Source organism: Radiobacillus sp. PE A8.2 (assembly GCF_045635475.1).
GTDB lineage: Bacteria > Bacillota > Bacilli > Bacillales > Amphibacillaceae > JBJGXI01.
The window spans coordinates 1-49678 of record NZ_JBJGXI010000040.1; the positions used below are offsets into that span (position 1 = coordinate 1).

The 49678-nt window shown below is 37.2% G+C and carries 42 protein-coding genes and 9 tRNA genes; 42 read left to right on the forward strand and 9 right to left on the reverse strand.

The features are described from left to right. Positions 1-81 precede the first annotated feature (81 nt). The 9 genes from ACI6MV_RS18435 to ACI6MV_RS18475 all read left to right on the forward strand — a co-directional run bounded on the left by ACI6MV_RS18435 (position 82) and on the right by ACI6MV_RS18475 (position 1070). Positions 82-156: transfer RNA gene (locus tag ACI6MV_RS18435), tRNA-Asn, on the forward strand. Positions 157-159: 3 nt separating this feature from the next. Continuing rightward, positions 160-232, forward strand: a tRNA-Thr gene (locus ACI6MV_RS18440). A gap of 20 nt (positions 233-252) precedes the next feature. After that, a tRNA-Glu gene (locus ACI6MV_RS18445) sits at positions 253-324 on the forward strand. 89 nt (positions 325-413) lie between these two features. Beyond that, positions 414-489 (forward strand) — tRNA-Val (locus ACI6MV_RS18450). Between the two features lie 3 nt (positions 490-492). Then, positions 493-568: transfer RNA gene (locus ACI6MV_RS18455), tRNA-Thr, on the forward strand. 25 nt (positions 569-593) lie between these two features. Beyond that, a tRNA-Tyr gene (locus tag ACI6MV_RS18460) sits at positions 594-679 on the forward strand. A gap of 69 nt (positions 680-748) precedes the next feature. Further along, positions 749-823, forward strand: a tRNA-Gln gene (locus ACI6MV_RS18465). 40 nt (positions 824-863) lie between these two features. Continuing rightward, positions 864-936 (forward strand) — tRNA-Lys (locus ACI6MV_RS18470). Between the two features lie 61 nt (positions 937-997). Continuing rightward, positions 998-1070: transfer RNA gene (locus tag ACI6MV_RS18475), tRNA-Ala, on the forward strand. A gap of 139 nt (positions 1071-1209) precedes the next feature. On the opposite strand, the gene ACI6MV_RS18480 is transcribed toward ACI6MV_RS18475, so the two are convergent. Next, positions 1210-1368 carry a Spo0E family sporulation regulatory protein-aspartic acid phosphatase gene (locus ACI6MV_RS18480; protein ID WP_407271796.1) on the reverse strand — a complete coding sequence of 53 codons (159 nt, stop codon included), beginning with the start codon at positions 1366-1368 and terminating at the stop codon, positions 1210-1212. 153 nt (positions 1369-1521) lie between these two features. Here ACI6MV_RS18480 and sigW point away from each other — a divergent pair, with 153 nt between their 5' ends. The 20 genes from sigW to ACI6MV_RS18580 all read left to right on the forward strand — a co-directional run bounded on the left by sigW (position 1522) and on the right by ACI6MV_RS18580 (position 25887). Continuing rightward, entirely contained in the window at positions 1522-2085 is a 564-nt protein-coding gene (sigW, locus tag ACI6MV_RS18485; protein WP_407271797.1) for an RNA polymerase sigma factor SigW, read from the forward strand. Between the two features lie 16 nt (positions 2086-2101). Further along, positions 2102-2713 carry a zf-HC2 domain-containing protein gene (locus tag ACI6MV_RS18490; RefSeq protein WP_407271798.1) on the forward strand — a complete coding sequence of 204 codons (612 nt, stop codon included), beginning with the start codon at positions 2102-2104 and terminating at the stop codon, positions 2711-2713. 172 nt (positions 2714-2885) lie between these two features. Further along, positions 2886-3707, forward strand: a complete 822-nt coding sequence (cdaA, locus tag ACI6MV_RS18495) for a diadenylate cyclase CdaA (protein WP_407271799.1) — start codon at positions 2886-2888, stop codon at positions 3705-3707. Continuing rightward, on the forward strand, positions 3700-4938 hold the full coding sequence (locus tag ACI6MV_RS18500; protein WP_407271800.1) for a CdaR family protein: 1239 nt from the start codon (positions 3700-3702) through the stop codon (positions 4936-4938). Before cdaA ends, ACI6MV_RS18500 begins: the two co-directional genes overlap by 8 nt. 107 nt (positions 4939-5045) lie before the next feature. Continuing rightward, positions 5046-6395, forward strand: coding sequence for a phosphoglucosamine mutase (gene glmM / locus ACI6MV_RS18505; protein WP_407271801.1), 1350 nt, complete (start codon positions 5046-5048; stop codon positions 6393-6395). Between the two features lie 665 nt (positions 6396-7060). Continuing rightward, entirely contained in the window at positions 7061-8863 is a 1803-nt protein-coding gene (gene glmS, locus ACI6MV_RS18510) for a glutamine--fructose-6-phosphate transaminase (isomerizing) (RefSeq protein ID WP_407271802.1), read from the forward strand. 262 nt (positions 8864-9125) lie between these two features. Continuing rightward, positions 9126-9590, forward strand: coding sequence for a hypothetical protein (locus ACI6MV_RS18515; protein ID WP_407271803.1), 465 nt, complete (start codon positions 9126-9128; stop codon positions 9588-9590). Between the two features lie 166 nt (positions 9591-9756). After that, the gene (locus ACI6MV_RS18520; RefSeq protein ID WP_407271804.1) at positions 9757-10107 is read left to right on the forward strand and encodes a PadR family transcriptional regulator; all 351 of its coding nucleotides are present in this window, start codon (positions 9757-9759) and stop codon (positions 10105-10107) included. After that, positions 10094-10831 (forward strand): permease prefix domain 1-containing protein, encoded by a 738-nt coding sequence (locus tag ACI6MV_RS18525; RefSeq protein WP_407271805.1) that lies wholly within the window; start codon positions 10094-10096, stop codon positions 10829-10831. Before ACI6MV_RS18520 ends, ACI6MV_RS18525 begins: the two co-directional genes overlap by 14 nt. After that, positions 10832-11263: a hypothetical protein gene (locus tag ACI6MV_RS18530; RefSeq protein WP_407271806.1), complete on the forward strand. Its 432-nt coding sequence runs from the start codon at positions 10832-10834 to the stop codon at positions 11261-11263. It abuts the gene before it with no gap. Between the two features lie 60 nt (positions 11264-11323). After that, entirely contained in the window at positions 11324-13354 is a 2031-nt protein-coding gene (locus tag ACI6MV_RS18535; RefSeq protein WP_407271807.1) for an ABC transporter permease, read from the forward strand. Next, positions 13351-14217: an ABC transporter ATP-binding protein gene (locus tag ACI6MV_RS18540; RefSeq protein ID WP_407271808.1), complete on the forward strand. Its 867-nt coding sequence runs from the start codon at positions 13351-13353 to the stop codon at positions 14215-14217. Before ACI6MV_RS18535 ends, ACI6MV_RS18540 begins: the two co-directional genes overlap by 4 nt. Next, on the forward strand, positions 14214-14873 hold the full coding sequence (locus ACI6MV_RS18545) for a hypothetical protein (RefSeq protein ID WP_407271809.1): 660 nt from the start codon (positions 14214-14216) through the stop codon (positions 14871-14873). The genes ACI6MV_RS18540 and ACI6MV_RS18545 overlap by 4 nt, the downstream gene beginning before the upstream one ends. Before the next feature lie 375 nt (positions 14874-15248). Then, entirely contained in the window at positions 15249-16082 is an 834-nt protein-coding gene (locus tag ACI6MV_RS18550; protein WP_407271810.1) for a TnsA endonuclease N-terminal domain-containing protein, read from the forward strand. Continuing rightward, the gene (locus ACI6MV_RS18555; protein WP_407271811.1) at positions 16063-18213 is read left to right on the forward strand and encodes a Mu transposase C-terminal domain-containing protein; all 2151 of its coding nucleotides are present in this window, start codon (positions 16063-16065) and stop codon (positions 18211-18213) included. The genes ACI6MV_RS18550 and ACI6MV_RS18555 overlap by 20 nt, the downstream gene beginning before the upstream one ends. Then, positions 18210-19841 (forward strand): AAA family ATPase, encoded by a 1632-nt coding sequence (locus ACI6MV_RS18560; protein ID WP_407271812.1) that lies wholly within the window; start codon positions 18210-18212, stop codon positions 19839-19841. Before ACI6MV_RS18555 ends, ACI6MV_RS18560 begins: the two co-directional genes overlap by 4 nt. Before the next feature lie 12 nt (positions 19842-19853). Next, positions 19854-21740, forward strand: coding sequence for a TnsD family Tn7-like transposition protein (locus ACI6MV_RS18565; protein WP_407271813.1), 1887 nt, complete (start codon positions 19854-19856; stop codon positions 21738-21740). Positions 21741-22205: 465 nt separating this feature from the next. Further along, the gene (locus ACI6MV_RS18570) at positions 22206-22424 is read left to right on the forward strand and encodes a hypothetical protein (RefSeq protein WP_407271814.1); all 219 of its coding nucleotides are present in this window, start codon (positions 22206-22208) and stop codon (positions 22422-22424) included. A gap of 915 nt (positions 22425-23339) precedes the next feature. Next, complete coding sequence (locus ACI6MV_RS18575; protein ID WP_407271815.1) at positions 23340-24614, forward strand: helix-turn-helix domain-containing protein; 1275 nt, start codon at positions 23340-23342, stop codon at positions 24612-24614. 40 nt (positions 24615-24654) lie between these two features. Beyond that, positions 24655-25887, forward strand: coding sequence for an MFS transporter (locus tag ACI6MV_RS18580; protein ID WP_407271816.1), 1233 nt, complete (start codon positions 24655-24657; stop codon positions 25885-25887). A 518-nt stretch (positions 25888-26405) separates the two neighbouring features. Here the strand turns inward: ACI6MV_RS18580 and ACI6MV_RS18585 are convergent. Then, positions 26406-26906, reverse strand: a complete 501-nt coding sequence (locus ACI6MV_RS18585) for a hypothetical protein (RefSeq protein WP_407271817.1) — start codon at positions 26904-26906, stop codon at positions 26406-26408. Between the two features lie 137 nt (positions 26907-27043). Further along, a complete protein-coding gene (locus tag ACI6MV_RS18590) occupies positions 27044-29350 on the reverse strand; it encodes an ATP-dependent DNA helicase (RefSeq protein ID WP_407271818.1) in 2307 nt (768 codons plus the stop codon). 192 nt (positions 29351-29542) lie between these two features. On the opposite strand from ACI6MV_RS18590, the gene ACI6MV_RS18595 reads away from it, so the two are divergent. The 5 genes from ACI6MV_RS18595 (at position 29543) to ACI6MV_RS18615 (ending at position 35394) form a co-directional block, all read left to right on the forward strand. Then, positions 29543-30241: a dihydropteridine reductase gene (locus ACI6MV_RS18595; RefSeq protein ID WP_407271819.1), complete on the forward strand. Its 699-nt coding sequence runs from the start codon at positions 29543-29545 to the stop codon at positions 30239-30241. 214 nt (positions 30242-30455) lie between these two features. Further along, on the forward strand, positions 30456-32111 hold the full coding sequence (locus ACI6MV_RS18600) for an FAD-binding dehydrogenase (protein WP_407271837.1): 1656 nt from the start codon (positions 30456-30458) through the stop codon (positions 32109-32111). A gap of 187 nt (positions 32112-32298) precedes the next feature. After that, positions 32299-33927 (forward strand): sensor domain-containing diguanylate cyclase, encoded by a 1629-nt coding sequence (locus tag ACI6MV_RS18605; protein ID WP_407271820.1) that lies wholly within the window; start codon positions 32299-32301, stop codon positions 33925-33927. A 27-nt stretch (positions 33928-33954) separates the two neighbouring features. Further along, positions 33955-34977 carry a serine hydrolase domain-containing protein gene (locus tag ACI6MV_RS18610; RefSeq protein WP_407271821.1) on the forward strand — a complete coding sequence of 341 codons (1023 nt, stop codon included), beginning with the start codon at positions 33955-33957 and terminating at the stop codon, positions 34975-34977. Between the two features lie 285 nt (positions 34978-35262). Then, entirely contained in the window at positions 35263-35394 is a 132-nt protein-coding gene (locus ACI6MV_RS18615) for a hypothetical protein (RefSeq protein ID WP_407271822.1), read from the forward strand. A 359-nt stretch (positions 35395-35753) separates the two neighbouring features. On the opposite strand, the gene ACI6MV_RS18620 is transcribed toward ACI6MV_RS18615, so the two are convergent. The 3 genes from ACI6MV_RS18620 to ACI6MV_RS18630 all read right to left on the reverse strand — a co-directional run bounded on the left by ACI6MV_RS18620 (position 35754) and on the right by ACI6MV_RS18630 (position 39531). Further along, complete coding sequence (locus ACI6MV_RS18620) at positions 35754-36386, reverse strand: type 1 glutamine amidotransferase family protein (protein ID WP_407271823.1); 633 nt, start codon at positions 36384-36386, stop codon at positions 35754-35756. A 75-nt stretch (positions 36387-36461) separates the two neighbouring features. Beyond that, on the reverse strand, positions 36462-37424 hold the full coding sequence (locus ACI6MV_RS18625) for a helix-turn-helix transcriptional regulator (protein WP_407271824.1): 963 nt from the start codon (positions 37422-37424) through the stop codon (positions 36462-36464). Positions 37425-38160: 736 nt separating this feature from the next. Continuing rightward, the gene (locus tag ACI6MV_RS18630; protein WP_407271825.1) at positions 38161-39531 is read right to left on the reverse strand and encodes an aldehyde dehydrogenase; all 1371 of its coding nucleotides are present in this window, start codon (positions 39529-39531) and stop codon (positions 38161-38163) included. 168 nt (positions 39532-39699) lie between these two features. Between ACI6MV_RS18630 and ACI6MV_RS18635 the strand changes: the two genes are divergently transcribed. Continuing rightward, on the forward strand, positions 39700-40002 hold the full coding sequence (locus ACI6MV_RS18635; protein ID WP_407271826.1) for a putative quinol monooxygenase: 303 nt from the start codon (positions 39700-39702) through the stop codon (positions 40000-40002). Between the two features lie 57 nt (positions 40003-40059). Here ACI6MV_RS18635 and ACI6MV_RS18640 read toward each other — a convergent pair whose 3' ends face one another. Continuing rightward, positions 40060-41265 carry an MFS transporter gene (locus tag ACI6MV_RS18640; RefSeq protein WP_407271827.1) on the reverse strand — a complete coding sequence of 402 codons (1206 nt, stop codon included), beginning with the start codon at positions 41263-41265 and terminating at the stop codon, positions 40060-40062. 99 nt (positions 41266-41364) lie between these two features. Here ACI6MV_RS18640 and ACI6MV_RS18645 point away from each other — a divergent pair, with 99 nt between their 5' ends. Further along, on the forward strand, positions 41365-43137 hold the full coding sequence (locus tag ACI6MV_RS18645) for an ABC transporter substrate-binding protein (protein WP_407271828.1): 1773 nt from the start codon (positions 41365-41367) through the stop codon (positions 43135-43137). Between the two features lie 92 nt (positions 43138-43229). Here the strand turns inward: ACI6MV_RS18645 and ACI6MV_RS18650 are convergent, their stop codons facing one another. Continuing rightward, entirely contained in the window at positions 43230-43388 is a 159-nt protein-coding gene (locus ACI6MV_RS18650; protein ID WP_407271829.1) for a hypothetical protein, read from the reverse strand. A gap of 249 nt (positions 43389-43637) precedes the next feature. Here ACI6MV_RS18650 and ACI6MV_RS18655 point away from each other — a divergent pair, with 249 nt between their 5' ends. Both ACI6MV_RS18655 and ACI6MV_RS18660 read left to right on the forward strand, forming a co-directional pair. Further along, entirely contained in the window at positions 43638-44006 is a 369-nt protein-coding gene (locus tag ACI6MV_RS18655) for a hypothetical protein (protein WP_407271830.1), read from the forward strand. Between the two features lie 559 nt (positions 44007-44565). Further along, entirely contained in the window at positions 44566-44982 is a 417-nt protein-coding gene (locus ACI6MV_RS18660; RefSeq protein ID WP_407271831.1) for a DUF421 domain-containing protein, read from the forward strand. Positions 44983-45060: 78 nt separating this feature from the next. Here the strand turns inward: ACI6MV_RS18660 and ACI6MV_RS18665 are convergent, their stop codons facing one another. Beyond that, positions 45061-45924, reverse strand: coding sequence for a Cof-type HAD-IIB family hydrolase (locus tag ACI6MV_RS18665; protein WP_407271832.1), 864 nt, complete (start codon positions 45922-45924; stop codon positions 45061-45063). Positions 45925-46347: 423 nt separating this feature from the next. Here ACI6MV_RS18665 and desA point away from each other — a divergent pair, with 423 nt between their 5' ends. From desA to ACI6MV_RS18685, 4 genes are all read left to right on the forward strand, one after another. Then, positions 46348-47400, forward strand: a complete 1053-nt coding sequence (desA, locus tag ACI6MV_RS18670) for a Delta(5) desaturase DesA (protein WP_407271833.1) — start codon at positions 46348-46350, stop codon at positions 47398-47400. A gap of 95 nt (positions 47401-47495) precedes the next feature. Further along, positions 47496-48629 carry a sensor histidine kinase gene (locus ACI6MV_RS18675; protein WP_407271834.1) on the forward strand — a complete coding sequence of 378 codons (1134 nt, stop codon included), beginning with the start codon at positions 47496-47498 and terminating at the stop codon, positions 48627-48629. Beyond that, complete coding sequence (locus tag ACI6MV_RS18680; RefSeq protein WP_407271835.1) at positions 48630-49229, forward strand: response regulator; 600 nt, start codon at positions 48630-48632, stop codon at positions 49227-49229. It abuts the gene before it with no gap. 24 nt (positions 49230-49253) lie between these two features. After that, on the forward strand, positions 49254-49646 hold the full coding sequence (locus ACI6MV_RS18685; protein WP_407271836.1) for a VOC family protein: 393 nt from the start codon (positions 49254-49256) through the stop codon (positions 49644-49646). Positions 49647-49678: the final 32 nt, after the last annotated feature.

Below are 49678 nucleotides of genomic sequence, written 5' to 3' on the forward strand. Positions count from 1 at the left end.
CGAACAATATTACAATAGAGTTAGCATAACAGTCAGCTTTGTGAAGCAAGATATATGTGTAACATTCACATTTAAATTCATTCCACAGTAGCTCAGTGGTAGAGCAATCGGCTGTTAACCGATCGGTCGTAGGTTCGAGTCCTACCTGTGGAGCCATTTGCTTCCATAGCTCAGTCGGTAGAGCGCTTCCATGGTAAGGAAGAGGTCGCCGGTTCAAGTCCGGCTGGAAGCTCTGTTAAGATTATTTTTTATGGCCCGTTGGTCAAGTGGTTAAGACACCGCCCTTTCACGGCGGTATCACGGGTTCGAATCCCGTACGGGTCACTAAAGTTTTTTCGCCAAAGCGAAAATAACTTACCAAAAAAATATTGAATTAATGAAAACAATTCTTATTTAAAAGGATTATCTTACTTGGAGGATTAGCTCAGCTGGGAGAGCACCTGCCTTACAAGCAGGGGGTCGCAGGTTCGAGCCCTGCATCCTCCACCATATGCCGGCCTAGCTCAATTGGTAGAGCAACTGACTTGTAATCAGTAGGTTGGGGGTTCAAGTCCTCTGGCCGGCACCACTTGTAACATTATTTATAGGTTGATGGAGGGATAGCGAAGTTGGCCAAACGCGGCGGACTGTAAATCCGCTCCCATCGGGTTCGTAGGTTCGAGTCCTACTCCCTCCACCATTTTATGAATAAGAAAACAAATATAGTACATGCTAAGAGTGCCGATTGTTTAGCACTGTTTTTTGTTTTTGGGCTATCGCCAAGCGGTAAGGCAACGGCTTTTGGTGCCGTCATTCCTAGGTTCGAATCCTAGTAGCCCAGCCATTTTTTTTTGCTTTAAAATAGCTTCTAAAGATCTTGATATGAGCCATTAGCTCAGCCGGTAGAGCATCTGACTTTTAATCAGAGGGTCGGAGGTTCGAATCCTCCATGGCTCACTCTAAATTATCAAATTAAAGGATAGGTTTCGGGAATAGAACCCATTTGATTCCACAATTCGGGGCCTTAGCTCAGCTGGGAGAGCGCCTGCTTTGCACGCAGGAGGTCAGCGGTTCGATCCCGCTAGGCTCCATCCATAAAAAAAGGATTTAATCGATATACTTTATCGATTAAATCCTTTTTTTATGGATGAATTATTATAGGTGTTTTTCGCCTACTCTTGCTAATAATAAACTCAGGATACAGGAATGAGTGGTGATTTATATACGGAACTACTTGTCAGCATTATCATATTGATTTAACCAATAGTCTAGTTTGGAGCTTACGGCTATAACTGCATCAGACGTTAAATCGTGGTATGTGTTGTATAAACCAACCATCTCTTTACGGCATGTTTCAATTTTTGTCAAAAGATACAGATTTCTATCCATGAAATCCTCCTAAACTGTTATAATATAATATGGTAAATATTTACCCTATTATTTTAAATATAAACATTAGAAAAGTTTTTTAAATAAATGAAACCTCAAGGTTACGTCGCTCGTATAGGTAGTGACCGCAAATGTAGCGGAGGTAATTAGCAAATGGAGACAATAATAAAAGAAAAGATCAAACAGGTAAAAAGGGGAGACCATGCGGCATTTGAAGATGTCGTTGATTTTTATCAAAACAAAGTCTTCCAGGTCAGTTTCCGGATTATTGGTAATACACATGAAGCTGAAGACATAGCACAAGAAGCATTTATCCGCGCCTTTGTAAATATACAATCGTATGATGAAAGTCGTAAATTCTCAACTTGGTTATATCGGATTACGACGAATTTAACGATTGATCGTATTCGCAAAAAGAAGCCAGACTACTTTTTAGATGCCGAAGTTCAAGGAACAGATGGTTTGGATATGTATTCGCAACTTCCAGCAGACCAAGCGTTACCTGAAGAGGAAGTAGAGAGTTTAGAAATACAAACGTATATCCAAAAAGAGATTATGGAGCTTCCAGCTAAATATCGAAGTGTCATTGCTTTAAGGTTTGTCGAAGAGTTGTCTCTCAATGAGATTAGTGAAATCTTAGATATTCCTGTAGGTACAGTTAAAACTCGTATTCACAGGGGGAGAGAAGCACTTCGAAAGAGGCTTCGTCATTTGTAAAGGAGTGTGAACAAACATGCCATGTGACACTAAAATTGTAGAATCTATGCATAATTATCTAGATGGAGATATAACAAAACAAGAAGAGCAACAATTACGTCTACATCTACAATCATGTCCATCATGTCAGCAACATTTTCATGAATTGAAAAAAACAGTAGCAATGTTAGAAAGTAATAGCCATATACAAGCACCGGTCAATTTCACAAAAAATGTGATGGCTAACTTGCCAAGAGAGAAAAAGCGAGTAAGTTATATGAGATGGTTCCGGGCTCATCCGGTTGTAATAGCTGCGGCAATCTTTTTTATTTTCATGTTTGGATCTGTACTCATGGAGTGGGATCAGGATGGACAACTAACATATTCAAAAGGCCAAGGACTTGTTATTCAGGATGATACAGTGATTGTACCAGAAGGAGTTACTGTAGAAGGTGACCTTGTAGTGAAAAATGGTGATCTAAAGATAGATGGATCCGTCGATGGAAATGTTGTTATCATTAATGGTCAGCATCTAAAGGCGTCTGCGGGAGAGATTAGCGGCGATATTAAGCAGGTCAATCAAATATTCGATTATATTTGGTATAACATAAAAGCGATAGTAAAACAGGTGTTTACTTTAGGTAATTAGAATGTCTATTCCTAACCTTTGTTGTCTTGATAGGACAACAAGGGTTTTTAGCAACTGTATTATTATTGACATAGACTCGTAATTATTGATTAAAATAGAAGTATGCTATAATAAGTAAAGTCATCTTTTAACAGATAGGAAGAGGAACTCATGAGAGCTAGGATGAATGCGCATGCTTGATGGGGGATGGAACATTTTAGGACTGTTTCGGATTGGTGTAGATATCGCCCTTGTTTGGTATGTTTTATATAAATTAATCATGTTAATTAGAGGTACGAAAGCGATTCAATTATTAAAAGGGATCTTTGTCGTGCTCGGAATTTGGTTTTTAAGTATCTTGTTTGATTTAAGAACTGTTCAGTGGATTATGCAGCAAGCAATTCTTTATGGATTTCTCGTGATCATTATCCTATTTCAGCCTGAATTAAGACGTGCACTTGAACAGTTAGGTAGAGGTAGTTTCTTTACAAGAAATGCTAAATCTGAAGAAGAACGAATCAATGTTTCAATTGAAGCGATTGTTAAATCATGCAACTATATGGCCAAGCGAAGAATTGGTGCCTTGATCACAATTGAAAGAGAAACTGCAATGGGAGACTACATTGAGACAGGTATTCCTGTACGTGGACAGTTAACAAGTGAATTATTAACAAACATCTTTATTCCTAATACGCCACTTCATGATGGGGCTGTTATTATTAAGAATGATGAAATAGTTGCGGCAGCATGTTATTTGCCACTGTCAGAGAACCCATTCATTTCTAAAGAACTGGGAACAAGACACCGTGCGGCAATGGGTATTGGTGAAGTAACAGATGCATTAACCATTATTGTATCTGAAGAGACTGGGCAAATATCTTGTACCAAAAATGGTGAGCTACATAGAGATTTGAACCAGGATCGGTTGGTCCAAATGCTACATACAGAATTGGAAGAGAAATACAAAGCCCCTGCGACAAGAAACTGGAGCTGGAGGGGGAAGAAGAATGGATAATTGGTTAAAGCGTACATGGGTTATACGAATCGTATCTTTAGTAATGGCTATTCTTTTGTATACTGCAGTAACCCTTAGTGAAAATCAATATCAATCAGAAGCCAGAGTCGATGAGAATGATTTAGGCACCTCTGATGAAGCGCAAGTAGTCGAGGATGTACTAGTTAATATAAAAATAGATGATGATAAATCTGTTAGTGGTGTACCTGATACGGTAACAGTGACGTTAGAAGGGCCTAATAGTATTGCAACGCCTGTAGCAAGACAGCGGAATTTTGACGTGTTTGTCGATTTGCAAGGCTTAGAACCTGGAACACATATGGTCGATATTTTACATTCGGGTATATCAGAAAGCTTAACAGCTTATATTGAGCCAGGACAAGTGGAGGTAACCATTGAAGAACGAGCGAGTGAATCGTTTGATGTAACGCTTGAGTATTTAAATCAGAACGAGTTACCAGCAGGATTTGAGCTAGGTGATGCTACCATTAGTCCTGCTCAAGTAGTCATAACAAGTTCTAAGAGTATCGTTGATAAAATCTCTATTGTTAAAGCATTTGTTGACCTACGGGATGCCGATGAAACAATCCGACTAAATGAAGTACCGATCAAGGTATATGATAATCAAGGTAATGAGTTAAATGTTCGTGTAGAGCCATCAACAGTGGAAATAACAGTAGATATCAATAGTCCGAATAGCTTAGTTCCAGTCGAAGCAACAACTACTGGGGAAATTCCAGAAGGTTATTATATCCTTGCGACTTCAACAAGACCAGGCGAAGTGAGAGTATATGCTTCGGAAGAGGATTTAAACAATTTGGACAAGCTAAAAACAGAGCCTATTGATTTGAGTCAGATTACAGAAACAACAACAATTGAAGTCCCTTTAACTGTTCCTGGTAATGTTCGAAAAGTAGATCAAGAACAAGTGAGTGTAACGATTGAGATTGCACAGATGGTCGAAAGAACGATTGAAAATGTACCAATTACTGTAGAAAATCTAGATGAGAATGCAGCGCTATCTTTTGTCTCACCGAACGAGGGTGTTATGAATATAACAGTTGTAGGCGCAGAAGAAATCGTAAATAACCTAGAATTAGATGACATTCAATTATCTATTAATGCAGCTGAATTACAATCGGGAGAGCATACTATTCCAATAAAGATGAATGCTCCAGACAATGTAACTATCCAGTTACCATTGGAAGATGCAGATGTGTTAATTGAATAGATCATATGTTTTCAGACATAATCAAGGAAATAAAGAAAACAGGCATCAGCCAAATGATTGGTCGATAAGCTACGTTCTTCTAAAAGCAAGAAAAGGAGATGTGCATCATGGGAAGATATTTTGGAACAGATGGTGTTAGAGGAATTGCCAATAAAGAGTTAACCCCTGAATTAGCATTTAAACTAGGGCGATATGGTGGATATATACTTACAAGAAACGCTGAGAAGCCAAAGGTGCTAATCGGTCGTGACACACGGATTTCAGGGAATATGTTAGAAGGTGCACTAGCGGCAGGTTTATTGTCCATTGGTGCTGAAGTCATGCGTTTAGGTGTTATTTCTACTCCAGGTGTTGCCTTTTTAACAAAAGCGATGAGTGCACAGGCTGGTGTGATGATTTCTGCTTCACATAATCCGGTTGAGGATAATGGGATCAAATTCTTTGGTCCAGATGGTTTTAAACTATCAGATCAACAAGAAAAAGAAATAGAAGATTTAATCGATAGTCAAACGGATGAACTTCCACGACCTGTGGGAGCAGATGTTGGCCAAATTACCGATTACTTTGAGGGTGGTCAAAAGTACATTCAATATCTAAAACAATCTGTCGATAATGAATTTGATGGACTGCATATAGCATTGGATTGTGCGAATGGCTCAACTTCATCATTGGCGCCGCATTTATTTGCCGATTTAGAAGCGGATATTTCTACGATTGGTACATCTCCGGATGGGTTAAACATTAATTCTGGTGTTGGTTCGACACATCCCGAGACACTACAAGCATTTGTTGAGGAAAAGCAAGCAGATATTGGGTTAGCATTTGATGGAGATGGTGATCGCCTGATTGCAATTGATGAGCAGGGCAAGATTATTGATGGCGACCAAATCATGTTTATTTGTGCGAAGTATTTTAACGATAAAGGATTGTTGCGTCATTCAACAGTCGTGTCTACAGTAATGAGTAACTTAGGTTTTTATAAAGCAATTGAAGCGAATGGAATGAAGAGTGATAAAACAGCCGTTGGAGATCGTTTCGTTATGGAAGAAATGCGACGAGGTGGATATAACCTTGGTGGTGAACAATCCGGCCATATTATCTTCTTAGATTACATTACAACAGGTGACGGCATGTTAACAGCCTTACAGCTAGTAAATGTGATGAAAGAAACAGGGAAGCCGTTATCAGAACTAGCTGGTGAGATGGAGAAATTCCCACAAGTGTTGAAAAATATTAAAGTAATTGATCGCCAACAAGCTTTTGTTGATCCAACCATTCAAGAAGTTATTGAAAAGGTTGAACAAGAAATGGGAGATCAAGGACGTGTGCTTGTGCGACCTTCAGGTACAGAGCCATTAATACGTGTAATGGTAGAAGCACCAACAGAAGCGGATTGTGAGCGATACGCCGATGAAGTGGTTGAAGTCATTCAAAGGAAATTAGGCGTAATAGGATAAAAATTTATGCGTGAGGAGGCACGTTAGGTGCACCTTACGCATAAATTTGTAATATAAGTTCGTGTTCAAAAAAGTGACGAATTAGCAGCAAAAAGGTCGAGGCGGTGAAAGTCCCCGCGACCACAGTGTAGGCTTTTCCGCTCGTGAGGTAAGGAAAAGTGATTTGCTTTTCCATAACCGGAAAGATGAACCAACTCTAGAGTTCGCCGCTGATCATTTGGCACCTTTTTGAACAACCTCTATAACGGGTTTTAAAAAAAGATTGCCTGTTACGATATAGTTGAGTAAAATAGAGAAAGCATTTGTGCTCAGGGGAAGATTAAAAATCCTCTAAATGGGGAAACCAAGAGTGCATAGATGCTTCATTCAAGCAGGAATAGGAGGATCGATGTTAACAAATTATATAAAAGCGCCTGAACTAATTTCCGCACGGTAGGAAGTTAGTTGACGAGGAGGAGGATTATCGAGTAAGTTCGGCGGATACCTCCCGGTTGTTCCATCTCAACTGATATGTTTTTATTTGAAAACAAAGGGGTGACTCTTTGCACAAAAATAAAGACTAGGTGGAAAAACATCGCGAGAAAGGGGCAAGTGAACGCCCCGGCTAATGAAATTGTTATGCAGGTCGTTTGTTTGCCCCTTTAATTCAAGGAGGAAACTACGATATGTGTGGAATAGTAGGATATATTGGAAATAATGATACGAAAGAAGTTTTATTGAACGGATTAGAAAAATTGGAATATCGCGGCTATGACTCAGCTGGTATTGCAACATTGAATGAGGACGGTATGCACCTATTTAAAGTTAAAGGTCGCATTGCAGCTTTACGTAATAAAGTGGATGAGAATGTGCATGCAACAATGGGGATAGGTCATACACGTTGGGCGACTCACGGCGAACCTAGTGAGGATAATGCGCACCCACATCAAAGTAATTCTGGTCAATTTACGATTGTTCACAATGGCGTAATTGAAAATTACTATGAAATTCGTGATCAGTACTTGGCAAATGTTGCGTTAAAGAGTGAAACTGATACGGAGATCATTGTTCAACTTATCGAAGTGCTGTATAACGAATGCAAAGATGTAAAAGAAGCGTTTCGTCAAACGGTAGCAAAATTAAAAGGATCTTATGCAATTGGCGTTATTGATGCTGAGAATCCAGACATGATTTATGTGGCAAAAAATAAAAGCCCACTACTAATTGGTCTTGGTGATGATTTTAACGTTATTGCTAGCGATGCTATGGCAACCTTAAAGCAAACGAATCGCTATTTGGAGATAAATGATAAAGAAATTGTTATCTTAAAGCGTGATCGTGTTGAAATTCAAACACTTGATGGTACGGTAATAGAACGTGAACCGTTTGTTGCTCAAATTGATGCAACAGATATTGAAAAGGGAACGTATCCGTACTTCATGCTCAAAGAAATTGATGAACAGCCCTTTGTTATGCGTAAGATCATTCAAGAATACCAAGATGAGCATGATGACATTAAACTTGATAGCGATGTACGCAGTGCGATGCTAGATGCAGACCGAATTTATATAATTGCGGCTGGAACTAGTTATCACGCGGGCCTTGTTGGAAAGCAGTTTATTGAGAAAATCGCCAACATTCCTGTAGAAGTGCATATTGCAAGTGAGTTTTCTTATAACATGCCACTTTTATCAAAGAGTCCATTGTTTGTATTCATCTCTCAAAGTGGAGAAACTGCAGACAGCCGTTCAGTATTAGTGAAAATTAAAGAATTAGGACACCCGGCGTTGACGATTACTAACGTACCAGGGTCCACCCTTTCTCGAGAAGCGGATTACACGTTACACTTACATGCAGGACCAGAGATTGCTGTTGCTTCTACAAAGGCTTACACAGCTCAAATCGCGGTGCTTGCTATTCTAGCTGTTGATACAGCAAAAGCGAAAGGACTCAAGTTTGACTTTGATCCACTACGCGAGCTAGCGATCGTCGCTAGTGCAATGGAATCGCTAACCGATCAAAAGGAAAAATTCGAATCGATCGCTAAAGATTATTTTGAAACAACAAGAAATGCGTTCTTCATCGGTAGAAGTGGCGACTATAACGTCGTACAGGAAGCGGCCTTGAAGCTAAAAGAGATTTCTTATATTCAAGCAGAAGGCTTCGCTGGCGGGGAATTAAAGCACGGAACGATTGCTCTAATCGAACAGGATACACCTGTTGTAGCACTTGTAACGCAAGCGAACATCAACTATTCTATTCGCGGTAACGTACAAGAAGTAGCAGCGCGTGGTGCAAAAACATGTATTATAAGCATGGAAGGTCTAGAGCAAGAAGACGATTCATTCGTATTACCACATGTTCATGAGCTATTAACACCACTAGTATCGGTAGTACCAATGCAATTGCTCGCTTATTACGCTGCACTACATCGTGATTGTGATGTAGATAAACCACGTAACCTGGCTAAGAGTGTTACGGTGGAGTAGTTGAGGGAAGTTATTTACAAAAAAATGTATCTCGACGTTAAAGTTCTTTCTTTTACGAGAAAGTTCTTTCCTTTACCAAAAGGATCTTTCCTTAACGTAAAAGATCTTTCCTAACTACTGTGTAATAACTCAAAATAAAAAAGTACGTTATTCCGTTATGGAGTAACGTACTTTTTGTCTTTATTTGTTGAACGAAAATTAAAGGTATTAAGCGCTCCGATATGGAATTTTTTATTATTAGCCATATTGGGAGGAAGCGGTTTTGTATTTGGAAAAACTTCGTTCAGCACTCGGTCATTTGAGTGAGAAGGAAATAAATGATGTCGCAAAGATTGCAAGAGACAACTTATATAAACAAGGCTTAATTGGAGATTCTGTTCGGATAGCCCACGTTACCACTTACTTAAAAAATTTTATTGAAGAAAACAAAACTAGCGGTAAGTATTTAGAAGCATATTTTGAGGCATTGGAGCAATGGGAACCTGGTTTTGTAAATAAGGTTTTCTTTGGTGAGAAGGTTAGAAGTAGTCGAACATGGAGGAATGTGTTGATCAAAATTACAAATGATATATCTTCTGGAGAGTTAGAGAAGCATAAAGAGAATGACATCATTATTAAAGAATTAAAGGCTTTATTTGTAACAATAGTTGAATCTTGTATCACGGATGATGAAGAGGAGACGATTCAAACATTAAGAACATTAAACAGGGTGTTAAAGAAACATTAAATTTTACATGATAACATGAACTGTATTTTTTATAGGGATACAGTTTTTTGTTAGACCGTAATATTGCGAATTTCTGGTAGGAAAGATGTAACAATATTTTTTTGAATGAATACCTTGCATTATATAGTAATATATATATAATGGATAATATAGGTGGTGATATTCATTGGAGATAAATAAAGAAGTATTAAAAGGTCATATCGATACATTAATACTATCTCTTTTACATAGCAGAGATATGTATGGCTATGAGTTAGCGAAATACGTTCGCGATAAAAGCGATAATCAATTTGAATTAAAAGAAGGCACTCTTTATCTATCCTTGAAACGATTGGAGAAGAATAAGTGGATTGAATCGTATTGGGGAGATGAGCAAGGTCCAGGTGGAAGAAGAAAGTATTACAAGTTAACATCAGTAGGTGATGAAGGTTATGAACAAAAAATAAAGGAATGGCAATTCGTTAAAAATATGATCGATAGCTTTTTGGAAGGGGGAGAACAAAATGAAGAAAATTGACAAGTATATTGATTCCGTCTATCAAGATTTCGATGGAATGGAAGAGGAAATAAAAGAGTTAAAAGAAGAAATGCGGTCTCATCTGTTGGAACTTGTTGAGGAGTTAAAAGCTGAAGGTAAATCTGAAAAAGAGGCTGTCCAAATAGCGTTAGATTTATTCGGGAATCAAACAGAACTCTCGAATGGATTAATGGAATTTTTCGAAGGGCAACAGCTTTTTGCGAAAAAACTGTTACGTTTTTCAATCAGTGTATTTATTATCGGGTTAATTGCTCTTTCATGGGTTGCAATAACCTCTCCCGATGCAAATAAGGAACGAATCGAACTTTCTGATCGGATTACCAAACAAATCAATGATGATGCTGAATTATCGGCGGAAGAAAAAGACCAAATAAAAAAACAAATAAGCTCCTTTAATGGTAAATCGGAGATTATTCACCTTTCCATTTATTACTCCGAAGAAGGTATAGAAGAAGCCTTTCCAGCTAACGTACAAGACGCTGAATATGTTTATTTAGGAATGGAACCTGCAAGTTCAGAAGAAGTAGTTACTAAAGGTTATCCATTAAACGATACATGGTTTGTTCAAATGCAACAAAATGAAAAGAAAAGCTATTGGCAATATTTAATCCCTTTTACTTTATTCATTGTATTTGGGGTACTCATAACTATTTGGCTATTGCTTAATTCTTATATAAAAAAGTACATCAAGGAGGTTTTATAGATGATTAAAAAAATTATAATTGCTTTATTATCAACGATCTTATTTAGTTTCTTAATGGCATATTTAAATCATGTTCCAATGTCTGAGCGTGAACCAAATGTTTATTATAATCCTTTGTGGTCAACAGCATTACTTTTTGCCATGTATTCTCTACCTGTATATTTAATAGGTGGAATTTTAAGTTCCTATTTAATTGATAAACTTGTCGGACAAAAAACGTTTGATTCCAAATGGAAACGTTATTTAACGAAACTTGTTATATATGGTGTTTTGGGGATCGTAGTAGCTTTTATCTTTTTAATGATTCTTACGATCGCCGAAAGCGAAACATATTTGATTGCTGGTAGTTTGTTGAATTTTATGACTTTGGGGCTCGTTGCGTCTTTAATCTTCTACCATGTTTCGCTTATCTTTCGTAAAAAACGTAAGTAAACTATGAGGAAAGTAAGGATTATTAAAAAACTTGTAATAACGGTTAAAGGGGTGCAAAAAATGAGTTTATTTTTGAGTTTGTTTATTTTTTATTTGAAACAAATGTTAAAAAGCTTCCTGTATGTAGGCACTATGGTATTTATGATTGTTATGCTTATTGCTAGGTTTTTTATCCATTTGAATGAACAATTTGACTACATGTGGTATGGAGTGTTTGTCGGAGAGATGACACTAATCGTTCAGGGTGTCATGTTACTATTTATGGTATTCTTCTATAAGTTGTTTTCCGATGAATTTAAATTTGGAGTGAATAATTTATTTGTTGGATCTTTTAAAATTACACTAATAAAAATTGCCTCTTTACTTTGTAACCATCTCTTGTTTTTGGTTCTGTTTATTGGCACCCAGATTGGTCTTATCTTTATTTATTTTTATTTTTCAGGTATCCCAATTTCACCTTTTTATGCCCTAACCATTTCATTTATCGTAGTTTATTGGTTCTTACCATTTGTTTTAGCTTTTTTCTTAGGAATTATAACAGCACTTATATTCGGCAAGAAAAAAGTTAGCCTGGTTGTTATGATAATAGTTTGGTTAGTAATCGGACCTATTAACCAAGAACTATTTGCGGATTATTTTGAAAGTGTTTCTTTTTCAGATGTAGGCAGTTTGTTTTATATCGGGACATCGAGCATCTCAACTATGTACAGTGGTTTAGTTGGTTATGAGGTTTCACTATCCAAGTATATGAAGATTATTTTCTGGATTCTTGTGGCTATTAGTATTCTATTCATTGTACTTTTGAAAACTACTCGTACTGGAAGAGAGAAGGCAACCTTAATTATCACAAGTATCGTGATTCTTGCAGGTAACATTTTTACCTTTCCAGAAATATTTGAAGGTGGAAAGCTTGTGTTTGATAATGCGACTTATAAAAATGAAATGAACTATTATAAAGAACAGCAACTAGAAATCCCTACAAATCAATTACAGTATTCAATCGAAGAATATAACATTAAACTAGAAGCAATAAATAACGTTAACGCTGAAACAACGGTTTCACTAACTAATATTAATAGTAAATCCTTAGCGTTTGCAATGTATCGTTTTTTCGATGTAACTAAGGTAGTTAACCAAGAAGGTAAAAGATTACCTTACTCTCAACAAGGTGATTTTGTTATTGTGGAAAGAGAAACAGGAGAAACATCAGATGAAATCACCTTTTTCTACACGTTAAATGATTCAGCGATTCTTCCAGTAAATAACGATTATTTGTATTTACCAAATTATTTTAGCTGGATTCCGAAAAAAGCAAACCATCCACCATTCGACACATTTAAGTTCCAAGGAATTGCAGATGAGCTTATTGTATCTTCTTTTCAAACAGAGAAATCCATTAAATATCAATTATCTTTTAATGGGAATTTACCAATCTATACAAATTTATCTTCCAATGGTGATGGAATGTATGAGGGGGAAGTTTCAGGAGGAATATCTGTCGTTGGTGGGATGCTCACGAAAGAGCAATTTGGTGATCGTAAAGTTATTTACCCAAACTCATGGTCCGATATTTCAGAGGATTGGGTTGTGTATGAGAAAGCTTTAATTGAGGTTCATAAGGAAGTAATCGAAATGTTCCAACTTGAAGAGATAAAACTACCCGAAGAAATAGTCCTTGTTGCTCCCCATAATTCAAAATTCAATGCTTTTATAAGTAGCGACCATCTACTTATTCAACATAATACATTGATGAATATTAGTTCAGCGACCGATGATATTCCAAAACTGTATTTACCTGCATTACTTTGGAATTATGATAACAGATCCTTTTCAAAATATGAGCAAATCGATGCTTTTAACAGAATCGCAGCTTGGTATATTCAAAGTCAACTTGGGCTAGGTTATCAATCCAGTTATGGTCCATTATGGCAACAATTTGTTCCTGAATCATTTTATGGAAAATTTATCGAATTGCCTGATGATCAGCAGGAGGAATTTTTAGTTTTATGGTATGAAGAAATGCACAACGTGGCTGATAAATGGTCTAAAACTATTAATTTGCTAGAGGGTTTTAAGGGGGAAATGGAATGATTAGAATAACGGGAGTAAGTAAAAAAATTAAAAAGCACGATGTATTATCAAATATTTCATTAAACATTGAAGGCATCTATGGTTTGGTAGGACCTAATGGTGCTGGTAAAACAACATTAATGAAAATATTATCAAGCTTAATTTCTATGAATAGCGGAAAGGTTGAAATTGATGGAGAAGATTATACAAAGGGAAAGTATGTAAAACAAAATAAACTTATAGGATACTTGCCACAAGATTTTATGATTTACCCAAATATTACAGTGGAAGAAGCCCTAGACCATATCGCTATTTTGCAAGGAATAATGGATAAACTTAAACGCAAGTCAACGATTCATAAAGTTATCAAAGAAGTAAACCTAAGAGGACATGAAAATAAGAAAATGATAGAGCTATCAGGAGGAATGAGGAAAAGGGTGGGGATAGCACAACTATTAATGGGTGACCCGAAAATACTAATTTTTGATGAACCGACAGCGGGTCTTGATATTGAAGAGCGAATAAGATTTCGTAATTTGTTAAGAAATCTTGGTTCCGAAAGAACTGTTATTATCTCATCCCACATTGTTGAAGATATTGAGTTTTTAAGTACAAAGATAGGTGTCTTAAAAAATGGAAAGGTTGTATTTGAAGGTTCACCAAATGAGCTTAAAGCTCATGCTAAGGGTTATGTTTGGGAATGCCATGTGACACAAGATAATTTAGGTTCTATCATGAGCGAAAAAGAAGTTGTACAAATAATGGAGGAGGAAGAAGACATAAGTGTTCGTTTTTTTTCCGTTGAAGGAGATGCAAAAGCGAAACAGGTATCTCCAAGGTTAGTTGATGGTTATTTATCTGTTGTCAGGGATGTGAAAAGATGAAGAACTATATTGAAAGCATCTATGCAATCTTTCTTTTTGATCGAAAGGCAATGGGGTTAACGTTTTTTATACCATCCGTAATGTTTTTGTTTGCTCTCTTTCTCATCCTTTTTGTGCCAAGAGAAATATCAGGAATTTATAATAACATCATTGTAATACAGGGTGTTTTCATTCCATTTTCTTGCTGGTGCCTAATGTATCGATTAAGTGAAATGTATGAAGAAGGTGCTCAAGAGACATTGGTTCCTTATTACTCTAAACGATTCATCATTGATTTTGGACGGTACTTTATAGTTAATATATTAGGTGTTTTTCTTCTAAGTCTTGTATTTGTATTAAAGTATGGAATTTCGTCATTATTGCTTCTAAATGTTATTCATTTCTTTTTATTGGTGTTATTTTATATGCTTTTTGGAACAACGCTTATCATTCTGTTAAAAAATATTGAGATATCACTAACAATTATTATAATTTACACTGTACTAGAAGTTGTGACGTTAGGTAAATATATGCCATGGGTGCACATATTTCTATTCGAACCACCGATTTGGAATCCATTTTTAACATCTAAATTAATTATATTGTCAATAACAGTTGTTGTGTTGATGTTTACTACTATCATCTTTATTAAAAGAGCGGATAGAAAGCCACAATAGCAAAGTTAAAAAGAAAAATTAAAAAGATAGGCAGTTATAAAATATTAGACTTGGGGATTTCCCAAGTCTTTTTTCTGTATTTGATAAAATCAATATCAATTAAATTGTTGTATATGTATAACAAATTTTGGCAATAATGATAATAATGTTATGTATGTATAACATCAATGGTGATTAAATTTTTAATAAAAATAAATAAAATTAAAAAATTAAAAGGTTTAAAAAGGACAAAAATATTTTTTTATCTAAATTTTAAATTTGAAAAATGAAAGAAATATATTTTCTGTATTTTTAGCAGTGGTGCTTATTGCTAGTGAAATATAATGCTTAACTCCATATGCTTATAATGTCTAAACTTGAAAAGGATGTGAGTAAATGCCAAAGCGAAAATTAGAGTGGACAGAAAAGAAGATTGCTAAATATATAAAAGAAGGTAGAGGAAGTGGAGAGTTTTCGTCCTACCATCCGTGGTTGACCATTCAAGATGTTCGTTCGGATGGAAGGTCTCACCGAATTAAAGGAAACAAAACAAATCGTGTCCATCATTTCTTTTCAGATTTGGAGAGAAACTATTTTTATTTATTGGAATGGGCGGATGATGTGATTGATATTCGTGAGCAATTTCCATTGGAACGAGAAGAGACTTATGCCATTGCGGAAGAAAAAGGAATCAAACATCCTGTTGATCCAAAAACAGGAACACCTATTGTTCTCACGACAGACTTCATGGTTACAAGGAAAATTGACGGCAACATTGAGTACGTTGCAAGAACAGTTAAACCTAACCAATTGTTAAATGATGAAAGAACGATTGAAAAGTTCGAGATTGAACGTGAGTATTGGGAGCGAAAGGGAATTGATTGGGGAATTGTGACCGAGAAGGAGATGCCGATTGAATTTATCAAGAACATCATGTGGGTTCACAGTGCAAGTACCCTAGAAAACGAAGAGGAAGAATATCTCGTTGATGTGATGCTTGAACTGTTAAGAACCCATGATCAATCAACCAGTATGGCTGAATTTGCAAAGGTTTTTGAAGAAGAATACCATCTCAACAAGGGCATGGCATTATACTTCTTTAAACATCTCTTTAGTAAAAAAGTGCTCTCGTTTGATATGTATCATAAATTCAATCTTCAAAAACCATTAAGTGAGTTCTCATTGAGGGAAAGGGGTGTCGTAACAGAACATGATATTGCTGTCGGTTAACGATGTTTTAAAGGCAGTAGATTCGGGTCTAACGTACCGCATTTTATGGATTGATGAAGGGGGAATCATAGCTTACCTCATAGATGTCCATGATGAAAAAGCTATTCCCTTTGTCCAATCTACTAATGAGATTAGGCAACAAATTGTTTCGGATGAACTCGTCAAAGTCAAAGATTTTGACGGGCATCCAGCTATTAATGTGTCGATTACTGAAAAACAGAAAAAGCACCGAGATGATGCTTGGGATGCCATTAGATCCGTGGTAGAACTAGAGCCTTATCTCTACCAAAGAGACAAAAGGGGAGAAATTGTTAAAAAACTAGTCAAGAAAACAGGCATTAGTAGAATCTCATTATACAAATATTTAAGGCGTTATTGGCAAAGAGGGAAAACAATTGATGCTTTAACACCAGATTATGGACGTTCAGGTGCTAAAGGAAAGGATAGAGAAATAGGTGAAATAATTGAAACAGAGTCTGGAGAGTTTAGCCTTCATGAACAGGACAAGAAAAACATCAGAGATGCAATTTATCGATACTATTTGTCTTCCAAAAAGAACTCTCTAGCTCATGCTTATCGAATGATGGTTAAAGAGAATTACTCATCTGATAGTTATTATGAAGATGGTGCTCTAAAAATCATCTTAAAAAATGAAGAAGAAGTTCCAACAGAAAGAATGTTTCGATATTGGTTTGCCAAAGATTTCGGTGTTGAAGAGACGATTATCAAGAGACAGGGTAAAAAAGATTTTGAACGTAATCATCGTGCTGTTTTAGGTTCTTCGACATATGAAGTCTTTGGACCAGGTTCTCGGTTTCAAATTGATGCTACGATTGGCGATGTCTATCTAGTTTCTAGTTATAATCCAGATTGGATTATTGGGAGACCTATTATTTATTTTGTAATTGATGTTTTTAGCCGAATGATTACAGGTATGTATATCGGTCTTGAAGGTCCTTCTTGGATTGGTGCGATGATGGCGTTAGAAAACACTGTGGCTAACAAAGTGGAGTATTGTAAGAAATTCGGGATTACCATTTCGGAAAGCCAATGGGCATGTGAGCATCTTCCTGAAATCATATTGGCAGATAACGGCGAATTTGAAGGATATAAAGTTGAACCGCTCATCAACGGACTAAATGTTAAAGTAGAAAACCATCCTGCTTTTCGCCCTGATTGGAAAGGAATCGTTGAAAAGATGTTTGATACGTCTCAAAGCCAAATCAAGCCTTTTTTACCAGGACACATTGATAAAGATTTTAGAGAACGTGGGGCAGAGGATTATCGCCTTAAGGCAAAATTGACACTTGAACAATATACCAAGATTATGATCCAATTCGTGCTTCATTATAATAACAATCATTATATGGAAGGTTATGTTCGGGAAGAGGAAATGATTGAAGCAGGTGTCAAACCCACACCAAAGGAACTTTGGAATTGGGGTTTAATCAATCGCGCTGGAAAATTAAAAACTGCACCAACTAATACCATTCGCTTTTACCTTATGCCGACAGGTGATGCTAGAGTAACAAATCGAGGTATCAAATTTCAAGGTATGCTATATAGTTGTGAAACAGCGGTCAAAGAATCGTGGTTTACGCTTGCAAAACCAAATCAAAAAGGGAGCTGGGGGGTAAAAGTTTCGTATGATGCACGCAATGTATCTAAGATTTACCTCCACGATAACGAGAAGATTTACGAAACATGCTATCTTCTTGACCATCAAGAAAGGTATCAAAATAAATCACTTGATGAAGTTAAGGATCTACTAAAACGCGAACGACAGGATAATAAGAAACAAAAACACACGAGTTTAGAGAACAATGTCAATTTTATAAGTTCGATTGAACAAATAGCAAAGGAAGCCATAAAAGAGGCGAATGCCAAACAAACACCGCTGAAAGAAATCAGCAAGAGACAAAAGACAGGTGACATTCGAAAGAATCGTTTAGCAGAAAAAGAAGTTAATCGTAAAAAAGAAGTCTTCGATTTGGATGCTGCTTTAGAAGAATCAAACGATCAAGAAACTGTGGTTGTCCCATTTGAAGAACCCAAATCAGAAACGAAGGAAGATTATGAATTACCGTCAGTTCGTGACATGTTTAGAAAACGAAAGGAAGCGAATAAATGAGCGAAACACAACTTTATCAAACTGTCCCGTTGCAAAGTGGTAAATTAGCTCAGATTGCTCACTACACAGAACAAGAAATAGATATGTATCGTGGCAATCCTTTAATTGAATGTTTACCGCCAATTTTATCTCAAGAAGAAGCATTTGATCAATTAAGCTATGAGCCTAATTATGATCCAAAGGAGCGGGAACTCTCTTCTCACTTTCGCTATCATGGGCTTATGGGAATGACGCGGTTCTTTCAACCAGTCAGGCAGCATTTAGATTTGCAAGACCGTTTTTCTCGATTCATCCGTCATGGTTATACAGGGAGAAATCCCCTTGCCAAAAACCATACCGAAGTGTTAAACGAATTCCACAAAGGGCTACTAGAAGGAAAGGCAATTAAGGATATCCCTGATATTCGATCATTTGCTTCCAGTTTTACACTCATGGGCTATTCAGGAATAGGAAAAACAACAGCAATTGAACGAATTTTGTCCCTTTATCCACAAATGATTGTGCATAAAGATCCTATGAATGTGATTCAAATTGTGTGGCTTAAGTTAAATTGCCCACACGATGGGTCTTTAAAATCGCTTTGCATGGATTTCTTTTCGAAGATTGACAACCTAATTGGAACGAATTATTTCGAAAAATACGGTAAACCCAGAAATTCAATCAGTTCCATGATCACGCGAATGGGACAAATATCACGATTACACTGTATAGGTGCCTTAATTATTGATGAAATTCAGCATTTGTTGACCTCAAAAGATAACGGATCAGAGAAAATGATGAATTTCTTTGTCACTTTGGTTAATGAAATCGGAATACCTGTTATGATGATTGGTACGATGAAAGCACGAACTGTTTTACAACGAGATTTTAGACAAGCCAGACGTGGCAGTGGTCAAGGGGATATGGTTTGGCAACAGATGGAGAGAAATGATGATTGGGATATCTTGATTGAATCCATGTGGGAGTATCAATGGACAAATAATTTCACTGAATTAACATCAGAAATAAACGATACCCTTTATGAAGAAAGTCAAGGAATTGTAGATATTGCGGTGAAGCTGTTTGTGCTCTCCCAGGGAAGAGCCATAAGGACAAGTCAAGAGAAAATAACACCAGCTTTAATTCGTAAAGTTGCTAAAGAAGAATTGCGTTTGGTTCAACCGATGTTAAGGGCGTTAAAATCTGGTTTAATTTCCGAAATTGAAAAATATGAAGATATCATTCCGATGGATGTTGAGGATTACTTGAAAGAACAAATGCCACAAATTGATTTAAAAGCCAAAATTCAAGCCAAAAAAGAAGCTCATGAAGAAAGGCGTCAAGAAAAGGAACTCTCCATTATTGAACACGTTGTTAGTTCTTTAATTTCTTTAGACTACGATCCTGTAAAAGCCGAGAAGACCGTTATGAAGGTTTTAAAAGAACTTAAGAATCCGACTAAACAAGAAGTTGTCAAAAGAGCAATGGAATTGTTAGATGAAAAACCAAAAAAGAAAGTGTCCAAGAATAAATCAACAAACAAACTTCAAAAGTTGGTTGAAAAGGGTAAGAAAAAGCGTTTTTCGGCTTATGATTCGCTTTATCATGATGGTTATATTAAAAATCCAATGAAAGAGTTGGCGGTGTAAGGGGGTGAAAGTATGCTCGGATTTTTTCCAAGTATTCGCGAAAATGAACTAATGTACAGTGTCTTTGCAAGGTATCACGTTCAGTCAGGAAACACTGTTATCAAAGATACAGTAAATGACTTATTTGGTACAAAATCAGCTTATGCTACGGCTGACTTTCCAACTTATTTGGGACATCTTTACGAAAAAATCAAACACTTCGATGGTCCCAAAGTGGATACTTGGATCAACAAACATTCATTGTATAATTACTACACCAATTTTTTACCCCGTAAACAACGTGAAAATATTTATCATGCTATGGTCAATGATACACGTCAAACGACGATTCAAACAAAGATAGGAATGACAACAAGCAATGTCAAACCGTTTTCCTATTTTCGTTTTTGTCCTAAATGTTTAGAACAGGATCTAGAAGCATATGGAGAGACCTACTGGCGTATGATTCATCAACTACCGAGTGTCTTTATCTGTTTAGAACATGATGAATCCATTGTTGAAAGTAAGGTTCTCATTAGGGAGAAGAATAAGCACGAATACATCAAGGCTACACCTGAAAATTGTGGGACAAACCATCAAACATTAAAAGCAAATGATAAAACAAGAAGGTGGTTAGGGGTTATCGCAGAAGAAAGCCAAAAGCTTGCAACAACTTCATATAATTATAACTTAGCTGAACTTGAATCGAAGTATCATGCCATACTTCAATCAAAAGGGTATAAAACGGTGAAAGGTCAAACGGATCATAAGAAACTTAGCAATGATTTTATCCATCTTTTTGGTGAAGAACTGTTAGAAATCCTTCAGTCAAGCGTTGATTATGATAACCCACATTGTTGGCTTAAAAATATCGTAAGAAAACACAAAAAAGGTTTTCATCCTATACGGCATCTGTTAATGATTTTGTTTTTAAATGAAACGTTGGATACCATTTTAGAGGATTCTAAAAACATGTATCATCCGTTTGGAAAAGGACCTTATTTATGTTTAAACAAGGCAAGTAATCATTATGGAAAGCCTGTTATAAGAGAAGTGAAAATCACCAGAGACGGTAAGCCTAAATTGCCTGTTGGAACTTTTGAATGCAGTTGTGGTTTTATTTATTCAAGAAGAGGACCTGACACTAAAGAAAGTGACAAATTTAAAAGAGGGAGAATCAAGGCTTTTGGTTCTGTATTCCAGAAGAAACTTGAAGAATATGTACACAAGGATAAAAAGTCCTATCGAGAAACAGCACGTCTTTTAGGTGTAGATACCAATACGGTAATTAAGTATGCGGAATCAAAGCCAGAACCTTTACCAATTAAAAACTTTAATGAAGAATTAGAAAGAGAACTGGGGTATAAACAAAGGTGGATTGCTTTGGGGGAAGAAAACCCTGAGTTATCCAAGACAGAGTTAAGAAAATTGGATAACGCCGCCTACACGTTTTTATATCGACATGATAAAGAATGGTTGAATGAAAACTCACCAGATAAGAAAAAGGGTGTTTATATTAATGAAAGAGTCGATTGGGATGAGCGGGATCGTAAAATTAAAAAAGAACTCGAACGTGCGGTTGAAGCGCTGTTAAATGAAAAAAAGCCTGTTCGATTAACGGTCTCCATATTAGGCAAAGCTATTCAACAATTACCACTTCTTGAGAAAAAAATTAACAAAATGCCACTTACCAAAGCCTATCTTGAAGAGGTAACCGAGAGTGTGGATGAATATCAAATTAGACGGATTCATTGGGCGGCAAAAGAATTAGACAACGAAAATGAAGAAATAAAAGAATGGAAAATCATGCGTAAGGCAGCTCTCAAACCTGATATTTCGAATGTTGTTCGGCAAGAAGTTGAACAAGCTGTAATCGGTTATAGTTTTAATAATAAAATGGATGTTTTGTTGGATCGCTAAATTTAACCTAAAAAAGTGGTATAATTATTTTTATTTAGAATTTACTTTTGAAAATGGGAGAGGACAAGGTTGGGCGATCTTAGGAGTAATAGTTCAAAAAAAGAAGAGGTAAAAGATAAAACTAAAGCCTTATTCAGCGAATTATTGGATTGTGAAGAAGACTATGCGATCGAGCTAATAGACTGGTTTCTAGAGAAGACCAAGACAAATAAAAAACACAATCGTGAACTTGATATAAGGTGAGAATTAAAGTCTTTAAAACAAAAACCTAATATAGATTCAAAAAACAAGGTTAAAGTATTAAAGAAAAAATTAAAAAAATTACTACCAGACAATTATCCTAACGATTTAAAAAAGGGCGATATCGTTCATGTAAACTTCGGAAAAGGATTCGGTGCTGAAATATCTGATGGTCATTACGGTATTATTTTAGCTAGAAAAGGGAGTAATTTTTTAGTCGCTCCATTGACAAAAGTACGTCAGCCTGATGGAGATAACACTGTGTCGTTAAAAAATCTTGGTTTACCTGGAGGCGTTGAAAAGGGCTATATAAATTTTGGGCAATTTAAATTTGTTCATTATCGACGAATAGAAAATATAATAGGAACAACAGAAAGAAAAAATGTTTCTGATAAAGTTCCTGAGATATTGAAGAAATTTAATAACATTATTGAAAAAGAATGATGAACCTGTTATTGACTTTTAACTTGGATATGTTATAATAAATTTAAATTCAATTAGTTTAAGGGTCATTCGGGGAATGCCGTTTGATGCTAAAAAATTTCAATCAGAAAAACCCTGCGGAATGGCGGGGTTTCTTCGTTTTCTAAGATATTAATTAAGGAATAAATTTAGTTTTATTGAATAAGATATAAGTGATAGAAAAAAATTCAATTTTGTCTTGAATGGGGAATGCCGTTCAAGACAGATCAACTTTCAATTTTTGGGGTCTTGCGGAATGGCGAGACCCTTATTATTTTCATTTCATTAGGAAAGATCTTTTACGTCAGTTAGTCAGAAAATTCATTCAAATGTAACGGGAATTAGGAAAGAACTTTAACGTAAATTCTTTTGAAATTTAAACGGAATAATGCAGGTTTGAAGATCCAAAAAGAAAGAACTATTGCGTAACTTAACAAAAAAGCACGTTATCCTTGTAATGAGGGAGAGCGTGCTTTTTTCTATATCACTGTCACTTTCTTCTTTTCCATGCTAAAAGTTGGTATCAGAAGCAGGCGAGCGAGATAAATTCATTTTGATTAAATTAGACGTCAATACGATTCCAGGCTGTATTCAATCCGGGTTAAGTCATTTATGTATGTTATTTGTACTTTTTTAGTATGATATTTCGTCTGTTATTTTAGATTTTTCTACGATATCGGAACTACTTAGCCTGAGATCACTGCTGAAGTGGAGAGGCTTTACCCGCTCCGTAATTACAGACATTGAAAGGTAACACCTCTGACAAGCGATCAATATAATGGCTTTTTCTATTTGTGTAAGTCCGGTGATAATTGATAGATAATCCATAATGATTCTCGCGAAATACACAATAAAGGATGCGAAAAATTTGTTAAAATGAATGAAGAGGTGACGACAATGACAGAAAATGCAAGAAAGAACTGGGGGCGACTGATAAAATATCATCGTAAGCAACAAGGTTTAAAACAAGATGATATAGCTGTTGGTATTTGTACACCTTCTTATTTAAGTCGTATTGAAAATGGTGTCGTGGTTGCCGAACAAAATGTATATGAAATGCTGTTGGCACGATTAGGAATTGACTTGGAGAGTGAGGTAGCAAATTTAGAGTTGAAACATTCTCTTCTAGAAAAAATTTACGCAAAATTATTATCGAATGAAACTCTAACACAAAACGAATTAGCAAGGTTGGAGTCTTACCAAACGGAGGCTTTTCAACAAGAAGTTGATGTGCTAGCTGGTTTGGTCTATAGTCGGTATTTGTCATCCATCGATTCGTTAACTGCAGCTAGAGAGCTATTAATGAAAATTGAACCTTTCATCACTTGGCATCAAGATAGGGTAACCCAAATGTATATTGGGATTACAACGTATGTCCATATATCTTTTTTGGATTTCGAGGAGATTATTTTAAGAGAAGAACAACTGCATGTCAGCAATTACATGAATACTACCAGTCGATTTGAGCAAGCGAATTATCTTTATCATTTAGCTTTCGCACACCATCGCTATTATTCATTCCAGCAAGCTTTATATTACATCAATCTTGCGACAGAAGCGTTTACACATCATTACAAACCTTTATTTCAGTTGAAACTTTACTCTATGAAGGGGGTCATTCTGAATGCTTTACATAGATTTAAAGAAGCATTGTTGGAATTTGAAGCAGGTCTAGAGTTATTGAGAAATGTTTCAGCTATACAAACGCCAAGGCAATGGAGTTCTCTCTATAACAACCTTGCCTATTGCTATGAATGTCAGGGTTTATTAAAGGAAGCGATGTCATATTACGAGCAAGCAAATAGCTTTGAGGAAGATTTGCATATTGTTATTAATTGGATGCGGGCTACATATCAACAGGATGATGAAGAAACGCTGCTTAAGCTATTCACCAACTATCCAAGGGAACGATTTATAGTACTTCATCATCAGTATCAAAGAGATTTGTTGAAATATGCAAGTGATCGAGAGTACACACTAAATAAGTTAAAAGACATAGAAGAACTAGTTTTCCCTTATTTCTCAGAGCAAGAATATTATTCATTAACACTGTACTATGCACCGTTATGGGCAGTATTTTATGAAGAAATCCATGCCTATAAGCGAGCAAACATTTGCTTCAAACACGCATTTATCGCAAGTGAAAAAGTGCGTCAGCGTATGAGTAGCTAAGATAGGAAACAGGGTAATCAATATAGAAATGAGGAATTTAATGAAGGACATTTTGAGGGGTTGGAAAAATCCAGCTATTTTATTATCATCCATCGGGTTTTCTAGTATAGGAGACTTTATTTATTTAGTAGCAATTAATATTATTGTATATCAGTTAACTGGTTCAGCAGCAGCGGTCGCAGGACTTTGGATAGTAGGTCCACTGACTAATATTGTTACAAAGTTCTGGACTGGAAGTTTTATTGATTATCGTAGTAAGAGAAAAGTAATGATTGTAACATACATAGTCAGAGCTGTTTTCATCTGCTTGATCCCACTCGCACCAAATATAGCAGTTATATACGTCATTTTGGTTATCCTAAGTGTAGCAAAAGCATTCTTCCATCCATCATCAATGACTTATATTGCTATACTTGTTTCTAAAGAAAAAAGAAAGCAATTTAATTCTATTCAATCTTTTACAAGTTCAGGAGCATTTATTATTGGACCAGCAATCGGTGGCTCCCTTATTTTATTGACTTCTGTTGAAACAACATTGTGGCTAAATGCATTGTTCTTTCTGTTTTCAGCCATTTTGTTATTTTTTCTACCAGGTGAAGAAAATATTAATAAAGATAAAATTCCAACATTGACTTTTTCCCAAGTGGTTCAAGATTTTTCAATGGTTAAGAAGTTCATGTCCCAAAATAAATACGTATCACTTACCTATCTTGGATTTATAATAGTTATGCTTTTTACCTTTGCAATGGATGCACAAGAAGTTGTATTTACACAGCAAATTATAGGGCTTTCTGAGATGGAGTACAGTCTATTGATAAGTATAACTGGAATTGGTTCTGTTATAGGTGCTATGTTACTTTCAATTTTTTCAAAATTATTCTCGCTTAGATATATGATTGTCATCGGTATTGTCATGATGACAATAGGTTATGTAATCTATGCATTTTCGTGGTCATTTCTATCAATTGTGGTTGGATTTGTAATCTTGGGTTTCTTTAACGTGTTCTTAAATGCTGGAATAACGACTTTTTACCAAAACAATGTTCCAGTAGAAATTATGGGTAGAGTGACGAGTATTTATCAGTTGATACAAAGTGCTGCTCAAGTGATATTTATTCTTGTAGTAGGTTTTGCAGCAGATTTAATTTCATTACGGCTTACAATTATCACGATGGCACTTGTGATGCTTTTCTTATCTATAATCTTTTCTTTTTCCGTATTGAAACCCAATAAAGCATTTTATTATCGAGAAGACTACAAAGGAAAAGACTAACTAAGTGTTTCAGTAATAAAATTAACGTATTTAGAGTGTAAGTTGCTTATTGCATTAACAATGAGCTTATGTTGAACAAGAAACCAAAAATTTTAAGGCCCTATTGCTGCGCAGAACAACGATACTGTTCAATAGAAATGATTACGCAATTGCGGAAGACAAAAGCCTAATTACTCGGTAAATAAAAGGAGATTAGGCTTTTTTTACTTGATGTTCTCTTTGAAAAACATGATGACAGCAAATGGTAAATTTCGTGTAACTGTTGGTTTAAAATGTGGCGCATGTAGTACATTACTTTGGCTGTGATCACTCCGAGTTCTCACTTAGGCAACTAGTTTAAAGAAAAACACTTAAACTAGCGAAAAGCGACTGCCTAGAGCGGAAATCACAAGCACTACGTCGCATTCTGGATAAACAACAATCTTTTAGAAAACAGCCTTTAATTGCTTCCTATCTTAGAGATCATAACATTTATCACCATATGTAGCAGGAAGCAAGAGCCCTTGCTTCCCCTTGAGTTATACGCAAGTAAACGATTGGATTTGTCTTAAGCTTAATCCGGAATACACCCATCTAAATCCAGTCCAGCGATATCCCGCTACAGATGTACGGCCGATATAGGTAGGGTAGAACCAGAAATCGCGGTTGCCTCTTAACCATATATACGTATATCTGAACATACAACCTCTAATACTGCCTGGATCAACAGCGAATGTTTGTGCTTGCTGTGACTGAACTGGTGGGGCAGATGGTGGTGGAGCGGTTGGTGGTCCAAATTGTGATCCTTGACCTGGAGGTGGCCCCGTAGGAGGTCCCGGCTGTTGCCACCCCTGTCCTGGAGGTGGTCCCATAGGAGGTCCTGGCTGTTGCCCCTGTCCAGATGGGAAAAATGGAAATGCAATTGGTCCAAATCTTCCATCCTCAAATTGTCTTTCATCAAACGTATACTCGTATCCATAATCTAATGAACCTAAATCAGACCCACAATTACATGGTTGATTATAATAGTTATAATTCATTACATACACTCCTTTCTAGGCATACAACATCCTATTCATGTGACAATCAACTATAAACTTGTACGCTTGAAATTGGACGTATACCTAGGAGGGTTGATCCTGACATGAAGGGTCAGGCACCGTGTCCCACAAATCTATCAAAATAACTTAGATACGTTACCTGTCCCCTTGTTTCGCCACTCCTCAGGCAACAGCGCCTGATACTTCTGTTGCAAAAAACGATCATCGACAAGTATGATTACACCTCGGTCTGTTTCCGAGCGGATCAATCTTCCGCCTGCCTGTAGCACTTTGTTCATCCCGGGGAATACGTACGCATAGTCGTAGCCGTTTTTGCCAACACCGTTAAAATAGTCTTTAATAATGTTACGCTCCAATCCAAATTGCGGCAACCCGACACCAATGACAATTACACCATTCAACCGGTCACCTTTGAGATCAACACCTTCAGAGAATATGCCACCTAGAACGGCAAAACCGACCAGCTTTTGCTCAGCATTCGCTTGGAAGGCAGCAAGGAAATCTTCCCGTTCTGCCTCCGACATCCCTCTGTCCTGCACAATCGTCGGAATGTTATAACCTTCCTCTAGAAATTGCTCATAAATCGTGATCATGTACTGGTAAGATGGAAAGAAAACGAGAAAATTGCCATCATGCTCCTTGGCAACTTGTCCAATCATTTTCGCCATCGGTGCTTTCGTTTTTTCCCGGTCTCGATATCTAGTAGATAGGGGCTGGATTGCAACCTCCACATTCTCTTTTGCAAACGGAGAGGGAACGGACAACCAATAGTCTTCATCACTGGCACCAAGCATATCGCGATAATAATCGAGTGGTGACAGTGTGGCAGAAAAATAGATTTTCGTCCGGTAGTTTTTGCCCATTTGCTTCAAGAGTGCTGAAGGATCAAGGCAGAATAACTTCAGATGCACTTCGCTATTTTCATATTCGACGTACGTTTTATACTGCTCTCCATAATATTGTGCAATTCGGAGAAATCCCTGTGCAGAAAAATAGCCATCTAGCAGTTGCTGCTCCGATTCGCCGTCACGCTGCTGCACCAGCTCTTTTTCCGCATGTGAACTGAACGCCTCCAGTTCATCCAAAAGGGTCTCTGGAATCTCATCTAATAGGAGCGTTCGCTGCGCATCACATTGTTTTTTCAATGCAAGCAAGTGATCATTGACCGTCTTGGCCGCATTGGCAACCTGTTTGTTAACATTGTTATACGCACGATTAATCTCAAGAAAAGGTGACTTGTACAAATCGGCGGAGAACATTTCACGTGCTCGATCGACAAGGTTGTGTGCCTCATCAATCAGCAACACGGTCTGTTTTTTCTGTTCTTCGAAAAATCGTTTCAAGGACACACGTGGGTCGAAAATGTAATTATAATCACAAATTATTGCATCGGCGGCATAAGCCACATCAAGGGAAAATTCAAATGGACAAACTGTATGCTTACGTGCATATCGTTCAATTGTCTTTCGGTCAATTAGTTTTTCGTTTGCTAGTATATCGATGACAGCGCCGTTAATCCGGTCATAATAACCATCTGCAAACGGGCAAAAATCCTTTTGGCAAATCGTCTTATCTTGAAAGCAAACCTTATCTTTAGCGGTGATTGTCACGGCGTTCATGCACAGGCCTTGTTGTTGCATGAGCGTGAATGCTTCTTCGGCAGTCTCACGCGTAATCGTCTTTGCTGTTAAATAAAAAATGCGCTGTGCATGACCTTCGCCAATTGCTTTCACAGCGGGAAAGGTAGTTGAAATCGTCTTGCCGATTCCGGTCGGTGCTTTGGCAAACAGCCCCTTTTTATCTTTAATCGTTTTGTACACAGCACCTGCAAGTTTTCGTTGGCCATCTCGATACGCATCAAATGGAAACGCCAGCTCCTTCATGCTTGTATCTCTTTCTTCCCGATGCTTGACCATTAAAGAAGCATAGGGGAAATACGCCTCGATCGTTTCCATCATAAAAGCTTGGAGCTCATCGTGGCGGAAGCTTGTTCTAAAATGCTTTTTTTCTTCTAAATCAACATGCACATAAGTTAACTGAACATCCACCTCACTGAGCTGATGGTCGACTGCATACATATAGGCATAGCATTTAGCCTGTGCCCAGTGAACGGGATACGTGTCTGCTGTAATGGCCTGCAAGTCGCCCGATGTTGACTTGATCTCATCCACAGTCACCCGGTCATCCGCAAATAACAGCCCGTCACATCGCCCATCGATCACAAAGGTTAATCCCTCGTAAGGAATCTCTGCACTAACGTAATATTCTTTTTCATCGCTATCATTGTACGTCCGTTGAACCTTCTGGTGTGCTTTCGTTCCATCAAGTAACGTGCTGCTCGTCCGGAATCGGGAATCAATACTGCCGGAGCTATAGACGTACTCTACTAATGAGCGGACAGAGATAGTTATTTTATCTGGCATGAGATCACCTGTTCTAGTGTTTTTTTCTATTATAACATGTTGAGTAATGATATTTTATGTGCAGTTTTACAGTCTATTATATGATAGTTAAGATTACAAAGCATAAATAATCAATAAATTTAATTGAGAACCGTTATCACTTAGTGTATATTAGATAGTAACAATACATAATGGAGTAAAGGGGATTATATAATGCAAATTTACTGGACTAAAGTAAATAAGATTATTCAAGAAACGCCTGAGGTTAAAACGTACATGCTCGACTGTCCGAAAGAATTTACATGGGAAGAAGGTTCTCACACCCACTTCGCACTGCAGGGTTTTAATGCCGGAGATAAACCTAACCGCAGCCTGATTCGACATATGTCTATCTCTACTTTACCGCACGAAGATTCAATCGGTATAACAACACGCATCAAAGAAGAGTGCTCTGAGTTTAAGACGATTTTAAGAAATCTTGAAGTCGGCAATGAAGTTGCAATATTTAAAACGCATTCAAATGTACCGCTTAAAAGAGAAGATAAAAATGTTTACCTGCTATCATCAGGTGTAGGCGTGGCAACTTTTAGACCGCTTGTACTTGATTATTTCGAACGTGCTGACAACGTCAATCAAATTCATTCCTTGAATATCGACTCATCAAAAGATTTCTTATTTACTAATATTTTCAATTCCGCACCTGACAAGAAGTTCACGTCCAAGTTCGTCGATAACCGTAATGACTATTATGAAGAAGTAAAAAACCTTGCTGCAGACAAGGATGGAATCTTCTATATAGTTGGCAGTGACGAGTTCCTCGTTCAGAATATTGAACTACTTCGTGAGCAGGGCATTAAGCCGGAACAAATTATGCTCGACAAGCATGAAAAACAACTACTAGAATTCTTGTGACATTTTAAGTGAGACAAAGTATTTCTGTAAAATATTAAATAGCTGTTTCATAGAGCCAAAATATACAGTGTTTTATTATGAAAAAGTATATTTTGGCTTTTTGTAATTCTTGGCTATATAAAATCTGGACGTTGATTAACAAATGTCTTGTTTTATTAAAATCACTATTGAAATCGGTTACAATGTAGTTGGGATTTTAGAATGGGGGATGGATATGGAGTACGATGTTATCGTGGTTGGAGCGGGTCTTGCTGGGTTAGTTGCAACAGCAGAAATTGCAGATGCTGGAAAAAAGGTATTACTACTTGATCAAGAACCGGAAGCATCATTTGGAGGACAAGCATGGTGGTCTTTCGGAGGTTTGTTTCTTGTAGATTCACCTGAGCAACGTAGGATGGGGATCAAAGATTCAAAGGAATTAGCTTGGCAAGACTGGCTCGGAACTGCTGGGTTTGACCGGGATGCTGACGAGGACTATTGGGCAAGAAAGTGGGCACAGGCTTATGTAGATTTCGCTGCTGGAGAAAAACGTTCCTGGCTACAAAGTATGGGGCTCAAATTTTTTCCGGTTGTCGGATGGGCAGAGCGTGGTGGTTATTTAGCGGACGGTCATGGTAACTCTGTACCACGATTTCACATTGTGTGGGGCACAGGTCCTGGGATTGTTGCGCCGTTTGAACAACGAGTTAGGGAGCATCTGAAAAGTGGGGCGGTAGTATACAAGCCACGTCATCGTGTCGATCAGCTTATAAGTAGTAATGGAAGGATTGTTGGAGTCAATGGAGCTGTTCTTGCTACAAGTAATGCAGCTCGTGGTGAAGCAAGCTCTAGAGAGGCAATTAATGAATTTGAGTATAGTGCACAAGCTGTGCTTGTTTCAAGCGGTGGATTAGGTGGTAATCCAGAACTCATTCGTAAAAATTGGCCGAGTCGACTCGGTAATCCTCCCGAGCAGATGATCTCCGGTGTACCAGAACATGTCGATGGCCGTATGCTGTCAATTACCGAAGAAGCGGGAGGTCGAATCGTTAACCGCGATCGCATGTGGCACTATACAGAAGGAATAAAAAATTGGGATCCTGTGTGGAAAAATCATGGTATTCGAATACTGCCTGGACCGTCATCGCTTTGGTTAGACGCAAAAGGAAATCGCTTTTCTGCCCCGAACTTTCCAGGATTCGATACATTGGGCACGCTAGAAGCTATTCAAAAAACAGGATACAGCTATTCTTGGTTTATTTTGACACGAAAAATTATTGAGCGTGAATTTGCGTTATCGGGTTCAGAGCAAAATCCTGATTTAACAGGAAAAAGTATTAAAAAGGTGCTAGGTCGAGCATTACCTGGTGCACCAGGACCAGTACAAGCATTTATGGATAAGGGGGAGGACTTCATTATTGCAGATAATTTGCCTGAACTTGTTTCTGAAATGAACAAATTAACTGGTGATAATCTTCTGCAAGTTGATGAAATTGAGCGGCAAATACAGGCGCGTGATCGTGCTATAGATCATACGTTCACGAAGGATTTGCAAATAACAGCAATCCGAGGAGCGCGTAAATACCTTGGTGATAAATTGATTCGAGTTGCATCTCCTCACAAAATACTGGATTCAAAAAATGGACCGTTAATTGCTGTCCGGTTAAATATCGTTAGTCGGAAAACATTAGGTGGCTTGCAGACAGATTTATCAGGAAGGGTGTTAAGTTCTGCCGGTGAACCTATTCCCGGTTTATATGGTGCAGGAGAAGTAACTGGATTCGGTGGGGGAGGACTGCACGGATATAGAGCACTAGAAGGAACATTTCTTGGAGGCTGCCTCTTTACAGGACGCGTAGCAGGACGAGCGATAGTAAAACAACTGCAATAATGCCTGGGAAAAGCAACCAATCAAGCTTAGTATTGAAGTAGCTGTATTTCGTTTTAGCGGACAATTAATTGCTAGTCTTATATAGCATAGTATATTATCATGAAGGTATAACTATGAAACTATAACTATGGTAAAAAATCTAGTAATTATTAAGCTGAAATTCGAGACCAAGTAGGAGTTATTTAGAATGAAATTAAGTTTAAGGGCGTATGTTGCTGTAATCTTTGCAATTATAATTATTGTTTTAACAACCGTTTTGAGTATTAGTATTGGTAGACAGTCAAGCGAAAAGGTCGAAACTGAAATAGGTAATGCGTTGTCTACGACTGCCTTCCAAATGGCAGATAAACTAGACTTTTTTATGTGGTCAAGAGCAGGAGAAGTTGACATAGTAAGTCAACTTAAGGATATAAAAAACCAGGAAGACACAGAAGCAATACAAAATTTGTTAGAACAGTTACAAGAAAGTTTTACGGCTTTTTCTTGGGTAGGTTTAACAGATATTGATGGCAATGTTCTTGTTGCTACAGATGATATCTTAGAGGGAGCTAATATTTCACAACGCCCTGTATTTTATGAAGCGCTTGATGGTAATTTTATCGGAGATGTACATGATGCTGTTCTACTATCGGAATTGCTTCCCAACCCTACCGGAGAACCAATTCAGTTTGTAGATATTAGTAAAGCGATCACTGGAGAAGACGGAGATACTGTCGGGGTTTTAGCAACCCATCTAAGTTGGGAATGGGCTCGTCAGGTGGAGGCAAGTATCATTGAACCTTTAGAACAGAAATTTGAAGGTGCAGAGATATTTATCGTAAATAAAAATGATAATGCTGTGTTGTTAGGTCCTGATAAGATGGTAGGCAAACCGCTCGAATTAGAAAGTATTCGTCGTGCCCAACAGCAGCAAGAAAATAACGCGATCATCGAAACATGGCCAGATGGAGAAAATTATCTAACTGGATATGCATATGGAACTGGATATCAAGAATATGAAGGGCTAGGTTGGACGATCTTAGTTCGCATACCTGAAGAGATCGCTTTTAAACCGGTACAAGAACTGCAAAAATCGATAGTATTAAGCGGAATTGTATTAACGATTATATTCTCTGTGGTCGGTTGGTATGTTGCTGGATTCGTAACCAAACCATTGCAGCGGATTACAACTTCAGCAAGACAATTAAGAACAGGAGAAAAGGTAGAAATACCATTTTTCCGTGGCATAAAAGATATTGAAATATTATCGTTAACGTTACGTGAGCTAGTAACGTCACTTATTCAAACAATCTCGGAACTGAACAAAATGGAAGACCTTGCGAATCATGATAAATTAACAGGACTTCCAAACCGGATTGCTTTGGAGCGAATCATCGATGATGCTACCGAAAAAGCAAAAGAAACAAACAATACACTAACATTTTTGTACATCGATCTCGATGGCTTTAAACAAGTAAATGACATTCATGGTCATGACATTGGTGATGAGCTACTGCAAGAAGTAGCGAAGCGAATCACAGCTACGATTGATGAAAATGATTATGCATTTAGACTTGGTGGCGATGAGTTCTTAGTCATCTTGTCAGGCAAGGAAAAGCAGGAATATGCGCAGGTAGCAAAGAATATTGTTAATAATGTTGGTAATCCGTATCAGCTCAAATCAAACACAATAACCGTAGGATCTAGTATTGGAGGAGCAATCTGGCCTGACCATGACGATAATCCTACGACGGTAATTAGTTATGCGGACCAAGCCTTATACGAGTCGAAACGAACAGGAAAAAACAAGGTGACTTTTAGAAGTAGTAATGATTAACATTTTTTATAAAGGAGATCGGTCCATATGAGCAATAGGAAAATGGAGCTTCAACAAGCTATCGAAAGCATTGCAAAAAAAGAGAGTTTTTCAGGTGTTAGTTATGCAAAGGAAGCGGGGGATGTACTTGCTGCGTCTTCCTTTGGCTTTGCTAACCGATCGGACCAACGATTGAATGCCGTGACTACTCGCTTTGGGATTGCTTCTGGTTGCAAGTTGTTTACAGCAATTGCAATTTGCCAGCTAGTTGAGGCGGGGAAATTAACTTTTCAGGCGAAACTTAATGATTGTTTGGCAATTGAATTTCCGCATTTTGACAACGATATCACCGTTCATCACCTATTAACACATACAGCTGGCATTCCAGATTATTTTGATGAAGCGGTAATGGATGATTTTGAGGATCTTTGGAAGCAGACACCTATGTATCTATTAAAGGAATTACAAGATTTTTTACCGTTATTCCAAGAACAAAAGATGATGTTTCGTCCAGGAGATAAATTTCATTATAATAATGCAGGTTTCATTATTTTAGGCTTAATTGTTGAGCAACAATCAGGTTTACGCTTCACTGACTACGTGGATAAGCATATCTTTAAGCGCTTCGGCATGAAGGATTCGGGCTATTTTTCCATGGACAAGCTTCCTCCTAATACAGCTTACGGCTACATTGATGAAGAAGACGGGACATGGAGGACCAATCATTACTCCATCCCAATTAAAGGTGGAGCAGATGGTGGAGCTTATACTGCGGCCCAGGATATAATCAAGCTGTGGGAGGCTTTGTTTCATAATGAAGTCTTAAGCAAAGAAATAACGGATACGTTGTTAACACCCCATGTCCGTGTAAATGAAGGCGTTCATTATGGCTACGGTATCTGGATAAATAGTAACGAGTCTGACATTACCAAATTCCATATCATGGGCTATGACCCTGGTGTAAGTTTCCATGCTGCTTATTACCCTAAGTCGGATACCAAGGTTGCAATCTTATCAAATAAAAGCAATGGTGCTTTTCAGGTGATGCAAGCTATAGAAAGTTATATTTAGAACTAGTACATAAGGCAAACTAAATGCATTTGGGTGTATTATAATTTAGGTTGCTTTTTATGGATTACGGTCTCTGAAATGTACCGCCTCTGCCATGTTATATACAATTGTTGTCACGGAATTTCATTATTATTGAATAGTATCGTTGTACTGCGACACTAATTTACATTTTGTGATATTATCATTAAACAGTTATTCTTTTTTCAGGCTCCTCTCCCAGAGTCGGTTTAGGCCGAGGTCCAAAGCGATACCCCAGCGAAAACAGTAGGAAAGGGAGTTGTAGTTATGAAAGAAATGTTTACGAGTCTTAAAGGCTTACAAGTAGTGCTTCAGGTAATAACTCTACTTGTAAATATTGCTGTCTTCAGTAACTCCATCGCTGGGGTGCCTGGAAAAGTAAATAACTTCGAAACATAGCCCTTCACACCTTTTTTGCTTAGCGTTCTGAGTCAAATAAGGGGTTCACTATTAAATGATCGCCTTAGATGATTTGTTTAACTGTGCAGTTGGAGCAAGCAAAGAATCCTATTATAACAAAATGGCTTGTTCAACATACACGATAGTTTAGGAGCATTTGTTCACAAACTTTTTACAGGAATCTTGCACGTATCTTTAATAAGAGGTAGAGTCAGGAAAATGCGGATTTACAACGATAAGGAAATTCCAAACTAAAAAGCCCAACTTCTCTGCAAAACAAAATAGAGAAAGTGAACTTTTTAGTTACTTCATTATTTTTTATTTGAACTAATATAAAACTGCTAAGTTGATTTTTCAGCTCAGCTATTTATTGAATTCATTAACTGGAAGTAGTATTCATGTTTATGAGTCTTATTTAGGTTATACCATGAATGTAATGCATCTGGTGTAAATACATCTATTTTTTTCAGTACCTCGAATGCAAATTCTAGAGGAGCTATTCCTGATGCAGTAACTAAATTCGCATCAGATACCACAGATCCCAACTCATAGAACTTTTCTCCTTTATAGTTAGGACATACCATTTTAGTATATTCTAAGTTATTACTTGTATGCTTTCTAGTATCTAAGTATCCCATATTCGCGAGGCCCTCAATTGCACCACAAATTGCAGCAACATTAGTGCCAAGCTTTAAAGCTTGGCCAATTCTTTCCAAGATAGGTTGATGAATTTCTTCACTCCAAGTAGTCCCTCCTGGTAAAATTAAAAGATCATTACTCTCAAGAGCACATTCATCAAGGGAAATGTCTGGTTTTATGTTAAGTCCTCCCATAGTAGTAATCATTTCTTTATTAGCTCCTACTGTAATTACTTTTAAAGTTGCTAACTCTTTTTTGAAATATCTTCCTGAGTTTAGTTCAGCAATTAAATATCCATATTCCCAGTCCGACATTGTATTAAATACATATAGAAAAACTTTTTTTGTTTGCATCCAATAACACTCCAATCACAATTGATATAGCCAACTATAACATTACTACCCTGACACCTAGCGTCAGGGTAGTAATCAATTTTGATGAAATGTTATTAATTCCGACAAAACTTCAATCATTCTTTTCTTAAGACTTATTGGCTCAATAACTTTAATAGATTTATTGTACGGTAAAAGTAAATAAGGTACATATGTATGTATCATATCTTTTTCAAGAAGAAATACTGCTTGATTTGAAGTCTGTTCTTGTAAATAATGTCCTAAAAACCAATGTTGGCAAATATCAGCCAATACACTTTTATTCCCACTAATAACCAAAGAAATAATCCCTTCCTTATCTTCTATAGTCGGAAGAAGATTTTCCATAAAAAAGTCACGTGCCGAAAAATTTTCTGGCTGGTTAAACTTATTTTCGGTTAGCATTAGACTTTCAATTCGATCTACTCTAAAACTACGGTTATCATTCCTGAGGTAACAAAATCCAATCAAATACCACTTATTATTCCAATAGATAATTTTGTATGGATCGACCAATCTATAATTTAATTGCTTTTCGCCACTTTTATGGTAAAGAATTTTTACTGAGTACCCGTCAGCTACGGCCAGCTCCAACTCCTTCAAAAAAGGTTCCATAGAGAATGAACTTAATCGACTTATTACTTCAAGACTGGTTAAATGTTGGTTTATCTTTGTCTCCTGCTCTTGATTTGAGTATTTACTTAGTTTTGTAATGGCTCTATTTAAAGCTTCGCCTCCATAATATCCGGCTTCTTCTGCAAAAACAGCAGCGTGAAATAGTGAAGTTTGCTCCTCAAAATCAAAAAAAAGAGGAGCCTCAATAAAATTGTTCAATAAAGTGTATCCACCGTTATGTCCTGGTTCTGAAATTATGGGTACGCCACTTGTCGAAATTGTATCAATATAACGATACACAGTCCTTATATTCATCTCTAACTTTTCTGAAATTTGTTTTGCAGTAATTTTTTCACCTGAACGAAGCATCCATAGAATTGCTAACATATTGTCAATTTTAGGCATATAATTTCACCTCTATATGAAATTTATTTTCGATTATATATTTCCGATTTTTGTTATAACTCATCAACTGTTCCTTTCCGATAGCTTTCTATAAAAATAGGATCTCCAACTATATCATCTTGCCCGATAACGAACCATGTTTCCTTCCAATCTCCGTTATTAGAGCCAACTAGTGATTGCTCTTCAATATCAACTCTGTAACCTGATTGTTCATTCTCTAGTTGTGAATTTGCAAAGATAAGGAGTTTGTTTCGATAGTTATAACGTGAAGTATTTTAAACCCGATGTACTTCTGTTAATTATACGAACGAGGCAGTGTGAAGATGTCCGGCATTGAGTGGCCATATAAGCACTTATTTCGCCTGAAATTACAATTATTATGATTTGACGGCCATCACGGCTCTTATTTATCAATAACAGCCTAATGAAACAACTAATTCGCTCAATTAAGTGCCCTGATGGCCGCACAATTCTAATAATACCTATTTTGTCACAGATAAGCGCACTAGTGGCCATCAGCAACTTATCGACCAGGAGGGTACACGGTCTGGATTAGAAATATATTCAAAGCTGAGGAAAGAAACACCATTCCTCGAATATATAAATCAATTTTCTTCGTCCGATGTGTCGCTGTAGTTGCTTCCTTGACCAGCGTTTGCTCATTCGCCACGGAAAGGGCGTATTTTTCCACAGCGCCTGTTTAACACTTAGCTAAAATATGAATTCTAAAAAACAATTATTTTAAATACTTCTTAATTTTTTTCAGTCCGTTTTTAGCATTAGGATAACGTAACGACATATCAAATAAATTCGTCTGCTTCATTACACTTTTCTGATGGGAAAATGTATCAAAACTGCTTTTTCCATGATATGCTCCGTGTCCACTTGTCCCTACACCTCCAAATGGTAAATAAGGGGTGGAAAGGTGATATAAGGTATCATTTATACAGCCTCCGCCAAACGAAACATTTTCGAGAATCTTTTCTTCAACTTGATCATTTTCAGTGAAAAGATATAATGCTAATGGATTTGGATGCTGACTAATACCGGTTATGACTTCAGATAACTCACCATATTCCATGGCCGGAAGAATTGGGCCGAAAATCTCATCTTTCATGATCGGGTCATCCCAGGTAATTGTTGTTAGAACAGTTGGTTCGATACTCAGTTCCTCTTTATTGCTATTACCACCTATAATAGTTTCTCCATTTGTTAGATATGCGCTTAAACGATTAAAGTGCTGCTCGTTTACGATATGTGTGTAATTTTCATTTTCCAAAGGATTGTTTCCGAAGAAATCCTTTATTACCGCACGCAACTCTGTTAACAATTGCTCTTTTACGTTTTTATGAACATAAAGATAATCAGGGGCGATACAAGTTTGGCCAGCGTTTGTAAATTTCCCCCATGCTATTCGTTTAGCGGCTAGCTTTATATTCGCATCTTCATGAACGATGCACGGACTTTTTCCGCCTAATTCTAACGTGACGGGAACCAAATTTTCTGCTGCTGCTTTCATAACGATTTTTCCGACAGGTACACTGCCTGTGAAAAATATATAGTCAACATTACTACTTAAGAGTGCTTGACTTGTCTCAACGCCACCTTGAACAACTGCAATATATTTCTCGGGAAATAATTCGGCAATAATGTTTTGTAACACTTGTGACGTTTTTGGTGTGAATTCAGACGGCTTAATGATCGCACAGTTCCCTGCTGCGATTGCACCAAGCAGTGGAGCAACTGCTAACTGGAAAGGATAATTCCAAGGAGCAATAATTAACGACACTCCGTAAGGCTCTGGGTAAATGAGGCTTTTCGTACCAATATGAGTAATCGGTTTTTTTACTTTCTTGGGCTTTGCCCATGCGCGCAAACGACGCTCAATAAAAGATATTTCCTGTAAAGTAAATCCTATTTCTGTTGAATAGGCATCAAATGCTGATTTATTTAAGTCTTCTTTCAAAGCAGCGAGTAGCGCATCTTCATGCTGTTTAATTCCGGTTTTTAATTTATCCAATGCTTCTAATCGAAACGCAACGTCTTTTGTTGTGTTCGTGTTGAAAAATTCCTTTTGTTCATCGATTAATGATTGATAATTTTCCATCATAATCCCTCTTTTACAGATTTGATTTCCTAAACCGTTTTATGAAGCTAATACAATAAGTGTATAATACAGTAGCCCTTAGCGTCTATTATAATAGTCGTTTTGCAGGAAAACGGATCCGTAATATCGAATTAGTTATTGTTAGCATAGAAGAAAGGATGAAACGCTATGAACAAATTTTGTACGTACGGAAAATTTGTTGCCCATGAGGGTAAACGTGATCAATTAGTTGAGATATTATTACAAGCAGCCGAGTCATTAGAGAGCTTGGATGAATGCCATATGTATGCGGTGAACATCTCCGAAGATGAACCGAATGCTGTATGGGTAGTGGAGTTTTGGCAGGATGAAGCGGCACACACTGCATCACTTTCGTTGAAATCAACGAAATCTCTGATTCAACAAGGGCGGCCATTAATCGCTGCAATGGAAGGAAATAGACTAAGCGTGATAGGTGGGAAAGGTATATAATCCAGTGTTGCTAAATGCAGCCTGAATTAACATAGTGTAAAATTCAGGCTGCATTTGCTAGGTAGAGAGCATCGTTTTGCTGCTTCGATTGTAAATCACCCATGCAATCCCCAATAGTATAAGTAGAATTCCAGCAACATAGTAGACAATTGTCAGGCTAAAATAATCAATCAAAACAAACGATATGAGAGGGCCTAATGCAGCACCAACATCAACGACTACCGTATGGAAGGTAATTACCTTTACTTTATCTGACTGAGCAGCAGCAGTTGTAGCTAATGTATCCGTAGTTGTAACAAAGATTGTAGACATAAGCTGAAAGCATACTAATAGTATAATAACGATGATCATAGATTGAAAGCTAGCAATGAATAGTAGCAACATTCCCCCTCCAAATAAGGGCAACAATAAAACGCGCAAAAATGAAGCAGTTGAATCAAGCCATCTCCCCACTAATGGAGCAACAAAAGGGTCCCAACCCCAGCGAATTGCTTGCATAAATCCTGCTAAACTAGCAGCACCGATCGTTATATGAAAGAAGGACCATTCGTTAACATAGCTTCGGTCTATTAACTGACTAAGTGTCGAAGCAAATAGACCAAATACAATAAATCCCATCACCATACCTGTTGCAAGTACCATCGCTACAGAAGAAGTTAACCAAGATCGGTGATGTGATTTACTTTTATCATCTCGGGATGTTTTTGTAGCTGGGATAAGAAAATGAACCAAAGGTAATGCGATTAATCCTACAAATGCAAATAAGCTGCAAACAAAATTAACCGAGGTAACTTCAATTAAAATTCCTCCTGCTAACATACCTGTTAACCCACCAATCCCCCATAGACCATTATACATCCCTACATATCTTCCTCGATTCGTATTTGTGGTAACATCGATAATCGTTAAATATCCACCAAGGCGAAGCAGAGACCAAGCACACCCCCATAACGCGCGCATGATAAAAAGTATCCAAAAATCGTTGAATATGCCATAAGACAGGGTGGTGATTATAGCTAAGAATACGGCAATAAAAATACCAGTCCGTAAGTTGAAACGTTGATAAAAAAGACCGACAAGCGGGTTTATAGGTAGTCGTATAAAGCGATTGATCGAGAGTAGTATACCAATTTGCCAGACGGCGGTAAGACCGAACTCTTTCCAATATAAGGGTAAGACTATTAAGAGCATCGAATCTCCGATAATTGCTAAAGCAGTAATTAGTGCAATACCAATCACTTTTTGTTTAGAAGCTAGTTGCATGTGTTTTCCCTCCTATGTGTATTGTACTTTTTTAAAAGAGGAAAAAAAGTGTATACTTAGACCTATAAAATTTCCCCTTTTGAGCAGGAGGTAATATCGTTGAAACTTTTGGATCATTATCAAATACTCGTACAATCATTTAAGCAACAAAATAAGGATATTCCTATTACATTACCAAGCCTTTCCGAGAAGTTATCATGTTCGATTCGAAACACAAAGATAGTCATCAGACGGCTGGAGGAAATCGGTTGGATTGCATGGGTTCCTGGAAAAGGAAGGGGTAATTACTCCAAGATTAAGCTATTAGCCAATTTAGACAAGCTGGTAATTGATGAAGCAATGCAACTCGTTGGCATGAAGACCATTGATGAATCAATTGCACATGTCAAAAGCTATGGAGTGAGTCATCAGCAGCAACAAGAATTCATTCATTGGTTATTTTTCACATATAGCAGGCAGCAACAAGATTATCAATCTGGAATGGATCAACTTCACTTCCCATCGTATCGGCCGTTACCGATACTAGATCCGAATTTAGTAAATCGTCGTTCGGAGAATCACGTGATGAGACATTTATATAACCAACTTATTAAATACGATGAAAAACGAAACGAGCATGTTCCCGAATTAGCACACCACTGGGAACACAATGATGATTATAGCGAATGGCTGTTTCACTTAAGAAAAGGTGTAAGTTTTCATGATGGAACTGAACTGACTGCTGCGGATGTTTGTTATAGCTTTAAACGGCTCCAGTCACCGAATTCCGCGTACCAATGGATCGTTGCCTTGATGAAAAGTGTAACAGCTGTATCTCCATACAAAGTAAAGTTTACGTTTCAAAGGTCTATACCTAATTTTCTTCATGCGGTATCTTCGCTAGGGGGAAGTATAGTCAAAAACGGCTCGTGTGATAAAAACAATCTACTGCCAATTGGTACAGGCCCTTTTAAGGTAGTTGAAAATTCGAGTGATAAATTAACTTTAGAAGCATTTGATCCTTACTTTCACACGCGTCCCCACTTGGATAGAATTACGATGTATTTTTTTCCAGAACTTTATGATAATCAAAAAATGCTAGGCGAAGCGGATGATGATCGGATAAACTTTTACCAATATCCTTATCAAACGGCAACTTCGACAGATTTTAATCAAGTTACCGTTATAGACCGTGGTAGTAAGGTGCTAAGTTTAAATCGAAAAAGAGGGATCTTGTCTAGGGACACTATGCTTCGTGAGGCGATCTTTCACGTTCTCAATCCTAATGATCTAATTGATGAGTTGAAAGGTAATCGATTTACCCCAGCGTCTAGAATGGTGAGTGGTGAGGAAACCGATCATTCATTAGTACGCGACAGTAGTATAGGCAGGGATTGTTTAAAGAAGAGTAATTATAATGGAGAGGTGTTACAGCTTTATAGTTATACGGGTGCAGGCAATGAACAGGATGCGGGCTGGATGAAAAAGCGGCTACATGAAATGGGTATTAATATTGAGCTACACATTCTTCCCTACGATCAATTATATAAGCTGTTGTTAGGAGAAATATCTGATTTGTTGCTAGGGGAGCAATTAGCTGACGAAAATATAGCCTACATGTATATGGCAGCTTTTCAAGGCAGTCACAGTCTCCTATCTCATCATTTAGCGGAACAAGATAAACAAGGAATCGCGACGTTAATCTCACAAAACCAGACTGAAAAAGAATTCATTTCATCATTGAAGCAGGTTGAGGAGCGGTTGTGCAACCAGTATGGACATATCCACATATATCGATTGAAGCAATATGCTATTTATCCTGATTATGTAGAGGATATCCATATTAATGCACTCGGTTGGGTTGATTATACGAAGCTTTGGTATAACAAATAATCTGGATTAGTGTCAGGTAAGAAACACAGTGGAGCTCATGCTTAAAACAAGTCGGGTGAAGAGCGACTTGTAAGCATTAAAGCATGAGCAATTTATTCGATCTCTTCTTCGAAATAAAAAGTGTTTGGTTTTTCTTTCATAGTATAAGAGTAGCGCTTCATATTGTCTACGTACATCATTTTGTTAATGGTGACGGTTTCTCCAGTAGATTTAATACGAACAACTTGATCTTTTTGAAATTTGTTTTTCATTTGGGTACCTCACTGTATTTTATTGAATACTATTGCTCAGGACGCCTGAGTATCCTTAATAGAATTGTATCATACAAATCATATTCCTTTCCATCTTTGGACGAACTATACACACTTGTACTTAGTACTGGGTGGTATTATCTGCTAATAAAGGGTATAATATATGGAAAGGGGAAAAAACCCTTGGTCTTCTGGTGTATAGACTCGCCGGTAGAGGGTGTGAGACAAACACAGAAAGGATGACCATTAATGAGCGAATTATTGTATCAAGCAAAAGCTGGAGATGGATTTAAAATGAAGGTGAATAGAAGGAATTCATTCTTCAATACGCCGAAAGAGGCTGTATCTGAAGCTTTAGCATGGAAAGAAAAAATGGATGAGCGGTATAATAACCTGATTGAGTGGGATTATAATGGGAAAATGGCAGGCTCGGTAAGTAAGTTTAAATTTTTAAAAGGATATCTGAAAGGTGATCGTAAATCTACTCCTTTTTATTTGCAGATTGTAACTGTAGATAATGAAAAAGATGAACTTAATGCCGTATCACCAAAGGAACCAACAACTGTTTCAACGAAGGATAAGAAGATGTTAAATAAGGTAGTCAAGCTACTTAAATAACATACTAGTGCAAATTTCTGCAAAAACGTCATCTATATCATAGATGGCGTTTTTTTTAATTAGAGGCTGTTTTCTAAAAGATTGTAATTGCGTAAAATACCTAGAATCCGACGTAGCGAGTCGGACAGCCGCTGTAGAAAATACGCTTTCCACGGGGCGGTGGTTAGTCGCTAACGGTCACCACTGCACTTATCTGTGACAATATAGGCAATATTAGAATTGTGCGGCCATCAGCGCGCTTATTTGAATAAAATCCTTGCTGTAGTATGCTATTTTTAGTAAATAAGGTCTGTGGTGGCCGCCAAATCATCATAACTGGTATTTTACGTGAAATAAGGTCTCCTGTGGCCGCTAAAAGTTTTTTAGATTCTCGATCTAAAAATCCTGTCAGGCTTCCAGCATTCCCGGCGGAAATTACGAGCACTACGCAGAATTTTATTTCAATTATAAAGTTTAAAAAGCAACAAACTATGCGAATAGAGGCTAAAAAATATTAGTTCAATTATATTAGTTATAAATCTGGCATAACAACGAAACTTAGATTTAGGAGGTGGTTGTTGTGCCAGGTTGGGTACAGGCGACTATATACTTTGTTGCTGCTGTTACGTTATTAAGAATTGGTGGAAAACGAACAATTTCTCAAGCGACACCAAGTGAAGTGGCTATTATGATAGGAATTGGCACGGTATTGGTACACCCTCTAAAATCTGAAAGTTCCTGGATCAGCATATACCATGGTGCTTTAATAGTGTTAGGGTTGTTGATTACAATTGAAGTGAATGGGGATTTAGGTGTTGAAACTTTTCCAGAACAGTCATTTGCGACCAAGCAAGACATAGAAGAGTTAAAAAACGCTATAAAACTAATAGGGAATTCGGTAAATGCACCTGTTTTCTTCTATACAAATTCTAGTGATAAGGAAGATAATCTTTTTCATCAAGTAGAGGATGTTCAGCATGAAGATCCCTTGCAATAAATGGTTTGCAGTAACAGACACTTAGGTCTAATTTAGAAAAATAGGAAAGGGAAAGCATCGAATACTTTCCCTTGATAGCTATTGTAGATCGTTTAACATTGCTTCAATAGCATGCGCAACACCGTTTTCTTTGTTTGTTGTTGTTACATAATTACACATTTTTTTAATTGCTACATCAGCGTTACCCATTGCGACCCCACGACCGGCAGCTTTGAGCATTGATACATCATTAAAATTGTCACCAATTGCCATGACATCCTTCATATTAATTCCAAGTTTGTTCGCTACTAGCTCTAAGGCAATTCCTTTTTGAGCATCAGGGTGGTTAAATTCAAGGTTATCATAACCTGATGAGGTTATCGCGAGTTCACTTTCTGATTGTAGTTGTTCTTTCACGCTCTGCAAGTTATTTTTGTCTAAAGAAAAAGCAAGAACTTTATAAACCTCAATATCATCTTGAGCAAGAACAGTATCATAATTCTCTACTATACTTATTGTTTCATTTTGGAATCGTTGCTCCGCGTGTTTTCGCACTTCCGAAGCATCCAAATCAGGGTTTGCCGATGTGAAAATATCGATCACAACTTGAACAAACTTGTCCCTGTTGTTTGAAAAGCCACCTTTATTTGTAAATAATTCAAAATAGATGTCATGCTTTTCACAGGTATGTTGAATAAGCTTAGCGACGTTTTTCTGTAGAGGTACGCTGCGAGTTATTTCGCCGGTTTCGGTATAAATAACTGCACCATTTAGACTGATGATCGGACAGACTAAACCAACAGAATTTAACGGTTTTTTTGCCGATTCATAGGACCTCCCAGTTGCGACGATTACCTCGATACCACTTGCATTCGCTTTTTCGATGGCTTTAACGTTCTCAGGACTTATTTCATGTTCTTCATTTAATAATGTGCCATCTAAATCTGTAGCTATTAATTTCATTAAGTACGCTCCAATCTGAGTCAATTACAAAATCTACATTGACTAATCTAAATGCTTTTTCTAGTCTATCACAGCTTTGCTGAAATAGATCATCCATTTGAGTCAATTACATAATTACCTTACACTGCTATTTATATCAGCATATAGTTTAGAAACGGGTTAATTCAACTGTATGCGGATTTGAATTGCTAAAAATCAATATTATGGAATTTACTAATTTGAGTAAACATTCCATTAATTTCTAGTTAATTTTTATGATTCCAATATGACTAGATCGTTTTGAAAATGGAATAATATAGTCTGGAGTAAGTGGACAACTTATATGACATTTGTCATATAGGATTGTTGACGTTTATGACTTCTTTTACATACCGATTCGCTTTATGATTAGAATACAATAAAATGTTTTACTGGGAGGAACTTATGAGTAAACAAAAACAAGCTCAACTAAGAAAAGACGTTGCACCGTATGCAACTTCAAGTACAAAATCGAGTATTATGCAGATCATTAATACAATCCCGCCGTTTTTTATTCTTTGGTTCCTAGCCTATCAGAGCTTAGCAATATCTGTTTGGTTAACGTTTGCTTTAGCGATTGTCGCTTCAGGATTCGTTGTACGAACATTTATTATTTTTCATGACTGTGCCCATCAATCGTTTTTTAAAAATAAAAAAGCAAACCGTATTCTTGGAACAATAACAGGTGTGATAACGCATTTCGCATTTGAAAAGTGGAAACGAAGTCATTCCATTCATCATGCTACAAGTGGTAACCTCGATAAACGAGGAGAAGGAGATATTTGGGTAATGACTGTAGATGAATATGTAGCAGCTTCAACCAAGCTACGTTTCTTATATCGTCTATATCGAAATCCAATAGTAATGTTTGGGTTAGGTCCATTGTTACTATTTCTAGTTGAAAATCGTATGAATAGAAAAGGCGCGAAACGAAAGGAAAGACTGAACACTTATATTATCAATGTATCGATTGTTACGATCTATGCACTGTTAATTTGGGCGATCGGTTGGCAAGCATTCCTACTAGTACAAGCACCAATTTTATTTATAGCGGGAGCATTAGGGATATGGTTATTCTACGTTCAGCATCAATTTGAGGATTCTTATTTTGAGAATGAAGATGAGTGGGATTATGTCAAAGCGGCAGTAGATGGCAGTTCTTATTATAAACTTCCGAAAGTAATTGAATGGCTGACAGGTAGTATTGGATACCACCACGTACATCATTTAAGCCCAAGAGTCCCGAATTATAACTTGGAAAAAGCACATGTATCGACACCACCTTTACAAAAGGCTACAACGATCACGCTGCTTACCAGCTTAAAATCCGTTCGGTTCCGTTTATATGACGAGCAAAACAAGACATTCGTCAGCTTTAAAGATATAAAAAGTAAGTTAAAAAAACAAAGTAACGGGTTACAAATAAATAGCAGTAGAACAAGACTTCAAGACGAATAACTGCGATAAATCAAAAACCCTTCAGAAAATTACTGAAGGGTTTTTATAGTGAAAGGACTTTTTGATATAATCAAGAAGATTCGAAAGGAGTTCATATGCAAAAATGGTATCATATCTTTACAAAAAATACGGGTCTTAGCATATACATATTGGCATTCTTTTGTATTCTTCCTTTTTACTTTATATTCCGCACGTCAGAAATGTTAGAAATTGCAATAGGAATTCTGATGATTGTAGTGTTTTTTGTTGCCTATCGGTTGTCTTTTATATCTAAAGGTGGGCTCGTTTATATATGTTTAAGTATAGAAATGGCGATAAGCATCGTCATGACATTGTACTTTGGTTATGTTTATTTTTCTCTTTTCTTAGCCTTTTTTATCGGTAATATACAAAAAAAAGCCAGTTTTATCACTCTTTATGTGATCCATTTAGTGACAACAATAGTCGCGATTGTTTTTGGATTTATTACACAATTCGACACAATTTATCCACAATTACCTTTTATTCTTATCGCTGTTATTGGTGTAGTGCTCATGCCGTTTAATATGTATAATCACATTAAACATGAGAAGTTGCAGGAGCAATTAAAGGATGCAAACAAGAAAATCTCACAGCTTGATGTATTAGAAGAACGACAACGTATCGCCAGGGACCTCCATGATACATTAGGTCAGAAGCTCTCTTTAATTGGTTTGAAGAGTGATCTGGCTATAAAGTTATTATCAAAAAGTCCTGATTCAGCAAGAGCCGAAATGAGCGATATCAGTCAAACAGCTAGAACCGCTTTAAAAGAAGTGCGCGAAATGGTATCTGATATGCGTGGAGTAAGGTTAAAAGATGAGGTTGTTCACGTTCAACAAATACTAGAAGCAGCACAGATGGAGTACATAATAAACGGCAGCTCCGTAATGAAAAATAACACGCCGTTACTCGTTGAAAATGTGTTGAGTATGAGTTTAAAAGAAGCTGTAACCAATGTTGTCAAACATAGTGAGGCTAAAGTCTGCCATGTCAATATAAAACAGTCACCCAATGAAATAATCATAACCGTTAGTGATAATGGCATAGGTATGAACGATCATGCATCTCCTGTTGGCCATGGTCTTAGAGGAATGCGAGAACGATTAGAGTTTGTAAATGGAAACTTAGATATACAATCAAGAAATGGAACAACATTGACCATTCAAGTGCCAAATGTCATACAACAAACGAAAAAGGAGGGATTGTAATTGATTCGTATAGTAATTGCGGAAGATCAACGAATGTTGCTTGGTGCGCTTGCATCATTACTTGATTTAGAGGATGACATGGAAGTAGTTGGTAAAGCAAGGAATGGGGAAGAAGTGTTGGAATTAGTTAAAAACACGGATCCTGATATTTGTATTATGGATATTGAAATGCCTGTGAAGAGTGGTATTGATGCGGCGGAAGAGTTAAAGGGACATCGATGTAAAGTTATTATTTTAACTACTTTTGCAAGACCAGGTTATTTCGAACGTGCCCGTAAAGCGGAAGTTAGTGGCTATTTACTAAAAGACAGTCCAAGTGAAGACCTTGCAAACTCAGTACGCACTATTGTTGAAGGGCGACGAATTTATGCACCTGAACTAGTGGATATGGCCTTCGGTGACGAAAATCCATTAACAGAACGGGAAGAGCAAGTGATGAAACTGATGGCAGATGGAAAAAATACAAAAGAGATTGCTAGTGAATTATTTTTAACTAATGGAACGGTACGCAATTATATTTCTATTATTCTTGATAAGCTAGAGGTAAGCAACAGAATTGAAGCAGTTTCTCGCATTAAAGAGAAGGGCTGGTTCAAATAGTTCGAATAGGGATGTGTAGTGAAAATGAAAGGTATGATTCATCATATAGAAATTTACGTCTCCAACTTAGAGACATCGACTGCGTTTTGGGGTTGGTTGTTAGAAGAGCTAGGGTACAATGTTTTTCAGGAATGGGAAAATGGACAAAGCTGGAAAATAGAAGATACTTATATTGTATTCGTACAAGTGGAGGATCGTTTTCTTGATGTAGCTTACCACAGGTGTCGCGTCGGTTTAAATCATTTAGCATTTCACGCCACCTCACGTGAACAGGTCGACGAACTAACGCAGAAATTACGACAAAAAGAGATCCGAATATTATATGAAGACAAGCACCCATTTGCCGGTGGCAAAGATTACTACGCTGTCTATTTTGAAGACCCAGATAGAATTAAGGTGGAAGTGGTGGCACCATAGGCATAGAAAAGCGAAGGCGCCTTGATCACCTC

Coding starts and splice junctions, on each gene's coding strand:
- ACI6MV_RS18590 (WP_407271818.1), bottom strand. CDS start 29,350: ATGCCAGATAAAATAACTATCTCTGTCCGCTCATTAGTAGAGTACGTC.
- ACI6MV_RS18545 (WP_407271809.1), top strand. CDS start 14,214: ATGAAGAACTATATTGAAAGCATCTATGCAATCTTTCTTTTTGATCGA.
- ACI6MV_RS18585 (WP_407271817.1), bottom strand. CDS start 26,906: ATGAATTATAACTATTATAATCAACCATGTAATTGTGGGTCTGATTTA.
- ACI6MV_RS18540 (WP_407271808.1), top strand. CDS start 13,351: ATGATTAGAATAACGGGAGTAAGTAAAAAAATTAAAAAGCACGATGTA.
- ACI6MV_RS18490 (WP_407271798.1), top strand. CDS start 2,102: ATGCCATGTGACACTAAAATTGTAGAATCTATGCATAATTATCTAGAT.
- ACI6MV_RS18580 (WP_407271816.1), top strand. CDS start 24,655: ATGAAGGACATTTTGAGGGGTTGGAAAAATCCAGCTATTTTATTATCA.
- ACI6MV_RS18640 (WP_407271827.1), bottom strand. CDS start 41,265: ATGCAACTAGCTTCTAAACAAAAAGTGATTGGTATTGCACTAATTACT.
- ACI6MV_RS18595 (WP_407271819.1), top strand. CDS start 29,543: ATGCAAATTTACTGGACTAAAGTAAATAAGATTATTCAAGAAACGCCT.
- ACI6MV_RS18610 (WP_407271821.1), top strand. CDS start 33,955: ATGAGCAATAGGAAAATGGAGCTTCAACAAGCTATCGAAAGCATTGCA.
- ACI6MV_RS18675 (WP_407271834.1), top strand. CDS start 47,496: ATGCAAAAATGGTATCATATCTTTACAAAAAATACGGGTCTTAGCATA.
- ACI6MV_RS18630 (WP_407271825.1), bottom strand. CDS start 39,531: ATGGAAAATTATCAATCATTAATCGATGAACAAAAGGAATTTTTCAAC.
- ACI6MV_RS18560 (WP_407271812.1), top strand. CDS start 18,210: ATGAGCGAAACACAACTTTATCAAACTGTCCCGTTGCAAAGTGGTAAA.
- ACI6MV_RS18655 (WP_407271830.1), top strand. CDS start 43,638: ATGAGCGAATTATTGTATCAAGCAAAAGCTGGAGATGGATTTAAAATG.
- ACI6MV_RS18575 (WP_407271815.1), top strand. CDS start 23,340: ATGACAGAAAATGCAAGAAAGAACTGGGGGCGACTGATAAAATATCAT.
- ACI6MV_RS18685 (WP_407271836.1), top strand. CDS start 49,254: ATGAAAGGTATGATTCATCATATAGAAATTTACGTCTCCAACTTAGAG.
- ACI6MV_RS18535 (WP_407271807.1), top strand. CDS start 11,324: ATGAGTTTATTTTTGAGTTTGTTTATTTTTTATTTGAAACAAATGTTA.
- ACI6MV_RS18665 (WP_407271832.1), bottom strand. CDS start 45,924: ATGAAATTAATAGCTACAGATTTAGATGGCACATTATTAAATGAAGAA.
- ACI6MV_RS18500 (WP_407271800.1), top strand. CDS start 3,700: ATGGATAATTGGTTAAAGCGTACATGGGTTATACGAATCGTATCTTTA.
- glmS (WP_407271802.1), top strand. CDS start 7,061: ATGTGTGGAATAGTAGGATATATTGGAAATAATGATACGAAAGAAGTT.
- ACI6MV_RS18615 (WP_407271822.1), top strand. CDS start 35,263: ATGAAAGAAATGTTTACGAGTCTTAAAGGCTTACAAGTAGTGCTTCAG.
- ACI6MV_RS18600 (WP_407271837.1), top strand. CDS start 30,456: ATGGAGTACGATGTTATCGTGGTTGGAGCGGGTCTTGCTGGGTTAGTT.
- ACI6MV_RS18550 (WP_407271810.1), top strand. CDS start 15,249: ATGCCAAAGCGAAAATTAGAGTGGACAGAAAAGAAGATTGCTAAATAT.
- ACI6MV_RS18605 (WP_407271820.1), top strand. CDS start 32,299: ATGAAATTAAGTTTAAGGGCGTATGTTGCTGTAATCTTTGCAATTATA.
- ACI6MV_RS18530 (WP_407271806.1), top strand. CDS start 10,832: ATGATTAAAAAAATTATAATTGCTTTATTATCAACGATCTTATTTAGT.
- ACI6MV_RS18650 (WP_407271829.1), bottom strand. CDS start 43,388: ATGAAAAACAAATTTCAAAAAGATCAAGTTGTTCGTATTAAATCTACT.
- ACI6MV_RS18480 (WP_407271796.1), bottom strand. CDS start 1,368: ATGGATAGAAATCTGTATCTTTTGACAAAAATTGAAACATGCCGTAAA.
- ACI6MV_RS18635 (WP_407271826.1), top strand. CDS start 39,700: ATGAACAAATTTTGTACGTACGGAAAATTTGTTGCCCATGAGGGTAAA.
- ACI6MV_RS18620 (WP_407271823.1), bottom strand. CDS start 36,386: ATGCAAACAAAAAAAGTTTTTCTATATGTATTTAATACAATGTCGGAC.
- ACI6MV_RS18525 (WP_407271805.1), top strand. CDS start 10,094: ATGAAGAAAATTGACAAGTATATTGATTCCGTCTATCAAGATTTCGAT.
- desA (WP_407271833.1), top strand. CDS start 46,348: ATGAGTAAACAAAAACAAGCTCAACTAAGAAAAGACGTTGCACCGTAT.
- ACI6MV_RS18625 (WP_407271824.1), bottom strand. CDS start 37,424: ATGCCTAAAATTGACAATATGTTAGCAATTCTATGGATGCTTCGTTCA.
- cdaA (WP_407271799.1), top strand. CDS start 2,886: ATGCTTGATGGGGGATGGAACATTTTAGGACTGTTTCGGATTGGTGTA.
- sigW (WP_407271797.1), top strand. CDS start 1,522: ATGGAGACAATAATAAAAGAAAAGATCAAACAGGTAAAAAGGGGAGAC.
- ACI6MV_RS18555 (WP_407271811.1), top strand. CDS start 16,063: ATGATATTGCTGTCGGTTAACGATGTTTTAAAGGCAGTAGATTCGGGT.
- glmM (WP_407271801.1), top strand. CDS start 5,046: ATGGGAAGATATTTTGGAACAGATGGTGTTAGAGGAATTGCCAATAAA.
- ACI6MV_RS18565 (WP_407271813.1), top strand. CDS start 19,854: ATGCTCGGATTTTTTCCAAGTATTCGCGAAAATGAACTAATGTACAGT.